Source organism: Streptomyces sp. NPDC057900, assembly GCF_042887885.1.
Taxonomy (GTDB): domain Bacteria; phylum Actinomycetota; class Actinomycetes; order Streptomycetales; family Streptomycetaceae; genus Streptomyces.
Genome location: NZ_JBHVOI010000018.1, coordinates 54,395 through 107,145 on the forward strand (window position 1 = coordinate 54,395; position 52,751 = coordinate 107,145).

A 52,751-nucleotide genomic window follows, 5' to 3' on the forward strand; every position below is an offset into this window, starting at 1 on the left:
CATCTTCATGGTGGTCGTCTTGCCGCACCCCGATGGCCCGACGAGCGTGACGAGTTCACCCTCGGCGACCTCGAAGGAAAGGTCGTCGACGGCGGTCGTGCCGTCCGCATACCGCTTGGTGACGTGCTCGAAACGGATCATGGTTCCCCATTGTGGCGCGTGTTTTGTGAAGGACATGTTGCTGGAATACAACGGCTTCCGTGATTGTCAGTGGTCGAGGATAGGCTCGCCGGACATCAGTACGAGTGGGCGATCGGGAGGTGGGGGACAAGATGGCCGCACAGAACTGCCTGGTGACGAACGACTGGATCTGCGGGGAGTATCTCCGTTCCCGCAGCCAGGAGTTGACCGATGCCACGGTCCAGCACATCTGGATCACCGCGGTCTCGGTGGCGATCGGGGTCGCCGTGGCATTCCCGCTGGCCCTGCTCGCCCGCCGCAGCCGGCGCTTCGCCGGACCGGTGCTCGGGCTGACCACGGTGCTCTACACCGTGCCGTCGCTCGCGATGTTCTCGCTGCTGCTGCCGCTCTTCGGGCTCTCCGCGGCGCTGGTCGTCACCGGGCTGGTGCTGTATTCGCTGACCATTCTCGTGCGCAACATCCTGGCGGGCCTGGAAGCGGTCCCCGAGGAGGCGAAGGAGGCCGCCCGCGGCATGGGTTACGGGCCCGCCCGGCTGCTGTGGGAGGTGGAGCTGCCGCTCGCGATGCCCGCGCTGATGGCCGGGATACGCATAGCCACGGTCTCCACGATCGCGCTGACGACCATCGGTTCGATCGTCGGCCGCGGCGGTCTCGGCAACCTCATCGACGACGCGCTGCCGAGCTTCTTCAAGGCCCAGGTGCTGGCCGCCTCCGTGCTCTGCGTACTGCTCGCGGTCGTCGCGGACCTGCTGCTGCTCTGCGTGCAGCGGCTGCTGACGCCGTGGACGCGCATATCGAAATCCCGCGGAGCCGTGGACGCGGCCGGTACGGCGAAGGCGGTCTGACCCATGGGAGTTCTCGGCGAGGCCTGGACCTGGCTCACCACCGGCGCCAACTGGTCGGGGGAGAGCGGGGTGAGCCACCGGCTCGGTGAGCACCTGTACGTCAGCGGCGTGGCGCTCGCCCTGGCCTGCGCCATAGCGCTGCCCGTCGCGCTGTACCTCGGGCACATCGGGAAGGGCGGCGCGCTGGCCGTCAACATCTCCAACGTCGGCCGGGCGGTCCCGGTCTTCGCGGTGCTGGCGCTCTTCATGGTCTCGCCGCTGCGCAACAGCGGATACGTGCCGACCGTCATCGCCCTGGTGCTGTTCGCCGTGCCGCCGCTGCTGACCAACGCCTACGTCGGGATGACCGGGGTGGACCGTTCGGTGGCGGAGGCCGCGCGCGGGATGGGCATGTCGGGCGGCCAGCTCTTCGTCCGCGTCGAGCTCCCGCTGGCCTACCCGATGATCATGACCGGGCTGCGTTCGGCCGCCGTCCAGGTGGTGGCCACGGCGACGATCGCCGCGATGGTCGGTCAGGGCGGCCTCGGCCGGATCATCACCGCCGGTTTCAACACGTACAACACCCCGCAGGTGGTCGCGGGGGCCCTGTTGGTCGCCGTGCTCGCCCTGCTGGTGGAGGCGGTGCTGGTCGCCCTCGACCGGCTGCTGTCACCGCTGCGCCGCCGCCGGACGGCGTGAGCCCGGCCCGCTCCCGTAACCCCCTCGCAAACCGCACGTACCGCACGTACCGCATACACCGCATATCGCATATGGCCCTGTTGCCGTGGACGGAGAACCAACATGAGCAAGACCTCGCGCATAGTCGGCGCGGTCATCGGCATGGTCGCGCTGGCGGGCTCGCTCGCCGCCTGCGGCGGTGACAGCCTGGAGAAGGACAAGGGTGCCCCGGCCGGTGGCGACGGCTCCGGGAAGAAGGGCTCGCTCGTCATCGGCGCCGCCGCCTTCACCGAGTCCAAGGTGCTCGCGGAGCTGTACGCGCAGATCCTGGCCGACGCCGGATACAGCACCTCGGTCACCACGGTGAAGAACCGCGAACTGTACGAACCCTCCCTGGAGAAGGGCGAGATCGACGTCGTACCCGAATACGCGGCGACCATCACCGAATTCCTCAACGCCAAGGTGAACGGGGCGAAGGCGGCCGAGGAGAAGCCCCTCGCCTCCGGTGACACCGACGCCACCGTCGCCGCCCTGGAGAAGCTCGCGACCCCGCGCGGACTCAAGGTGCTGCCGCCCGGCAAGGCGGTCGACCAGAACGCCTTCGCGGTCACCAAGGAATTCGCCGCGAAGAACAAGCTGAAGACCCTTTCCGATCTCGGCGCCTCCAAGGTCGAGGTGAAGATCGCGGCCGGTGACGAGTGCGAGGTGCGGGCGTTCTGCGCACCCGGTCTGAAGAAGACGTACGGCATCGATGTGACCGGCATCGACCCCAAGGGAGTGGGCACCCCGCAGTCCAAGCAGGCGGTCAAGGACGGCAAGGACCAGCTGGTCCTGTCCACCACCACGGACGCGGTGCTGGACAGCTACGGCCTGGTTTTCCTGGAGGACGACAAGAAGCTGCAGAACGCGGACAACGTACTTCCGGTCGTCAATGCCAAGGACGCGGGCGGCGCGGACATCGCCGGCGCGCTCGGCAAGCTCACCGACGCACTCACCACAGAGGACCTGGCGGAACTGAACCGCAAGGTCGACGCGGAGCGCGCCAAGCCCGAGGACGCGGCCAAGGAATACCTCCAGTCCAAAGGTCTGATCAAGAAGTAGGCGAGCCCCGGGAGGGTGTTTCGGGGGCCGTCAGGTAACCGGCGGGGAACAGATTGCCGGGCGGCCCCCCAAGCAGGCCGTATGCACGGTAAATTTCAGGCCATGCCACGTGGACGCCATCGTCATTCGCCACCTCTGCACAGAATCCTTCCGCCTTCGGTCGTGGCCGGAGCCTCGGTCCTCTGTGCCGCGGGAGCCTGGCTGCTCGCCGAGCCCCTGGTCCTGCGCGCCCTGGTCGCCGCCTGCGCGGCCGCCGCCCTCACCGGCGCGTATCTGATGCGCAGCTGGGACCGGGAGGCGGGCCGCCGCGTCGCCGAGCTGACGCGCGCCCGCGCGGGCGACGAGTGGCGGGCAGAGGAACGCATCGCGGAGATCGAGGCCGACCTCGACGAGTCGCGCGAGCTGCGCGCCCGGCTGGAGACGAAGCTGCGCCGCAAGCGCGTCGAGCTGGCCGGGCTCCGGGGCGAGCACGCCGCGCTGCTGCGCCGGTACGCCAACGCCGAGACCGAGCGCGCCAGCGTGCTGGAGAGCCGTCGGCAGCTCGCCCTGGAGGCGGCCGCGCCGCCGCCCCGCGAACTGCCCGCCGCGCGCAGCACCCCGACCCCGGCCGGCTATCTCCGCGCCGCCCAGGCGCTGGAGGACCTCTCCCGCAACCGCGCGCTCCAAGAGGCCCGGCGCGCCGCGGAGCGCGCCCGGGAGGCGGAGGCGCGGCAGGGCAGGCACGCGCTCACCGGCGCCCCGACGGACGACGAGCAGCACCGCCGCCCCGCGGCCGCCCTGCCCGTACCGCCCCGGCCGTCCCAGGCGCTGGCGCCGCAGGAACCGGCGCCCCAGGCACTGCCGTCCCAGCCGACGCCGTCCCAGCGACCGCCGTCCCAGGTGCTGCCGGAGCGGCGTGCCGTCCCGGCCGCCGCCGCGGTCGTCCCGTACGCGGCGGCCCGCCGTCACCTCGTCCCGCAGGGCAGCTTCGACTTCTTCGGTACGCAGAAGGCGCACGCCGCGATCGAGTCCGTGCAGAACGAGGACCTCGCCGACGTGGTGGGTGAGGAGGCGCTCGCCGCGCACCGCACCGGCGCGGCCGAGAACCGGGCCGTCGGCAAGGTCATCGACCTGACCGCGCACGACGAGACCGAGCAGCTGGACGTGGCGGAGCTGCGCAGCGCGATCTCGTAGCGGCGGGGGCAGGCCTCCCGCCGCGCGGGCCGGGCTACTTGTCGATGTCCCCGACGACGAAGAACAGCGAACCGAGAATCGCCACCATGTCGGCGACGAGCGTGCCGGGCAGCAGCTCGGTGAGCGCCTGGATGTTGTTGAACGACGCCGAGCGGAGCTTCAGCCGGTACGGGGTCTTCTCGCCCTTGGACACCAGGTAGTAGCCGTTGACGCCGAGCGGGTTCTCGGTCCAGGCGTAGGTGTGGCCCTCGGGGGCCTTGAGCACCTTGGGCAGCCGCTGGTTGATCGGGCCGGGTGCCAGGTCCGCCATCCGGTCCAGGCAGGCGTCCGCCAGGTCCAGGGCGTTGTGCGTCTGGTCCAGCAGACATTCGAACCGGGCCAGGCAGTCGCCCTCGGTGCGGGTGACGACCTTCAGGGTGTCCTGGAGCTCCCCGTACGCGAGATACGGCTCGTCCCGCCGCAGATCGAAATCGACGCCGGAGGCGCGGGCGATCGGCCCGGACACCCCGTACGCGTGCACCGCCCCGGCCGACAGCACGCCGACCCCACGGGTACGGCCCCGGAAGATCTCGTTGCCGAGCACCAGTTTGTCGTAGACGTCCATCCGGGACCTGACGGAGGCGATCGCGTCCCTGGCCCGGCCGAGCCAGCCCGCCGGGAGGTCCTCCTTGAGGCCGCCGACCCGGTTGAACATGTAGTGCATCCGGCCGCCGGAGACCTCCTCCATCACGGCCTGGAGCTCCTCGCGCTCCCGGAACGCGTAGAACACCGGGGTGATCCCGCCGAGTTCGAGCGGGTAGGAGCCGAGGAACATCAGGTGGTTGAGGACCCGGTTCAGCTCGGCCAGCAGGGTGCGGGTCCAGACCGCGCGCTCCGGGACCTCCATGCCGAGCATCCGCTCGACGGCCATCACGACGCCCAGCTCGTTGGAGAACGCCGACAGCCAGTCGTGGCGGTTGGCGAGCATCACGATCTGCCGGTAGTCACGGGCCTCGAAGAGCTTCTCCGCGCCCCGGTGCATGTAGCCGATGACCGGTTCCGCGTGCTGGATGCGTTCGCCGTCCAGGACGATCCGCAGTCGGAGCACGCCGTGCGTGGAGGGGTGCTGCGGGCCGATGTTGAGCACCATGTCGGTGCTTTCCGCCGCGCCGCCGATGCCGACTGTCGTCTCCGTCATGGGGCCAGTATTGCCTGCGGGCCGGCCTCCCGGGGGCGCTGCCCCCGGGCCCCGCGCCTCAACCGCCGGCGGGGCTGGGTGTGCCCGGGTCCGGCCGCACCCGTTGCGTCAGCCAGCCGAAGTCGCCCAGGCCGCCCCGTGCCGTCAGCTCCGCCGCCTCGCCCGCGGCGGCCAGCGCGCGCACGTAGCCGGCCGGGTCGCTCGACGCCAGGGACAGCGGCGGGCGTTCACCGCTGATGCCCAGCTCCCGCAGCGCCTCGCGCTGGGTGCGGATCTCCGCGCCCCGGCCGCCCGCCGCCGCGCACGCGTCCAGCGCCACGTGCGAGGTGAGGTCGCAGCTGCCGTCCGGCACCGGTCGCACCTCGCGCCCCGCCCGGAAGCCGGTCAGCGTGCCGAGGCGCGGCCGGGCCTCCCGTACGTGGCTGTAGTCCACCGCCACCGCGAGCCCGGCGCTCACGGTGGCCACCGCACGCGCCCACGCCTCGTCGCGCGGGCGGCCGATCTCCGCCCGGCTGCCCGGTCCGGCCGGCGGCCACCAGTCCTCCAGCCACCGGGCGTCGGCCCCGCTCACCGGATCGCCCAGCCGCTCCGTACCGTCCGAGGGGCGGACCAGGACGTAGCGGCGGACGCCGTCCCGATCGGTCTCGGCCACCGGCGTCACCACGTTGTCCAGCCACTCGTTGGCGAACAGCAGCCCGCGCACGCCCCGCGGGGGCTCGGCGCGCCACTCCACCCGAGGGTCCAGACCGTCGGGGCGCGCGGCCAGCTCCACGGCGTAGGCCCGTACCGTGAGGTCCCCGCCGCCCTGCTCCGGGAGCGCGGCCAGCACCCCCGTCAACAGCTCTCCGCGCCCCGCCCCCAGGTCCACCAGGTCCACCGAACCGGTCCCGAGCTCGTCCGCCGTCCTGAGCAGCAGCCGGGCGACGGCCGAGGCGAACAGCGCGGAAGCGTGCACCGAGGTACGGAAATGACCCGCCGGCCCTTCGGGGCTCCGGTAGAACCCCCCGTCCCCGTACAAAGCGGTCTCGGCCGCCTCCTGCCACCCGCGCCACTCATCCGTCACATATCCAAGTCTCCACCTTGGGGAGTACGGTCTCCGGACCCGGATCGGCCCTTTGGCTGACCCACCCACCTGTCGGCTGTCCCTACGCTGGGTTACGTGCAGCGCCTCTACGATTTCATCCGCAGACACCCGACGGGCGTCGACGGCTTCTGGGCTGTCTTCCTTCTCGGGCTCTCCGGCATGACCATTGTGGCGGGCGGCGCCGGGCGCGGAGGCGGTGAACGCTTCGCCGTGGTGCCGGTCGTCGTCGGTCTCAGCGTCGTCGTCGCACTGCGCCGCCGCGCGCCGGAGAAGATGCTGCTGCTCGCGATCGCGATGGGCGTCGCCCAGCTGATCTTCGGGGTCAGACCGACCACGGCGAACTTCGCCATGCTGGTGATCACGTTCACGGTGGCCACGGTCGGCGAGCGCTGGGCCTCCCGGCTCGCGCTGACGTGCAGTCTCTGTGCGGCGGGGCTCTCCCAGCTCCGCTGGCCGAACCAGGATCCGGGCAGCTGGGCGCAGAAGCTGTTCATCGTCATCGTGATGACGGTGCCGTTCGTGCTGGCCTGGGTGCTGGGTGACTCGATGCGGACCCGGCGGGCCTACTTCGACCAGCTGGAGGAGCGCGCCGCCCGGCTGGAGCGGGAGCGCGAGGCGCAGTCGAAGGTCGCGGTGGCCGCCGAGCGGGCCCGTATCGCCCGCGAGCTCCACGACGTCGTCGCGCACAACGTCTCGGTGATGGTGGTGCAGGCCGACGGCGCCGCCTATGTGATGGACACGGCACCCGACCAGGCCCGGCAGGCGCTGGAGACCATCTCCAGCACCGGCAGGCAGGCACTCGCGGAGATGCGGCGGCTGCTCGGCGTGCTGCGCACCGGTGACGTGCCGGAGAGCGGGGAGTACGTCCCGCAGCCCGACGTCCAGCAGATCGAGGACCTGGTCGACCAGGTCGTCCAGTCCGGTCTGGCCGTCGACTTCAAGATCGAGGGCACCCCGCGCCCGCTGCCCAGCGGCGTCGAGCTGACCGCGTACCGCATCGTGCAGGAGGCGCTGACCAACACCCGCAAGCACGGCGGTCCGAACGCCGGGGCCAGCGTGCGGCTGGTCTACTTCGACGACGGGCTCGGCCTGCTGGTGGAGGACGACGGCCGGGGGGCCGCGCACGAGCTGTACGAGGACGGCGGGGCCGACGGCGCGGGCCACGGGATGATCGGCATGCGCGAGCGGGTCGGCATGGTCGGCGGCACGCTGGACGCCGGACCGCGCCCCGGCGGCGGATTCCGGATCAGCGCGCTGCTGCCGCTCAAGCCGGCCAACTGACCCGCCCCACGCCCCCCCCGCGTGGGAGACCGACCGAGGACCGACCGCAGGACGAAACAGGAGACAGTGACCCCCATGGCGATCCGCGTGATGCTCGTCGACGACCAGATGCTGCTGCGCACCGGCTTCCGGATGGTGCTGGCCGCGCAGCCGGACATGGAGGTCGTCGCGGAGGCCGGCGACGGCGCGGAGGCGATCGAGATCCTCCGGGCCACCGCTGTCGACGTGGTGCTGATGGACGTGCGGATGCCGAGGCTGGACGGCGTCGAGGCCACCCGCCGGATCTGCGCGGAGCCGGGCGCGCCCAAGGTGCTCATCCTGACGACCTTCGACCTCGACGAGTACGCGTTCTCCGGGCTGAAGGCCGGGGCCAGCGGCTTCATGCTCAAGGACGTGCCGCCGGGCGAACTGCTCGCCGCGATCCGTTCCGTGCACAGCGGTGACGCGGTCGTCGCCCCGTCCACCACCCGCCGGCTGCTCGACCGCTTCTCGCCGATGCTGCCGAGCGGTACGGCGGAGCCGCGTCACAAGGACATCGCCAAGCTCACCGAACGGGAGCGCGAGGTGATGCTGCTGGTGGCGCAGGGACTGTCGAACGGCGAGATCGCCGCGCGGCTGGTGCTCTCCGAGGCCACCGTGAAGACGCACGTCGGCCGCATCCTGACCAAGCTCGGCCTGCGCGACCGGGTGCAGGTCGTCGTCCTCGCCTACGAGACCGGTCTGGTGCGCGCCGGCGGCGGCGGCCGCTGACCCGCTGCCGCGTGGCGCTCAGCGCAGGATGCCCTCCAGGAAGTCGCTGCCGAGCCGCGCCACCACCGTCAGGTCCAGCTGGTGCAGGACGTACCGGCCGCGCCGCCGGGTCGTGATCAGACCGGCCTTCTTGAGCACCGTGAGGTGGCGGGAGACCTCGGGGGAGGTGATGCCGTTCGTGTCCGCGAGCTCCCCGGTCGTGTACGGGGAGCGGGCGATGTTGCGGCACAGCCGCATCCGCATCGGGTTGGCCAGCGCCTCCATCCTGAGCTGGAGCAGCTCGACGGAGGCGGGCGAGGGCAGTTCCGGCCGGTGCACCGGGTAGTGGATCACCGGGCGCCAGCCGGGCGCGTGCAGCACCGTCAGGTGCGGCCAGCCGAGGCTGGTCGGGATCAGGGTGAGCCCGGGTCCGACGGCCGGATCGGTGGCGTCGGTCGCGCCCTCGGTCAGCTTGTCGACGCTGATCCGGTCCCCGGACGCGTCCAGTGACACCGCGGTGGACACCGCGCCCATCGCCTCACCGATTCCCTTGCGGCGCAGCAGATCCGTCTTGTGCCGGGCGTCGGCCACCAGCTGGACCCGGGTCCGCCGCCAGGTGTCCGCGAAGAACGCCTCGTCGCAGTCCTCGAAGAGGCGCCGCACCCAGCGGCGTACGGAGGCGGGGTCGGTCAGCAGCCGCTGGGTGAACTCCACCTGCTGCGGGCCGCGCGTCGCCGCCATGTCCAGGGCGCGGGCGCGCATCCCGGCGTCGACCAGCGGCGAGGGGGCGCCGGTGCCGTACTGGGCGGCGCAGGTGAATTCCAGGGCCGCGGCGACGAAGCGCTCGTCGTCCAGCCGGTCCAGGATGTCCAGGTCGTCCGCGAGGGCGGCGCCCGTCCTGCCGTCGCCGCCGCGCACCCCGGCGAACGGCATGAAGACGTCCGAGAAGGTGTGCCGCCACAGGAACTCCGCCTCGTGCAGCCGGTCCGCGAGGTCCGGCTCCAGGGCTGTCGTGGTGGCCGTCGCCCAGCCGTGCAGCCCCGGGTGGTGGCCCGGCTCCGACAGCGCGTGCAGGGCGAGCCCCAGCTCCGCGAGGGGGGAGGTCTCGAAGACGATGCGTCCGGGGTCCAGCCCCGTGATGTCGATGGTCACGCTCACCCCTCCATGGTGCGGGGTGAGCGGGGCGGGCCGGGCCCCGATTGACGGCCGGCGTCAATCGGGACCCGGCCCGACTCAGCGCTGCCGGGCGAGCCGCTCCTGCTCGGTCACCCGCTCCAGGAACCCGCCCAGGGCCGTCTTCACGTCCGCCGCCGTCCACCCGAGCCCCGACTCGGTCACGGTGACCTCGGTGAAGGAGATCCCGGGCGGCCCGGCGTCGGCCGGCACCCACATGCGGAAGAGCGCCGTGCCCGTCTCCTCCGCCAGCCGCACCGACGCCTGGGTCAGGACCTCCGGCGCGTGCGGCAGCCACACCTGGAACTGGTGGGTGTGCGGCGGCTCCGGATGCACCCGGAACCAGCCGGCACCGGCCTCCGCGAGCCCCTCGGCCAGCGCCCCGGCCACCATCCGGGCCTGCGCCACGTACGACGGCAGCCGCGGCAGTTCCCGCGCCAGGCCGCTCAGGGCGGAGAGCGCCGCCGGGAACTGCTGGAAGAGCTGGCCGCCGTACCGGTGCCGCCAGGCGCGGGCCTCCTCGATCAGCGAGGCGGAACCGGCGAGCGCGGCCCCCGAGATCCCGCCGAGGGTCTTGTAGAACGACACGTACACGCTGTCCGCCAGCGCCGCGATCTCCGGCAGCTCCCGCCCGAAGTGCGTCGCGCACTCCCACAGCCGCGCCCCGTCGAAGTGGACCACCGCGTCGCGTTCGCGCGCGGCCGCCACCACCGCCTCCAGCTCCTCCCAGGTGGGCAGGACGAAGCCCGCGTCCCGCAGCGGGAGCTCCAGCATCAGGGTGCCGAAGGGCTCCTCGAAGTCGCGGATCTCGTCCGCCGTGGGCAGCCTGGGCTCGGTCGTCGGGTGGACGGTGCGCAGCCCGCTCACCACGGACAGCGCGCCCCGCTCGTACATCTCGGGGTGGGCGAGCGGGTGGAGCGCCACCGTCGGGTTGCCGGTGCGGCCCGCCCAGGAACGCAGCGCGGCCTGCTGTGCCATCGTCCCGGTCGGGAAGAACGCGACCGCCTCCTTGCCGAGCACCTCCGCGATCCGCCGCTCCAGCTCGGCGACCACGCCGCCCCCGTAGATGTCCACGGGCTGCTTGAGGTCGGTGAGCGTGTCGGCGTCCTCGGCCAGCGCGGCCAGTGCCTCACCGATCGAGCGGTCCATCGGGGCCCGCCACAGGGTCCGCTCGGCCCGCTGCCACGCCGCGATCCGGCGGCCGCGCGGATAGTCGTCCGCGCCCCGGGCTCCGTCCGCGCCCGGCGTCCCGTCCGCCGCGTCGTCGCGTGCCTGTTCGTTCGTATCTGCCATGGGACGATCATCACGCAGAACCGGGCTCCCCTCCACGGGGTATTCGAGCTCCGGTTCGAGTAGCGGTCCGGGTCCGGGTCCGCGCGGGCGCGAGCGGGGTGCGAGGTTTCCCACAGCCTGTGGACAGCCGGGAGCCGGACGAAACGCTGGCGTAGCATGCAGAGAAATCGTCCGGTACCCCCCGCGGACTGGAACGGAAGGCCACTGCCGCGTGAATGCAACAGCCCCCAAGGAGCCCCTCGACGCGAGGGACCGCCCCGCCCGTCTCACCGTCGGTGTCGTCGGCGCCGGCCGGGTCGGCCCCGCGCTGGCCGCGGCCCTGCGGCTCGCGGGACACCGCCCGGTCGCCGTCTCCGGTGTCTCCGACGCCTCGGTGGCCCGCGCCGCCGCCCTGCTCCCCGACGTCCCCCTGGTGACGCCCGCCGAAGTCCTGGCGCGCGCCGAGCTCGTCCTGCTGACCGTCCCCGACGACGCCCTGCCCGGCCTCGTCGAAGGACTGGCCGAGACCGGCGCGGTCCGGCCGGGGCAGCTGATCGCGCACACCTCCGGGCGGTACGGCACCAAGGTGCTGGACCCCGCGCTGCGGGCCGGCGCCCTGCCGCTCGCCCTGCACCCGGCCATGACGTTCACCGGCACATCCGTGGACGTCCAGCGGCTGGCCGGCTGCTCCTTCGGCGTCACCGCCCCCGAACAGCTCAGGCTCGCGGCCGAGGCGCTGGTCATCGAGATGGGCGGCGAACCCGAGTGGATCGCGGAGGAGTCCCGTCCGCTCTACCACGCCGCCCTCGCCCTCGGCGCGAACCATCTGGTGACGCTCGTCGCCCAGTCGATGGAGCTGCTGCGCACCGCCGGGGTCGCCGCCCCCGACCGGATGCTCGGCCCGCTGCTCGGCGCCGCGCTCGACAACGCCCTGCGCTCCGGTGACGCCGCCCTGACCGGGCCGGTCGCCCGGGGCGACGCCGGTACGGTCGCCGCGCACATCGGCGAGCTGCGCGCCCACGCCCCGCAGGCGGTGGCCGGATACGTCGCGATGGCCCGCGCCACCGCAGACCGCGCCCTCGCCCACGGCATGCTCAAGCCGGAACTGGCCGAGGACCTGCTCGGCGTCCTGGCCGAGGACGGCCGCGCCGACGGCCGCACCGACGGTGGCCGCGGCAGCGGCACCGGACCGGAGGAGCCCCGATGAACGAGCCCGCCGCCACCCTGCTCCGCACCGCCGCGGAACTGGCCGCGTACGCCCCCGGAGCGCCCGGCGCCCCCCGGCCCGAGCGCGCCGTCGTGATGACGATGGGCGCCCTGCACGAGGGCCACGCCTCGCTGATCCGGCACGCACGCGCGGTCGTCGGCCCGGCCGGTCAGGTCGTCGTCACCGTCTTCGTCAACCCGCTCCAGTTCGGGGAGGCGGCCGACCTCGACCGCTACCCCCGCACCCTCGAAGCCGATCTCGCGCTCGCGGGCGCGGCCGGCGGCGACGTCGTCTTCGCGCCGTCCGGCGACGAGGTCTACCCCGGCGGCGAACCGCAGGTCCGGATCGCGGCCGGCCCGATGGGCGAGCGGCTCGAAGGGGCCTCGCGCCCCGGGCACTTCGACGGGATGCTCACCGTCGTCGCCAAGCTCCTCCACCTCACCCGCCCGGACCTCGCGTTCTACGGGCAGAAGGACGCCCAGCAGCTGGCGCTGATCCGCCGCATGGTGCGCGATCTGAACTTCCCCGTGGAGATCGTGGGGGTCGAGACGGCCAGGGAGCCCGACGGCCTCGCGCTCTCCAGCCGCAACCGTTTCCTGGACGCGCACGAGCGGCACACCGCCCTCGCCCTGTCCCGGGCCCTGTTCGCCGCCCGCGACCGGCTCGCCGCCCAGCAGGCGCTGCACGCCCGCGCGCTGGCCGGCGGGGCGAACGAGGACCGGGCCGCCGGGCTCAACCGGCTCGGCGAGGCCCGGCTGGCCGCCGACGCGCAGGCGGTCGCCCGAGCCGTTCCGGACGGCGGGCCCGCCGCGGTGCGCGCCGCCGCCCGCGCCGTCCTGGAGGACGCGGCGGCCGCACAGCCCCCGCTCGCGCTGGACTACGTGGCGCTCGTGGACCCGGCGGACTTCACCGAGTTCCCCGACGACCGCACATCGGGCGAGGCGGTACTCGCCGTCGCCGCCCGGGTGGGCGCCACCCGCCTCATCGACAACATCCCGCTGACCTTCGGAGCCACCCCGTGACCGGAATACGGCTGACCGCCCCCGCCCCCGGCTGGTCCATCGACGCGGATGTCGTGGTGGTCGGCTCCGGCGTGGCCGGCCTCACCGCCGCACTGCGCTGCGCCGCCGCGGGCCTCGCCACCGTCGTCGTCACCAAGGCCCGCCTGGACGACGGCTCCACCCGCTGGGCCCAGGGCGGCGTCGCGGCCGCGCTGGGGGAGGGCGACACCCCGGAACAGCACCTGGACGACACCCTGGTCGCGGGCGCCGGCCTGTGCGACGCGGCGGCGGTCCGCACCCTCGTCACCGAGGGCCCCGACGCCGTACGGCGGCTGATCGGCACCGGCGCCCACTTCGACACCGCGGACGACGGCACCATCGCGCTGGGCCGCGAGGGCGGCCACCACCGCCGCCGCATCGCCCACGCGGGCGGCGACGCGACGGGCGCGGAGATCTCCCGCGCCCTGGTCGAAGCGGTCCGCGAAGCCGCCCTGCACACCGTCGAGAACGCCCTCGTGCTCGACCTCCTCACCGACGCGGAGGGCCGTACGGCGGGCGTCACCCTGCACGTCATGGGCGAGGGCCAGCACGACGGGGTCGGCGCGGTCCACGCCCCCGCGGTCATCCTCGCCACCGGCGGCATGGGCCAGGTCTTCTCCGCCACCACCAACCCGCCGGTCGCCACCGGCGACGGCGTGGCACTCGCGCTGCGGGCCGGCGCGGAGGTCTCCGACCTCGAATTCGTCCAGTTCCACCCCACCGTGCTCTTCCTCGGCTCCGGCGCGGAGGGCCAGCAGCCCCTGGTCTCGGAGGCGGTGCGCGGCGAGGGCGCCCACCTCGTCGACGCGCACGGCACCCGCTTCATGCTCGGGCAGCACGAGTTGGCGGAGCTCGCCCCGCGCGACATCGTCGCCAAGGCCATCACCCGCCAGATGCAGCTGCACGGCACGGAGCACATGTACCTCGACGCCCGCCACTTCGGCGCCGAGATGTGGGAGCGGCACTTCCCGACCATCCTGGCGGCCTGCCGCGCCCACGGCATCGACCCGGTCACCGAGCCGATCCCGGTCGCCCCCGCCGCGCACCACGCCTCCGGCGGCGTCCGCACCGACCTGCGGGGACGTACGACCGTGCCCGGCCTGTACGCCTGCGGCGAGGTCGCCTGCACCGGGGTGCACGGCGCCAACCGGCTGGCGTCCAACTCGCTCCTGGAAGGCCTCGTCTTCGCCGAGCGCATCGCGGCGGACATCGTCGCGGACCGCCCCCGCGCGGGCGCCGAGGCCGTCGTCAACGGTCCCGCGCCCTCTCCGCTGCTGCCCCCGGAGGCCCGGAGCACGATCCAGCGCATCATGACCCGCGGCGCGGGCGTCGTGCGTTCCGCCGACAGCCTGGCCAGGGCCGCGGAGGAGCTGGAGGACCTGCACCGCAGCGCGTTCCTGAAGGCCGGGTCCGCCGAGCCCAAGGACGCCGAGCCCGGCGTCGAGGCCTGGGAGGTCACCAACCTGCTCCTGGTCTCCCGGGTGCTGGTCGCCGCCGCCCGGCAGCGCGAGGAGACCCGCGGCTGCCACTGGCGCGAGGACCGGCCCGAGCGCGACGACGAGAACTGGCGCCGCCACCTCGTCGTCCGGCTCACCCCCGACCGGCAGCTGACCCTCCGCACGACGGATACCGAGGCGTTCGGCCCCGTGGACCCGGCCGGGGCAGCAGACTGCGCAGCAGCAAGCACCACCCACCCCACTCCCGAGGAGCCGTAACCGTGAGCACGCCCGAAGAGAATCCGCGCCCCACACCCGTGGACGTACCGCTGATCCAGATCGGCGCGCCCGCACCTGCCGCGGGCGGCTGCGGCGACGGCTGCGGCTGCGGCGGGGACGAGGGCTACGGCGACGAGTGCGGGCTCGACCCCGCGCTCGCCCAGCTCCTCGCGGACGCCGGTCTCGACCCGGTCCAGGTCGAGGACGTCGCGCACGTCGCCATCGCGGAGGACCTGGACGGCGGGGTGGACGTCACGACCGTGGCCACCGTCCCGGAGGACGCCGTGGCGACCGGCGACTTCACCGCACGGGAGGCGGGCGTGGTCTCCGGTCTCCATGTGGCCGAGGCCGTCCTGTCCATCGTCTGCACGTCAGCGTTCGAGGTCGAGCGGCACGTCCTGGACGGCGACCGTGTCGTCCCGGGCCAGAAGCTGCTGACCGTCACCACCCGCACCCGCGACCTGCTCACGGGTGAACGCGGCGCGCTCAACCTGCTCTGCCGGCTCTCCGGCATCGCCACCGCCACCCGCGCCTGGGCCGACGTCCTGGAAGGCACCAAGGCCAAGGTCAGGGACACCCGCAAGACGACGCCCGGCCTGCGCGCCCTGGAGAAGTACGCGGTGCGCTGCGGCGGCGGGGTCAACCACCGCATGTCGCTGTCCGACGCCGCGCTGGTCAAGGACAACCACGTCATCGCGGCGGGCGGGGTCGCCGAGGCCTTCAAGCGGGTCAGGGACGAGTTCCCGGACCTCGCGATCGAGGTCGAGGTCGACACGATGCAGCAGGTGATCGAGGTGCTGGAGGCGGGCGCCGATCTGATCCTGCTGGACAACTTCACCCCCACGGAGACGGCGGAGGCCGTCGCCCTGGTGGGCGGCCGCGCGGTCCTGGAATCCTCGGGCCGGCTGACGCTCGACTCGGCCCGCGCCTACGCCGAGGCCGGGGTGGACTACCTGGCCGTCGGCGCGCTCACCCACTCCGCGCCGATCCTCGACATCGGCCTGGACTTCCGCGAGACCGACGGGGCCGGCGCCTGATGCTGCTCACCATCGATGTCGGAAACACCCACACCGTGCTCGGCCTGTTCGACGGCGAGGAGATCGTCGAGCACTGGCGGATCTCCACCGACGCCCGCCGCACCGCGGACGAGCTGGCGGTACTGCTGCAGGGCCTGATGGGCATGCACCCGCTGCTCGGCATGGAGCTGGGCGACGGGATCGAGGGCATCGCCATCTGCTCCACCGTCCCGGCCGTCCTGCACGAGCTGCGCGAGGTGACCCGCCGCTACTACGGCGACGTCCCCGCCGTCCTCGTCGAGCCGGGCATCAAGACCGGCGTGCCGATCCTGATGGACAACCCGAAGGAGGTCGGCGCGGACCGCATCATCAACGCGGTCGCCGCGGTCGATCTGTACGGCGGTCCGGCGATCGTCGTCGACTTCGGCACGGCCACCACCTTCGACGCGGTCTCCGCCAGGGGCGAGTACACCGGCGGCGTCATCGCGCCCGGCATCGAGATCTCGGTCGAGGCGCTCGGCGTCAAGGGCGCCCAGCTCCGCAAGATCGAGCTGGCCCGGCCGCGCAGCGTGATCGGCAAGAACACCGTCGAGGCCATGCAGGCGGGCATCATCTACGGCTTCGCGGGCCAGGTCGACGGCGTCGTCGGGCGGATGAAGAAGGAACTGGCGGCCGACCCGGACGACGTCACCGTCATCGCGACGGGCGGCCTCGCCCCGATGGTGCTGGGCGAGTCCTCCGTCATCGACGAGCACGAGCCCTGGCTCACGCTCATCGGCCTGCGCCTGGTGTACGAGCGGAACGTGTCGCGCCTGTAGGCGGCGGACCCGTGACCGGCGGTGTTCCGGCGCGGCGGCCTCCCCGGCCGCCGCGCCGCCGCACGGCCAGTTAAACGGATTTTGTCCATTTAGCACGTATTGTCGCGTCATGCCCACGCCCTACGGATCACGCGGCGGTATGGCGTTCAGCGCGGACGAGCTGCGAGTGCTCCGACGTGCCCTCGCCATCGCCCTCCACCCCGCGCCCCTGCCCGAAGAGGATGTCCAGGACTGCCTGCGGCTAGCGGGCTCCGTGGACGAGACGGTGAGCGAGGCGGGACGGCTGCGCGCCTTCCTCCTCGCCGACCTGACCCGCTACAGAAACGCCCTCCCCGGCTCCCTCAGCGGCTATCTGGAGCTCCTCCAGGACGCCCTGGCCGCCGGGTACGACCCCCGCCCGGAGGATCTGGCCGCGCTGCGCGCCCTGCGCGGCGGACCGGTCGCCGCGGCGCTCCTGGAGCGCTGTCAGGTGCTCGCGGAGCGCTCTGTACGGGCCAGGCTGTCCGGACGCGCCGTGTCCGCGACGGCCCCCGCGCCCCGGAGCCGGCTGCTCGCGCTGCCCGGCGGCCGGGCGGCGGAGCCGGACAAGCCGAAGGTCCCGGTGGCCCCGGCGCGCCCGGCGGCGCCGTCGGACCGCCCGGCCCCGAAGCCCTCGGAGGTCTTCCCGCCGCGCCGCCGCCCGGTGCCCCCGCCGCAGCAGCGCGCCGCGGGGTAGGGGGCGCGCGCAGGTCCGTACCCGCCTCGCTACTCTGGACGTCATGGACTACGTATCCGCGCTCGTGCCCCCCGTGGTGATGGCAGCCTTCTTCATCGGTCTGGTCCGGACGATCGTCAAGAGCCAGGGCGGTCCCAACAAGGCCAAGGAGGACGCGGCCGTGGACGCGGCGATCGGCCGGGCGGAAGCGGCCCACCAGGCCCCGCGGACCGAAGCGGTCTGACCCCCGCCGGGTCCCGCGCGTCGCGCACAGCACCGTACGAAGGGCGTACGGCTCCCAGAGAGCCGTGCGCCCTTTTGTTGTGTGAATAACCGCCCATTCCAGACATTTAGCACTAGGGTGACGCTGTGCCCCGTCAATTGGGAGAGCTGGAAGACGCCGTGATGACCCGGGTCTGGCAATGGAACCGTCCGGTTACCGTGCGGGAAGTCCTTGAGGACCTCTCGCAGGAACGGTCCATCGCCTACACCACCGTCATGACGGTAATGGACAATCTCCATCAGAAGGGCTGGGTGCGCCGGGAAGTGGACGGCCGCGCATATCGATATACGGCGGTCTCCACCCGCGCCGCGTACTCGGCCGCACTGATGAACGAAGCCTGGTCGACGAGTGACAACCCGGCCGCCGCGCTCGTCGCGTTCTTCGGCATGATGTCGGCCGAGCAGCGTGAGGCTCTCCGGGACGCCATGCGGATGGTTGTGCCCGCTCTTCCCGAGGACACCGCGGCGTCTGCCGCCGAAGCCGTCGAAGCGGCCGATGGAGCGGAGCAGGAGCCCGAACGATAGCGTCGGGGTATGTCCTCAGAGCTTCCGCAAACCGATTTCCGGACCGAACCGTCGGTTATAAACGTACCCATCACCGTCCGGCGCGCCAGGACGAGCGATGTGGACTCCGTCCGGCGTCTCCTCGACGGCTACGTGCGTGAAGGCATCCTGCTCGACAAAGCGACGGTCACCCTTTACGAGGACATCCAGGAGTTCTGGATCGCGGAACGCGACGAGGACGCCCGCGTCATCGGCTGCGGCGCACTGCATGTGATGTGGGAAGACCTCGCCGAAGTCCGTACTCTCGCGGTAGACCACAGCATCAAGGGAGCCGGAGTCGGGCACCAAGTGCTGGACAAGTTGTTGCAGACCGCCCGCTGGCTGGGCGTGCGACGGGTTTTCTGTCTCACCTTCGAAGTCGACTTCTTCGCGAAGCACGGCTTCGTGGAGATCGGAGAGACGCCGGTCGACGGAGATGTCTACAGCGAGCTGCTGCGTTCCTATGACGAGGGAGTCGCGGAGTTCCTGGGTCTCGAACGAGTGAAGCCGAACACCTTGGGTAACAGTCGGATGCTTCTGCACCTGTGACCGTCGGAAGAAGCCCGAGCTCTATGTCCGAATCGCGCACGTTTCCCGTCTTCTTGCGCTGCTGAACCTCTCCCGAGGGTTTGTGTTTTCCGGTGAAAAGCGGTTTCCTTTCCGCGTACTCCATTTTCGATGAAAGGAAATCCGGTGGCACAGAAGGTTCAGGTCCTTCTTGTTGACGACCTCGACGGCGGCGAGGCGGACGAGACCGTCACGTTCGCGCTGGATGGCAAGACCTACGAGATCGACCTCACCACGAGCAACGCCGACAAGCTGCGCTCGCTGCTTGAGCCTTACGCCAAGGGCGGCCGTCGTACCGGTGGCCGTGCCGCTTCCGGGCGTGGCAAGGGCCGCGCGGTTCCCGGTGGCAACAAGGACACCGCCGAGATCCGTAAGTGGGCGCGCGAGAACGGCCACAACGTGAATGACCGGGGCCGTGTTCCCGCGGACATCCGTGAGGCTTACGAGAAGGCCAACGGCTGAGCAGCCGGCTCAGCACAGACCGGCCTCTTCCGGGCACGCGTCAGGCGGGCCCGGTGGCATTCCGTCGCCACGGCGTCCACGAGCCGGACGAGATCGGGAGCATCCCCACCCCTGCTCCCGAATCCGGAGAGGGTCGGGAGCACCGGTTCCCCGTTCTGCCCGTGCTGCGACCAGGGGGGTCGCAGCCAGACAGCGGCCCCAGGCGGGCCCGTCCGGCCGGGCGGCGGGGGTGCGGTGATCCGGCCGCCGGCACCGAGGGCGGTCAGCGCGAGGGAGACCGGCCCCCACTCCAGCCAGTCGAGCAGTCCGGGCAGCTCATCCGCGCTTCCGGCTGCCACCAGCAGGCTCATCCGCTCACCCATGAGCGCCACGGGCCCCGCACGGCCCACCCGACGCAGCGCCGCGTGACCGGCGGCGGCGGGGACGACGAGCGCGTCGAACCGCAGCCCGGTCAGCAGCCGCACCGGAGCGACCCCGGCGGTGGCCCAGCCGAGCCGCTGCTCGTACCACTGGGACCAACCGCCCCTCGGTTCACCTCCGGCACGGCCGTCCCGGTCGGCGGGCAGCGGAGTTCGGGGCGGCGGGACGGTGAGGGCCATGCCGGAAGAACTCCCGATCCCGGTCACGGGTTACGCAGAGTCCTTGACCGAACGCGTAGTGTGTCCGGGTTGGGGGCGTACGGGCGCATTCAGGAGTACGAAGATGTTCGCCCGTAGCGGAGGGAACCCGCGTACGCCGCATGGACTGTCTGTAATTGCGGGTAAGACATCCCTAGTGGGGAGGGGCGACACGCGGCCACCGGACGTCTCACGTTCGCCATCGGCGTACTGGCGATAGGGGTATCCGCCTGGCCTGCGGGAACATCGTCTCGCACCATCGGGTTGGAGCAGTTGTCGGCGTTCGGGGCGGGAGAACCCCCGGGAAGCAGGGCCGGGTGTCGGCAGTTGAAATGAGCGGTCCCCGCTTGCGGGACTAAGCTGCGGAAGGACAGGGAGGGGACCGACCCCTTACTGCCTGACCGCTCTGAGGAGCGATTAACGATGTTCGAGAGGTTCACCGACCGCGCGCGGCGGGTTGTCGTCCTGGCTCAGGAAGAAGCCCGGATGCTCAACCACAACTACATCGGCACCGAGCACATCCTCCTGGGCCTGATCCACGAGGGTGAGGGTGTCGCCGCTAAGGCCCTGGAGAGCCTCGGGATTTCGCTCGAGGCGGTCCGCCAGCAGGTGGAGGAGATCATCGGTCAGGGCCAGCAGGCCCCGTCCGGCCACATCCCCTTCACCCCCCGAGCCAAGAAGGTCCTGGAGCTGTCGCTCCGCGAGGCCCTTCAGCTCGGCCACAACTACATCGGCACCGAGCACATCCTGCTCGGTCTGATCCGCGAGGGCGAGGGCGTCGCAGCCCAGGTCCTCGTGAAGCTGGGCGCCGACCTGAACAGGGTCCGCCAGCAGGTCATCCAGCTGCTCTCCGGTTACTCGGGCGGCAAGGAGGCTGCCACAGCGGGCGGCCCCGCGGAGGGCACGCCCTCCACCTCCCTGGTGCTGGACCAGTTCGGCCGGAATCTCACCCAGGCCGCTCGCGAATCCAAGCTCGACCCGGTCATCGGGCGCGAGAAGGAGATCGAGCGGGTCATGCAGGTGCTGTCCCGCCGTACGAAGAACAACCCGGTCCTCATCGGCGAGCCCGGCGTCGGCAAGACGGCGGTCGTCGAGGGCCTGGCCCAGGCCATCGTCAAGGGCGAGGTGCCCGAGACCCTCAAGGACAAGCACCTCTACACCCTCGACCTCGGTGCGCTGGTCGCCGGCTCCCGCTACCGCGGTGACTTCGAGGAGCGCCTGAAGAAGGTGCTCAAGGAGATCCGCACCCGCGGCGACATCATCCTGTTCATCGACGAGCTCCACACCCTGGTGGGTGCGGGCGCCGCCGAGGGCGCGATCGACGCGGCGAGCATCCTCAAGCCCATGCTGGCGCGAGGCGAGCTCCAGACCATCGGTGCCACCACGCTCGACGAGTACCGCAAGCACCTGGAGAAGGACGCCGCTCTTGAGCGCCGCTTCCAGCCCATCCAGGTCGCGGAGCCCTCGCTGCCGCACACCATCGAGATCCTCAAGGGTCTGCGCGACCGCTACGAGGCCCACCACCGCGTGTCCATCACGGACGAGGCGCTGGTCCAGGCCGCGACGCTGGCCGACCGGTACATCTCGGACCGCTTCCTGCCGGACAAGGCGATCGACCTGATCGACGAGGCCGGTTCCCGGATGCGCATCCGCCGGATGACCGCGCCGCCGGACCTCCGCGAGTTCGACGAGAAGATCGCGGGCGTCCGCCGGGACAAGGAGTCGGCCATCGACTCCCAGGACTTCGAGAAGGCAGCCTCTCTCCGCGACAAGGAGAAGCAGCTGCTCTCCGCGAAGACCAAGCGCGAGAAGGAGTGGAAGGCCGGCGACATGGACGTCGTGGCCGAGGTCGACGGCGAGCTCATCGCCGAGGTCCTCGCCACCGCCACCGGCATCCCGGTCTTCAAGCTGACGGAGGAGGAGTCCTCCCGTCTGCTGCGCATGGAGGACGAGCTGCACAAGCGCGTCATCGGCCAGAAGGACGCCATCAAGGCCCTCTCGCAGGCGATCCGCCGTACGCGAGCAGGCCTGAAGGACCCGAAGCGCCCCGGTGGCTCGTTCATCTTCGCCGGCCCGTCCGGTGTCGGTAAGACCGAGCTCTCCAAGACGCTCGCCGAATTCCTCTTCGGTGACGAGGACGCGCTGATCGCCCTCGACATGTCGGAGTTCAGCGAGAAGCACACGGTTTCCCGGCTCTTCGGTTCTCCCCCCGGATACGTGGGATACGAGGAGGGCGGTCAGCTCACCGAGAAGGTGCGCCGCAAGCCGTTCTCCGTCGTCCTCTTCGACGAGGTCGAGAAGGCCCACCCCGATATCTTCAATTCCCTGCTCCAGATCCTGGAGGACGGTCGCCTGACCGACTCCCAGGGCCGGGTCGTGGACTTCAAGAACACGGTCATCATCATGACGACCAACCTCGGGACCCGGGACATCTCCAAGGGCTTCAACCTGGGCTTCGCCGCCCAGGGTGACGTGAAGACGAACTACGACCGGATGAAGAACAAGGTCAACGAAGAGCTCAAGCAGCACTTCCGGCCCGAGTTCCTCAACCGTGTCGACGACACGGTCGTCTTCCACCAGCTCACCGAGGAAGACATCATCCAGATCGTCGACCTCATGCTCGCCAAGGTGGACGAGCGGCTGAAGGACCGCGACATGGGCATCGAGCTCAGCGCGGACGCGAAGTCGCTCCTGGCGAAGAAGGGCTACGACCCCGTGATGGGCGCCCGGCCGCTGCGCCGGACGATCCAGCGCTCGATCGAGGACATCCTCTCCGAGAAGATCCTCTTCGGTGAGCTGCGCCCCGGTCACATCGTGGTCGTCGGCACCGAGGGCGAGGGTGACGACAAGACGTTCACCTTCCGCGGCGAGGAGAAGTCGGCTCTGCCCGACGTCCCCCCGATCGAGCAGGCGGCAGGCGGCGCCGGCCCGAACATGACGAAGGAAGCGTGACAGGCGCCTAGCGCGCCCGAGCGTCAGAAGGGGCGGCCCCCGACCGGTTTCGACCGGCCGGGGGCCGCCCCTTCGTCATGCGCTCAGCGGCTTACCTGTAGCCCCTTGCCGCCGGACACCTTGACGAAGCCTGTGGCATGGACCTTGAGGCCCGGCAAGGCTTGCAGTGGGGTCAGGTCGATGGAGGTGCCGCTGCGTGGCTGGGGGCGGAGCCGGAGCCTGGTCAGCGCGGGAAAGACCCGGGGAAGAGAGCCCAGGTCGTTCAGCTGTCCGGAGAGTTCGAGCGTGAGGTCGGTGACCGTGGGGACCACGGCGGCGCCCAGGAACTCCGATGCGAACGCCCGCACCGTCAGGTTCGTCACCTGCGGGGACTCCCGGAGCGCGAGGCACAGGGGAGGAACCGCCGTGGCGGATGTCAGGGCAAGGCCATCCAGCCGGTCCCAGCCGTGCAGCGTGTCGATCGACACCGGGTTGTGGCCGTCGAGTATCAGCATCGTCACCCGTGGGTGCGCGGGCACCTCGCTCATGTTCCGGGCCGACACGTCCTCCAGGTGCAGGGAGAACAGCTCGATGCCGGTGGTGGCGCGCAGCGCGGCGGGCGGCAGGTGACTCATGTCCAGCCGAAGCGTTCGCAGGGCCTGGAGCCGGCCGAGCGGACCGAGGTCCCGCACACCCCAGGAGTCCAGCAGCGCCAGGTAGGTGAGCGTCCCGGTGCACAGCTCCAGGAAGGACAGATCGTCCAGCCGGGCGTTGTCCCTGATGCCGAGGGCTTGCCACGGCCGGTCGCGCAGCGCGGCCCGGAGCTCGGCCGAGGAGTGATCCCCTCTGATCTCCAGTTCCGTGACCGAGGGGAAGTGGCGCAGGGCCGCCAGCTGCTCCGCCGAGCCCACACTCAGCGTTCGGTGCTTCCGCCCGCCCGTAGAGAGAACCCGCTCGGCGAAGAGGTCCGCCGGATACCGGTCCCAGCGTTCCTGGAACCGTGGGATGAGCTCAGGGCGAACGAGCACCCACTCACGGGCGTAGGGAACGGCTTCCGCGCCGCCCACCTCGTTGATCAGCAGGACGATGTAGGACGCCTGCGCATCGGTGAGCGCGGCATCCGACGGGTCGGGAAGATGACGCAGTCCGGCCGGACCGAGCCGGGAGAAGAGCCGTGCCTCCCCGGCGGACCCGAACGGGAGCAGCGACGCCAGGGCCTTGGAGACCCTGGCGCGCGTCGCGTCGTCGAGCCACGTCGCGTGCTGCGCGCACAGCGCGGCCAGGACGAACAGCTCATGGACCGTGACGCTGCTCTCCTGTCTCGCCCTCGCGTCCAGAATTCCGTTGATCAGTACGGGATGCTCGCGGCGGCCGCAGTGGCCCGCCGCGAGCAGGATGACGTCCTGCCACTGCTGGGAGTCCGCCCGGCCGATCAGTTCGTGGAGGTGGCCGCCCTCGACGAACTCCTTCGCCGCGAGGAAGTCCTGGAAGGTGCGGTGGACGAACTGGTAGACGCCGTCGGCCCGCTCCTGGAGGACGCCGCTGCGGTTCAGCAGATGGGTCAGGATCTCCGGTGCCGCGCCCTGCCGCCGGATCTGCTCCATGCCCCGCAGCCCCTGCTCCAGCTGGTGCAGCGCCTGCTCGCGGTCCAGCTCCGTCTGACCGCCCCGCACCAGCCAGATCGCGATGCGCTGGAGGAGCTGGGCCTGCTCGTCCACGTTCATCGTGATGCCCTCGGGGGCGTCGATCCTGCGCCGTCTGTCGCGGTTGCCGAGCAGCATGGCGAGCGCCGAGTCGTACAGGCTCCAGCGGGTCTCCGGCAGGAGGCCCTGGCGGCGTCGGTGCAGGGCGCAGATCACGGCGCACAGGAGCGGGGTGCGGGCCAGGTTGCTCAGGGTGGGGTTGGTGGCGAACTGGCGGGTCAGATCGCGCTCCAGCTCGCCCAGCGCCGCGTGGTCCGGGTCGTCCAGCCGGGCCGCCCGGTGCCAGGCCGCGACGAACGCCGCGATGTCCTCGTTCCGCATCGGCAGCAGCCGCAGCTCCTCGAAGTCCTCAGAGGCCAGCCAGTCCGGGGCCACCGCGTGCGGGCGCACGGTCGCCACGCAGCGGGTCGCCGGGTAGCGGCGCAGCAGCCGGGACAGCCAGTCGTACGCGGCCTCGCGCTCGTCCGGCGGGACCTCGTCCAGGCCGTCCACCAGCAGCAGCCCGCGACCCGCCTCCAGGACCCGGCCGGTCCAGCCCTCCGGTGGGTCGTCGACGGCCGTCGCGGCGGCGGCGGCCAGCTGCCCGACGGACGGGAAGGCGCCGCCCCGCGCCCGCAGGGTGCGCAGCGGGACGACGAAGGGCACCAGCCCGTTGAGCGCCGTCAGCTTCGGGCCGAGGGTCCCGGCGGAGGCGTGCGCCGCCAGCCACCAGACCAGGGTGGTCTTCCCAGCGCCCGCGTCGCCCCGCAGCAGCACCCGGGGGCGCTCGGCGAGCAGGGAGTCGACGCGCCGGGGTAAGGGGCGGGGCTCCTCGGGGGCCGTGGGGCGGCCGCGCGGCTGGGCCTCCAGGCTGAGGTAGGCGGTGTCCAGGTCCCATTCGGAGTCGTGCCGGCCGAGCTCGTCCAGTCCGAAGATCTTGGTGCGCCGGTACGCGGCGCCGAGCGCGGCCGCGTACTCCTCCTCGTAGCGCAGGTCCTTGGGGAAGTGCCCGTGGACCTGTTCCTGGTGGAGCTCGGCGCCGGTCTGCCGGTACACCAGGCGGAACGGGTCGGAGGCGAGGAGCGGACCGAGCGGTACGCATTCGACCCGGCGGCCCCCGCGTTTCGGAGGGATCTGCCGGGCGATGCCGAGCAGGACGCTGCCGGCGAAGACCGGTCCGCCGGAGAGCCCGCGCAGCGCGGGCGGCTCGCGGTCCGATCCGGCGGGCGGCGGGCCGTCGAGCTCCAGGACGAGTACGTCGCGCGGCCGGCCCGCCATGGGCAGCACGGTGGCCGTGTACTGGTCGGTCTCCAGGTGGCCGTCGGCGTAGCGCTGCGCGTCGGGGAAGCCGGTGATCTCGCAGCCGGTGAGTGCCTGACTGCTGTGCAGGACGCCGAGGCGGACCGGTTCGGCGGGGAGCAGCGGGGTCGTCGTCCGGAGGAGGGCGGCGTCGAGGCCGTGGTCGATCCAGACGACGGCCGAGTAGGTGTGTCCGGCGAGGCGCGGGTGCGCGACGGAGCAGTGGCCGCCGCCCTTGACGACGTGGGCGCAGGTCAGCACCAGCCGGTCGGTGAGCAGGACACCGCTGCCCTGGACGGAACCGGCGCCCAGGACCACGACGGTGCGGTCCGCGGGCGGCAGGGCTGTCACGGCCGGGGCCGCCCCTGGCCGAACGGGCCGGTACTGCCGTCGGCGCCGAACCGGTCGGTACTGCCCTCGCTCTCGTTGCCGATCTGCCAGGCCTCGCCGGTCGTGGCGTCACGCGGTCTCAGGGTGAAGGCGACCTTGTGGGTGTGGCCGGTGGCGCGGCCCGCGTCGGCGCCTGCCTCCACCACCCAGGCCTTCACCCGGGCGGAGCCCTTGACCTCCTTGCGGAGTTCGAGGGTGAACTCCATCTGGATGTCGCCGACCTCGAAGGCCAGCGGGCGGCCGGTGCCCCGGGTGGCGGCCTCGATGAGCTGGTTGCGGACCGACTCGACGGCGTCGGCGAGCTCGATGCCGTCGTGGCGTCCCCTGTCCGGGGCGCCGCCGCCGCTGTTTCCGCCGGTACCTGCGGTGTTGCCGGTCATGTGCCGTCCCCCCGGGAGCTGATCGGTTCTCGCCGTTCCAGCGTAGTCAGGTTGCCTGCCGAAGGTCCCGAAACGGACAGCCTTTGGTCCCACCGGCGGTGACAAGGCGCACAGCCCTTTCGAGGCCTACTAGCCGGCTTAGGAGCACGCGCCATGATCGCGGGAGGGACCTTCGGCCCCGCGCCCGACGGGACCTTGGGAGCTACGGGATGAAGTGCCCCGAAAACGGGCCCATGTCCGTTTGGGGTGGTTTGGAACTGGGCTTAAACGTCTCCGGACGAAGAGAGGCGAAGAGATTCGACGGCTCGCGAGAGGCGCGGTCCGGGACCCGCGGAAACGAATTCCCGGGGCGGCGGCTACGGCTTTTCATCGTAGATGGGGGGTTTGAGCACCGGCGGGGTGGCGGGTTACCAAGGGATGGCCAGCCCGGCAGGAGCGCCGGGTCCAGTCATCCCGGAGGTTTTCCGCTTATGTCGAAGCGCGTTACGTTCAAGCACTCCCACCGCCCGTCCGCTTCCCGTGTGCGCGGCGCCGTGGTGGCGGCCGGTCTGGGGACGTCGATGGTTCTCGGTGCGGGCGCTGCGTTCGCGGCCGGCACCACGGGCACCCCCCACGCCGCGAGCCTGGCGAGCACCACCACGGCCGACTCGGTCGCCGAGCAGGCGGCCGCGCAGGGTAAGGCGGCCAAGCACGCGGCCGAGAAGAAGGCCGACGCCGCGAAGAAGAAGGCCGCGGCGGCGAAGAAGAAGGCCGAGGCCAAGAAGAAGGCCGCCAAGAAGGCCGCGAAGAAGCTTCGCTGGGAGACCCCGGTCCACCACTACGAGCTGAGCGCGAGCTTCGGCAACGACGGCAGCCGCTGGGCGCACAAGCACTCCGGCCAGGACTTCGCCGTGCCGATCGGCACCAAGGTCGAGGCCGCGCACACCGGCACCATCGTGAAGGCCGGCCCGAACGGCGGCGGCGACGGTCCCGCGTACGGCAACGCCATTGTGATCAAGCACAGCAACGGCCGGTACTCGCAGTACGCGCACCTGTCCAAGATCGATGTGCACATCGGCCAGCACGTGAAGAAGGGGCAGAAGATCGCCCTGTCCGGCAACACCGGCAACTCCAGCGGCCCGCACCTGCACTTCGAGATCCGGAACACCGCGAACTACGGTTCCGCGATCAACCCGGTCAACTACCTGCACAAGGTGGGCATCAACGTCTGAGCACCCAGGCAGCCCAGCACCGGCCCGGACCGCTACCTCGCGGCACCCGGGTCGTGCGCCTGAGTCATCAGATCGACGGCGACCTCCAGGACGGCCTTGCGCTTCTCCTCGGGGTCGCCGTCGACGTCCATGAGGGCGAACATTCCGGCGTGCATCGTGAAGAGCGCGCTGAAGCACCGCACCTGGTCGATCATCGGCGCCTCGGGGTCCTTGATCAGGTCGACGAGCGCCAGGACCCGCCCCTTGATCGTCCTGCCGATGCTCAGGTCGCGCACGGTCGCCTGGTTCTCCTGCATGAAGCGGAAGAGCGGGGCGGACGTGGTCAGCGCGTCGCTGTAGCGGGCGAGGATCTCCTTCTTCGTCTCCAGGGTGCGCGGCTGCTCCCGGCCCCAGACGATCAGTTCCTCGACGGGCCGGTTGAGGTCCTCGAAGATGCTGACGAGGATGTCTTCCTTGGTCTTGAAGTGGTAGTAGAGGGCGGCCTTGGTGACGTCCAGCTTCTCGGAGATCTCCCGCAGCGAGGTCTTCTCGTAGCCCTGCTCGGCGAAGAGTTCCAGAGCGACGTCCTGGATGCGCTGGCGGGTGTTGCCCCGGCGCGGTTGCGTCGTGCTGCTCATGGTGCTCTCCCCATACCTCAAACTTACTTGACGCCCGGCTAGTTGCGGGGGTACTTTCCCCCAGTGTAGTCAACTAGCCGGGCGGCAAGTAAGGGCCCGGTGAGCAGGGGATCAGGGGAGTTGGGGAACATGTCGGACCTGAAGACGGCGACGGACGGGAAGGCGGCCGGCGGCAAGCCGAAACGCGCGCCGAAGGGCGAGCCGCAGCAGCGCAGCGTCCGGGTGGTGATCGTCGCCCTGCTGATCGCCATGCTGCTGGCGATGCTCGACAACCTGATCGTCGGCACCGCGATGCCGACGATCGTCGGAGACCTCGGAGGACTGGAACATCTGTCCTGGGTGGTGACCGCGTACACCCTCGCCACCGCTGCCTCTACGCCCATCTGGGGCAAGCTCGGCGACATGTACGGGCGCAAGGGCATGTTCCTCACGTCCATCGTGATCTTCCTGATCGGCTCGGTCCTCAGCGGCATGTCCCAGGACATGGGCCAGCTGATCGGCTTCCGGGCGATCCAGGGACTCGGCGCCGGCGGTCTGATGGTCGGCGTCATGGCGATCATCGGTGACCTCGTGCCGCCCCGCGAGCGCGGCAAGTACCAGGGCCTGATGGCCGGTGTCATGGCGATCGCGATGATCGGCGGACCGCTGGTCGGCGGCACCATCACCGACCACCTCGGCTGGCGCTGGGCCTTCTACATCAACATCCCGCTGGGCATCGTCGCCCTGGCCATGGTCACCGCCGTGCTGCACCTCCCCAAGCGGGAGCGCAGGAAGGCGAAGGTCGACTACCTCGGGGCCGGGCTGCTGACGATCGGCATCACCGCGATCGTGCTGGTGACCACCTGGGGCGGCTCGGAGTACGACTGGAACTCCGCCGTGATCATGGAGCTCATCGCGATCGGCGTCGCCTCGCTGGCCGGTTTCGTCTTCGTCGAGACGAAGGCCGCGGAGCCGATCATCCCGCTGCACATCTTCCGCAACCTCAACTTCACGCTGATGTCCGTGGTCGGCTTCATGGCGGGCTTCGTGATGTTCGGCGCGGTGCTGTTCCTGCCGCTGTTCCAGCAGTCCGTCCAGGGCGCGTCCGCGACCAACTCCGGACTCCTGCTGCTGCCGATGCTGCTCTCGATGATGGTCGTCTCGCTGATCGCCGGGCGCGTCACCACCAACAGCGGCCGGTACAAGATCTTCCCGATCATCGGCTCGATCCTGATGGTGGCCGGACTCTTCCTGCTCTCCACGATGGACACCGGCACCACCCGCCTCACCTCCGGCATCTACATGGCGGTGCTCGGCGCCGGCATGGGCTTCCTGATGCAGATCACGATGCTCGTCGCGCAGAACAGCGTCGAGCTGAAGGACATGGGCGTCGCCTCGTCCGCCACCACCCTGTTCCGTACGCTCGGCAGCTCCTTCGGCGTCGCGATCATGGGCGCCCTGTTCACCGGCCGGGTGCAGGACGAGATGGCCGCCCGCGGCGGCGGGGGAGCCACCGCGCACTCCGCCCAGCTGGACGCGGCGAGCCTGGCGAAGCTGCCGGTGCCGGTGCGCGAGGCGTACGAGTTCGCGGTGTCGTCCGGTACGCACATCGCCTTCCTGGTGGGCGCCTCGGTCGGAGTGATCGCCCTGGTGGCGGCGCTCTTCGTCAAGGAGGTCCCGCTGCGCGGCGCGGCCCCCGACCCGGCCGAGAGCATGGTGTAGCCGTACAGCCGTAGAGCGCCGTACGGGAAAAGGCCCCCGGTCCGCACGCGATTGCCGCGTACGGACCGGGGGCCTTCCCGTTGCCGGGCGGTGCGTCCCGCTCAGCTCCCCGAGGGGCCGTGGCCGGGGTCCTTGCCGCTGCTCGCGGCCGTCCTGCCGGCCGGCCGGGGGTCGCGCTGCTCGGCGAACTGGAGCATCGGGTAGCTCCCGGTGTCCGTCGGCGCGTGCTCGGGCAGCCACAGCACGGCGATCGCCCCGCCCACGCCGGGGGCCGCGCCCTCCGGGGCGGCGTTGCGGAAGGTCAGCCGGGCGCCGAGCACCCGCGCCTGACCGGCCGCGATCGTCAGCCCGAGACCGTGCCCGTGGCCCGCCCGGTCGGTCGATCCGGTACGGAACCGGCTCGGCCCCTCCCGCAGCAGCGCCGCCGGGAACCCCGTCCCGTGATCGCGGATCCGGACCACCCGGCCCTCGACCGTGACCTCCACCGGGGTGGAGCCGTGCTTGGCGGCGTTGCCCAGCAGATTGCCCAGGATGCGCTCCAGCCTGCGCGGATCGGTGCTGACCCAGGACTCGTGGACCACCTGGACCCGCACATCCGGGTCCAGCAGCGCGATCCGGCGGCTCACGAAGTCCCCCAGCGCGATCTCCTGGAGCTCGGCCCGCTCGGAGGCGCTGTCCAGCCGGGCCACCTCCAGCACGTCCTCGACCAGGGTGCGCATCGCCTGTGCCCGGTCCCGTACCAGCTCCGTGGGGCGGCCCGGCGGCAGCAGCTCGGCCGCCGTCAGCAGCCCCGTCACCGGGGTGCGCAGCTCGTGCGCGATGTCCGCGGTGACCCGGCGCTCCGCCTCGATCCGCTCGTTCAGCGCGTCCGTCAGCGCGTCCACCGCACCGGCCAGCTCATCGGTCTCGTCCCGCACGACACCGCCGACGGCGTCCCGGACCCGGACCTCCGTATTGCCCTGCGCGACCTTCCCGGCCGCCGTCGCCGCCTTGCGCAGCCGACGGGACAGCTGGCCGCCGATCAGCACCCCGAGCGCGCAGCCGCCGAAGACCACCGAGACCGAGCCGATGATCAGGGCCCGGTCGAGATCGCCCATGATCGTGGTGGAGCGGTCCGCGAACCGGGTGTGCAGCGAGAGCACGTCACCGTTGGCCAGCGGCACGGCCGCCCACACGTCCGGCACCCCGCCGCCGTCCTCCACATGGGTGGCGCGCCGGTTCTTCCGGGTCTCCTCGCGCAGGCTCTTCGGCATCGTCGGATCGTTGATCTTCGCGCCGAACCGGGGGTCGGCCTTCTTCGTCTTCGTCGCCTCGTAGAGCAGCTGGGCGTAGGTCAGCCGCTCCAGCTGGACCTCGCGGGCGTTCTCCAGCATCGAGACCCTGGCCGCGTTGTGCACGACCAGGCTCAGCGCCACCGCGATCAGGGCGCCGACCGCGGCGATCGCGATGCTGATCTTCCAGCGGACACTCGTCCGCAGCGACGGCCGCCTCATGCCCTGAGCTTGTAGCCGAAGCCGCGGACCGTCTCGATCCGGTCCTGGCCGATCTTCGTGCGCAGCCGCTGCACGTGGACGTCCACGACCCGGGTGTCACCGCCCCAGCCGTAGTCCCAGACCCGCTCCAGCAGCTTGTCGCGGGAGAGCACGGTGCCGGGCGCGGACGAGAACTCCAGCAGCAGCCGCATCTCGGTCGGCGTCAGCCCCACCTGCTCGCCGTTCTTGCGCACCTCCATGCCCTCGGTGTCGACCTCCAGGTCACCGAAGACCAGCACCCCGCCCTCCGGCCCGTCCTCCGTACCGGCGGCGCCGCCCTGCCCGCTGCCGGATGCATGGCCGAAGCGGCGCAGCACGGCGCGGATCCGGGCGACCAGCACCGCGCCGTCGAAGGGCTTGGTGACGTAGTCGTCGGCGCCGGCCTCCAGGCCGAGCACCACGTCGATCGAGTCGGCACGGGCGGAGAGCATGATCACGGGCACCGTCGACTCGTCCCGGATGCGGCGGCACAGGCTCACCCCGTCCAGTCCGGGCACCATCACGTCGAGCAGCGCGATGTCCGGCCGGTCGGCCCGGAACGCTTCGAGGCCCCGGAGCCCGTCGGGCATGGCGGTGACCACGAAGCCGTCCCGCTCCAGCGCCAGCTGGGTGGCCTCGCGGATGACGTCGTCGTCCTCGACGAACAGGACATGGGTCTCGGCCATCGGAAAGCTCTCAGTTCTTCGTCGGTTCCGTGGGCTCCGGGAAGTCCCCCTCCCCGGCACCGACGGCTCGGTTGAAGTCGTTGTGCACCCGGTCCGTCTCGCTGAACCGGGTGTTCGCCCAGTGGTACGTGATCACTTCCTCGCCCGAGGGATAGGCGACCGAGTCCTTCTTCCCGTAGACCTGGGTCGTCACCACCAGATCACCGCGGTCGATGGTCCCGTAGACCGCCGGCTGCTCGGTGGTGAACACGTTCTCGTACGTGCCGTCGGCGCGGGGCCGGTACACATAGGTGCCGACGCCCACCGAATCGCCGCAGGTCATCACGTTCACGACCACATCGGCGCCGGGGCCGCCGGTCAGTTTCCCGTACGAGGTGTCCACCGGGTACTCGTCACCGGTGCAGGGCTTCAGATCCGTCCGGACCCGTTCGCTCACCTTCGGGTCCGCCTTGAGCAGGGCGACGGCGTCGACCCGGGGGGTCGGCTTCGCCCTGGACGGTGTCGTGGCGGTCGGCGTGATCCGGACGACCGGCTGGGTGCCCGCCGGGCCCTCGTCGCGGGTGCCGGTGCCACCGGTGGAGCAGCTCACGGCGAACAGGCCGACGACGGCGAGCCCGGCCAGAGCCGTACTGCTCGCCGCCCATCCGGTCAGCCGCCGTCCGTGCCCGCCGCGTCCGCCGCCGGTTCTGCTATCGGTTCTGTCGCCGCTTCCCCCGTCGGTGACCGCGTCGTCGCTCGTGCCGCTCGTGCCGCCGCTCGCGCCGCCGTCGTCACCGCTGCCTGTCAGGCCGCGCACCGCTCCCGCCCCCGCTCGTCATGACGCCCGATCCCCCGCGCCGCGCTCCGGGTCCGTACCGGAGCGGTGGCCGACGCGGCACGGGCGGCCGGCCGCTGCTCCCGGTCCTCGCGGATCCGGGCCTCCCTGGCCGCCTCTTCCCTGCTCTCCAGCTCCTGGCGCAGCCGCGCCAGGGCACGGTGCAGCGTGCTCTTCACCGTACCGGCCGACATACCGAGCGCCGCGGCCGTCTCCTCCGTGCTCATCTGCTCCCAGTGTCGCAGGACGACGACGCTGCGCTGCTTGGGAGCCAGCACGCCCAGGACGTCCATCAGCAGGGCGCGGTCGGCGCGCTGCTCGGTGCCGTCCTCGATGCTGGCGTCGGGGAGCTGCTCGGTGGGGACCTCGTCCAGCCGGCGGGCCCGCCACCACTCGGTCCGGGTGTTGATCATCACGCGGCGCAGATAGGCGTCGGCGAGGGACTTGTCGGCGATGCCGTCCCAGCGGCGGTAGGTACGCGCCAGGGCGGTCTGCAGCAGGTCCTGTGCGTCCACGGGGTCGGGGACCAGCCGGCGTGCGCTGCGCAGCAGCGCCTCCTGCCGGGTACGCACGTACTCCTCGAATCCGAGCACCTCGCCCTGCGCCATAACAACCGCCTCCATCCCCGTGGATCCCCGTAGTACCGCCGCCAGCCGCTTGGTCGTCGGGCTGACGTCGGTGACGCTACGGAGCGGTTGTCACGAGGCTGTGCGGAGCAGCCATACGCCGACGCACGGCTGCCCATCGGTTGTGTAACAGCGCAGGAGGAGTGGGGCAAAGAGCCCCCGGGGGGAGGCTGCCGGCGGTCCGGGCGGGGGGAGACCCCGCCCGGCCGTCAGGTCAGCGGCAGCCGGTACTGGCCGCCGGCCAGCGGTTCCACCAGTCCGTCGGCGACCAGCCCGTCCAGGGCGCGGGCCCGCTGCACCGGCTCGTCCCACACGGCGTCCAGCGCCGACTGCGGCACCGGTGTCACCGCCTCGCGCAACACGGCGAGCAGCCGGCCGCGCACCTGCCGGTCGGTACCGGCGTACGTCTGGCCGCGGCGCGGCGGCCCCTGGTGCGCGGGCTTCCCGGCCAGCCGCCAGGCGCACTGCTCCGCGATCGGGCAGCGCGTGCAGTCCTCGTTCTTCGCGGTGCAGACGAGGGCGCCGAGCTCCATCGTCGCGGCGGCCCACCGGGCCGCCCGCTCGTCCTCTTCCGGCAGCAGCGCGCGGGCGAGCTTGCGCTCGGCGGCGGTGGTCGCGTTCGGCGGGTACTGGATGCCGGTCGCCGCCCGCGCGAAGACCCGGCGCACGTTCGTGTCGAGGACGGCGTGCCGCTGCCGGTAGGCGAACGAGGCCACGGCCGCCGCCGTGTACTCACCGATCCCGGGCAGCGCGAGCAGCTGGGCGTGCTCGCTCGGTACGTCGCCGCCGTGCCGTTCCGTTATTGCCTGGGCGGCCCCGTGCAGCCGCAGCGCTCGCCGGGGGTAGCCGAGCCGGCCCCAGGCGCGGACCGCCTCGCCGGGAGGGTCGGCCGCGAGGTCGGCGGGGCGCGGCCAGCGGGCCAGCCACTGTTCGTAGACCGGGAGGACCCGGTTGACGGGGGTCTGCTGCAGCATGAACTCGCTCACCATCACACCCCAGGCGCCCGCTTCGGGGCGGCGCCAGGGCAGATCGCGGGCGTGCTGGTCGAACCACCCGATGACGGGGGTGTGGAGGGATACGGGGGGCGTCTGTGTCGCTGTGGTGGCAGTCATCGCACGTCCGATCCTGGCACGGAAGGGCAGACGACGGACCGGTGCACGGGGGTGTCGCCCCTCATAAGAGCCCTTGGAGTGATAGTGCCACCCGTCTGTCCCCGCGCCGCCTGACCTCCGGTCCGGCAACTGGCCGCACCCTCCGGACCCGGTTGCGGCAAGTGGCCGCACGGCGGGGTCCCCGGGTTGCGGATACGCCCTCCCGGGATGATGATCCGCAAAACTTCGGATCGGGGCGGCGGGTGGGGCGGGAGTCGGGGCGGATCTCTCGTACAGTTTGCGCCGTGGGATCTTTGCGTAATCCGATCGGGCCGCTTCCCTCCACCATTTACTGGCGACGGAGGGCAGTCGCGGCGACGCTGATCGCGCTGCTCGCGTTGCTGGTCGTATGGGCCGTCACCTCCCGTGGCGGCAAGGGGGATCACGACGACTCCAGGGCCCCCGGCTCCGGTCCCACCGACGCGATCACGCCGGGGCCCTCGGGATCCGGCCCGGCGATCAGCGAACAGCCGGGCGGGCGCGACGAGTCGGGCGGTTCCGGCGGGGACGACGGCGGCGGCAGCGGAGGTTCGGGCTCCGGTTCCGCCGGCTCGGACGGCTCGGGCGGTTCCGGCGGCGGCAACGGCGGTTCGGACGGCGCCGGTTCGGGCTCCGACGGCGGTTCCGGCAGCGGTTCGGGTTCCGGCTCCACCGCCGGCAGCGGCGCGACCGCCGGACAGCGGCTCCCGGCCGGCTCCTCCGTCCCCGACTGCACCGCCGGCGCACTGCAGTTGACCCTCAAGAGCGACGTGAGTTACGCGCCCGGCGAGAAGCCGAAGTTCCGGCTGATCGCCAAGAACACCTCCGCCACCGACTGCAAGGCCGACCTCGGCCCGAAGAGCACGGTGCTCACCATCACGGAGGCCGGCGGCGACGACGACGAGGTGTGGTCCTCCAAGGACTGCCCGCGCAACGCGGCCGCCGTGCTGCTGAAGGTCCCGGCGGGCGCGACCGTCGTGCACACCGTGGAGTGGAACCGCGCCAAGAGCGTCCCGAAGTGCGCGACGCCGCCGCCCGGGAAGGCCGGACCCGGTACCTACCTGGTCGAGGCCAAGGCGCCGGGCGAGCCCGTGCAGCGCGCCTCGTTCGTCCTCGCGAAGGACTGACCGGCCGAAGGACCCATGGAGACGGCGAGGGGCGGGGGCGCACGCCCCCGCCCCTCATCCGTACCGCTACACGTACCGTTCGAGGATCGACGACTCGGCCAGCCGCGACAGGCCCTCGCGCACGCTGCGCGCCCGCGCCTCCCCGACCCCGTCCACCGTCTGGAGATCGTCCACGCTCGCCGCGAGCAGCTTCTGCAGACCGCCGAAGTGCTCCACCAGCCGGTCGATGATCGCCCCGGGCAGCCTCGGCACCTTCGCCAGCAGCCGGAACCCGCGCGGCGAGACCGCGGAGTCCAGCGTCTCGGGGGAGCCGCTGTAACCCAGGGCCCGCGCCACGACGGGCAGTTCGAGCAGCTCGGTGTGGGACAGCGCGTCCAGCTCGGTGAGCGCCTCCGCCACCGTGCGCGACCGCTTGGCGGTCGGCTCCGGCACGTAGTCGCGCACGACCAGCTCGCGCTCCGGCTCCACGCCCGCGATCAACTCGTCGAGCTGGAGCGAGAGGAGCCGGCCGTCGGTGCCCAGCTCCACGACGTACTCGGCGATCTCGGTCGCGATCCGGCGCACCATCTCAAGACGCTGCGCGACGGCCGTCACGTCCCGGACGGTCACCAGGTCCTCGATCTCCAGGGCGGAGAGCGTGCCGGCCACCTCGTCGAGCCGGAGCTTGTAGCGCTCCAGGGTGGCGAGGGCCTGGTTGGCGCGCGAGAGGATCGCGGCGGACTCCTCCAGGACCCGGCGCTGCCCGTGCACGTACAGCGCGATGAGGTGCATCGACTGCGAGACCGAGACCACCGGGAAACTGCACTGCCGGGAGACCCGGTCCGCCGTGCGGTGGCGGGTGCCGGTCTCCTCCGTGGGGATGGACGCGTCCGGCACCAGCTGTACGCCGGCGCGCAGGATCTTCGTCATGTCCTTGTCGAGGATCAACGCCCCGTCGAGCTTGGCCAGCTCTCGCAGCCGGGTCGCGGTGAATTCCACGTCCAGCACGAAGCCGCCGGTGCACATCGACTCGACGGTCCTGTCCATGCCGAGCACGATCAGCCCGCCGGTGTTGCCACGGAGAATGCGCTCCAGGCCGTCCCGCAGGGCCGTTCCGGGCGCGACGGCACTCAACGAGGCGCGCATCAGCGCCTCGTTACCGGTGCCTTGGCCGGACTTTCCGGGCGATGCTGCCCGGTCGCTGGCTGCCACTGCACTCCTCCGGTCACAGGTTTGCGGTGCCCTCGGGGCCCCTCCTCCGGATCGGGCACGATCCGAACGAAACACCCCACGTCCCTCGTACCGTTCGTACGGACGGGCGAGACCAGGGCAAAGTCTACCGGCGTGCGCCGTCCTCCTGCGGGGCCTGTGTACGAGACCGACGCGGGAGGACTCTCAGCGCGTCGCCCATGTTGGCGACTTCCGTGACCTTCATACCGGCCGGGACCTTCCCCGGATCGGTCGGCACCAGCGCGTGTGTGAAGCCCAGACGGTGCGCCTCCGCCAGTCTGCGCTGGACCCCCGTGACCCGTCTGACCTCGCCCGCGAGCCCCACCTCACCGATCGCCACAAGATTCTTGGGCAGCGGTGTGTCACTCGCCGCACTGGCCAGGGCCAGCGCGATCGCGAGGTCCGCGGCGGGCTCGGTGAGCTTCACGCCGCCGACCGTCGCGCTGTAGATGTCCCGCTTGCCGAGCGCGCTGATCCGGCCGCGCTGCTCCAGCACCGCCAGCATCATCGACACCCTGGACGTCTCAAGACCCGAGGTGGTGCGCCGGGGCGACGGGATCTGCGAGTCCACCGTGAGCGCCTGCACCTCCGCGACCAGGGGGCGCTTGCCTTCGAGCGTGACGGTCAGGCAGGTGCCGGGCACGGGTTCGTCGCGCCGGGTGAGGAAGAGGCCGGACGGATCCGCGAGGCCGGTGATGCCCTCGTCGTGGAGCTCGAAGCAGCCGACCTCGTCGGTCGCCCCGTACCGGTTCTTCACGCCGCGTACGAGCCGCAGCCGGGCATGGCGGTCGCCCTCGAAGGACAGCACCACGTCGACCAGGTGCTCCAGCAGCCGGGGCCCGGCGATGGCCCCGTCCTTGGTGACGTGACCGACCAGGAGGGTGGCCATGCCGCGCTCCTTGGAGGCCCGGATGAGCGCGCCGGCGACCTCGCGGACCTGCGCCATCCCGCCGGGCGCGCCCTCGATCTCGGGCGAGGCCACGGTCTGTACGGAGTCCAGGACGAGCAGGGACGGCTTGACCGCGTCCAGGTGGCCGAGGACCGCCGACAGATCCGTCTCCGCGGCCAGGTACAGGTGGTCGTTGATCGCCCGGATCCGGTCGGCCCGCATCCGGACCTGGCTGGCGGACTCCTCGGCGGTGACGTAGAGCGTGCGGTGCTCGTCGCTCGCGGCCTTGGCCGCCACGTCCAGCAGCAGGGTGGACTTGCCGACGCCCGGCTCGCCCGCCAGCAGCACCACGGCACCGGGCACCAGACCGCCGCCCAGCACCCGGTCCAGCTCACCGACGCCGGTCGAGCGGGCGGTGGCCTGCCTGCTGTCCACCTGGCCGATCGGGAGCGCCGCGGTGGAGACGCGGCCGGCCGCCGTGGTCCGTACGGCGGGGGCGCCGCCGAACTCCTCGACCGTCCCCCACGCCTGGCACTCGGGGCAGCGGCCGAGCCACTTGGCGGTCGTCCAGCCGCATTCCGTGCAGCGGTAGGACGGCCGGTCCTTCGCGGATTTCGTACGGGTGGCCATGGCGCCACCGTATAGGTGGCCTCGGACAGTGCCGTCCGGGGCGGTGCGTGGAGGGGTGCGCGCGCGGGCGTACGCCCCCTCGCGCACCGCTCCGGGACGCCCGGAACCGGGAATCCGGCCCGATCCCGGCCCGACCCGGTCCCGATCCTGTCCGCTTTCACGCGATACGTTCACCCGAAAGGGTTAAATCTACCCAAGGGGCACTAGGGGTGGCCCCCGTTCTGCCTACGGTCGCAAGGTGACGAGCAGCAGGCTGGAGACACCCGCGAGCACCCCCGGCGCACACCGGACGCAGCATCGTGCGCCCCACTCCTCACCGAAGAAGCCGCCTGCCCGTTACGAGCCGTACCTCGACGGTCTGTTCACCTACTGCCTCTCCGTGCTCTGCGACCACGACGCCGCCACCGACGCGCTCGGCGGTGTCCTCGCACTGGCGGAACGGCAGGGCGGACGGTGTCCCTCGGACGAGGAGGAACGTAAAACCTGGCTGTACGCGCTGGCCAGGTGGACGTGCCTGCGCAGGCTCACCGAGCAGAAGCAGGGCCGCCAGGCCCACCGCCGGCACGACAAGGCCGTGCCGGCGAAGCCGAAGGGGAACCGTGGCGCCCCGGCCGTCCAGCTCCAGGGAGCGCGCGCGGGACGGCGTACGCCCCCCACGGCCGCCCACATCACGAAGGCGCCGGCCGCGCCGTCCCGGCCCACGCCACCGCAGCCCCAGCCCGCGCAGCCCCAGCCCGCCCCGGCCCCGGCTCCCGCCCCCGAGAGCCCCGCGGCCGTCGAGGCGCACCGCCGCGAGCTGGCGCGGCTGGCCTGGCCCGAGGCCGCCGGCACCACCCCCGAACAGCGCGAGGCGCTGGAGCTCGCGGTACGGCACCGCCTCACCCCGGTCGCGGTCGCCGCGGTCCTGGGCCTGGAGACCGCCGCCGCCAGGGAGCTGCTTGCCGCGGCCGCCTGCGAGGTCGAGCGGACCAGGGCCGCCCTCGCGGTCGTCGAGTCGGGCGGCTGCCCCTCGGCGGGCCGCCTCACGGGCGACCGGCGCGTGCTGCTCTCCGCCACCCTGCGCCGCGAGCTCGTACGGCACGTGGACGACTGCCCGCGCTGCCGTCGCACCGCAGAACGGGCCGACGCCGAGGGCCCGTGGCCGGGCGCGGCCGTCACCCCGGCCGCCGCGCTGGCGGTCGTCGAGGCGCCGCGACCGTCCGCCTATGTGGCGATGATCCACGCCCAGAAGCACCAGAAGAATCGGTCCGCCACTCCCCGGTTCGACCGGGCGGGCTTCCCGATGGACCCCAAGGACCACGCCGCGCGCCGGGACCGGCTGCGCTCCAGGGTCATGACGACGACGGTCGTCGCCACGGTCGTCGCCGCCCCGGTGATCGCCCTGTGGTCCGCCTACCGGGGCGCACCGCTCACCGGCGAGGGGCACGACGGGGCCTCGGTCACCGCGACGGAGACGGACGGCAGCGGCCGCGGCGACCCGTACGAGCGCTACGAGAACGCGGGCAACGCCAGCCCCGAGTCCGGCTCCCGTTTCACCGACGACGGCCGCCCGGACGTCTCGGCCGAGGTCATCAGCGTCGACACACGGCCCGGCCCCGGCGGGGGACGGCACCGCGCGGGCGGCCTCACCGTAGAGGCGCGCCTCTACGGTTCCACCACGATGATCACGCTGACCGCGTCGAAAGCCGGCCCGGTCGCCTGGTCGGCCCGCACCGGCGCGTCCTGGCTGCGCCTCAGCAGCACCTCCGGGAAGCTCGCGGCGGGCGGCAGCGTCACGATCCGGGTCCTCGTCGACCACGGGCGCGAACCTGCCTCCCGCTGGACGGCACGGGTCGCGCTCGCCCCGTCGGGCTCCGTCGTCGCGATCCACGGCAACGGCGGGAGGCGCCCGTCGGGCGTCAGGCCGCACCCCTCGAACCCGCCGCAGCCGAGCCGCTCCGTCCACCCGCGCCCCCCGGTGCCGTCGGACCCGTCACCGTCCTCACCGGATCCCACGGAACCGACACCGGACCCGACGGACCCCACGACGACACCGACGGACCCGACGGATCCCACCACGACACCGACGGACCCGGGCGGGCCGAGCCCGTCCCCGGACCCGCCGGACCCGACCGGCCCGGGAGAGAGCCCGAGCGCCCCGCCCCCGGCGGACTGAGCGGACCCCCCGTACAACCCCGAACGGAGAACCGCGGGTACTACGCCGGATCGGCCGGGTGGGGCGCCATCGGCAGCAGCGAGGAGAGCCGCTCCTCGCACAGCCCGACCAGCCGGTCGTACGCCTCCTTGCCCATCAGCTCGGTCAGCTCGGGGCGGTACGACACGTACACCGGCTCCCCGGCCCCGTGCGCGGAGGTCGCGGAGGTGCACCACCAGTGCAGGTCATGGCCGCCGGGACCCCAGCCCCTGCGGTCGTACTCACCGATCGTCACCTGGAGCACCCGGGTGTCGTCGGGCCGGTCGATCCAGTCGTACGTACGCCGGACCGGCAGCTGCCAGCACACGTCCGGCTTGGTCTCCAGGGGCTCCTTGCCCTCCCGCAGCGCCAGGATGTGCAGCGAGCAGCCCGCCCCGGCCGCGAAGCCGGGCCGGTTCTGGAAGATGCACGAACCCTCCCAGCGCCGGGTCTGGCGCTCCCCGTCGTCATCGGTCTGCACCCAGCCCGACTCCGTACCCACGTCGTGGAACTGCCACAGGTCCGGGGTCAGCCGCGCCACGTTCTCCGCGACCCGCTTCTCGTCGTCCTCGTCCGAGAAGTGGGCGCCCAGCGTGCAGCACCCGTCGTCCGCGCGACCGGCCTGGATGCCCTGGCAGCCGCTGCCGAAGATGCAGGTCCACCTGGACGTCAGCCAGGTCAGATCGCAGCGGAAGACCTGCTCGTCGTCGGCGGGGTCCGGGAATTCCACCCAGGCCCGCGCGAAGTCGATCCCCGTCTCGTCGGACCCGCCGGGTCCCTCTGCTTCCGCCTGCCGCATCTCCTGCTTCGTTTTCTGCTTCTTCGTGACTTTGTCCGGCTTCGCCTTTTTCGTCTTTGGCACGCGCCCAGAGTAAGGCGGCAGGCGGCAGTAGCGTTCTGCGTATGAGACTCGGAGTCCTCGACGTGGGGTCGAACACGGTTCATCTGCTGGTGGTCGACGCGCACCCCGGCGCCCGCCCGCTGCCCGCGCACTCGCACAAGGCGGAGCTGCGGCTGGCCGAACTCCTGGACGAGGACGGCGCGATCGGCCCGCTCGGCGTGGACCGGCTGGTGGCGACGGTCACCGGCGCGGCACAGGCGGCGGAGGACAAGGGCTGCGAGGACGTGCTGGCCTTCGCCACCTCCGCGGTACGGGAGGCGAGCAACGCCGACACCGTGCTGGCCCGGGTGCGGGCCGAGACCGGCATCGACCTCACCGTCCTCAGCGGCGCGGAGGAGGCCCGGCTCACCTTCCTCGCCGCCCGCCGCTGGTTCGGCTGGTCGGCGGGCAAGCTGCTGGTCCTGGACATCGGCGGGGGCTCGCTGGAGATCGCGTACGGCATCGACGAGGAGCCGGACGCCGCCGTCTCACTGCCGCTCGGCGCCGGCCGGCTCACGGCCGGCTGGCTGCGGGGCGATCCGCCGGACCCGGTGGAGGTGCGGGCGCTGCGCCGGCACGTCCGGGCGAGGATCGCCCGCAGCGTCGGTGAGTTCACCCGGTTCGGCCGCCCCGACCACGTCGTGGCCACCTCCAAGACCTTCAAACAGCTCGCCAGGATCGCCGGCGCCGCCCGCTCCACAGAGGGGCTGTACGTGCAGCGCACCCTCAGCCGCAAGGCGCTGGAGGAGTGGGTGCCGAAGCTCGCCGCGATGACGGTCGAGGAGCGCGGTGGCCTCCCCGGAGTCTCCGACGGACGGTCCGCCCAGCTGCTGGCGGGCGCCCTGGTCGCGGAGGGGGCCATGGACCTGCTGGGCGTCGAGGAGCTGGAGATCTGCCCCTGGGCGCTGCGCGAGGGAGTCATCCTGCGCCGCCTGGACCACCTCCCGACGCAGGACGCGACGGCCCTGGCCTGACGGGCGCCGAGTACGGCCGCGGCCTGACGGGTGCGGAGGGGCCATGGCCCTTCTCACTTTCAGCCGGGCTCCCTCGGCGTCGCGCACCGGGGCCCGTACGCTGTCTGCGTGGCAGAACCAGTGGTGCGCGTCCCGGATGCGAAGGTCGCCCTGTCGACGGCCTCCGTCTACCCGGAGTCGACGGCGACGGCCTTCGAGATCGCCGCGCGCCTGGGGTACGACGGCGTCGAGGTCATGGTCTGGACCGACCCGGTCAGCCAGGACATCGAGGCGCTGCGCCGGCTCTCGGACTACCACCAGGTGCCGATACTGGCCGTGCACGCCCCCTGCCTGCTGATCACCCAGCGCGTCTGGTCCACCGACCCCTGGGTCAAGCTCCAGCGGGCCCGCGCCGCCGCCGAGAAGCTCGGCGCCTCGACCGTGGTGGTCCACCCGCCGTTCCGCTGGCAGCGGCAGTACGCGCGTGACTTCGTCACCGGGATCTGGCGAATGGCGGACGAGACGGACGTCCGGTTCGCCGTCGAGAACATGTACCCGTGGCGCTACCGGGACCGGGAGATGCTCGCGTACGCCCCCGACTGGGACGTCACCAACGACGACTACCGGCACTTCACCGTGGACCTCTCGCACACCGCGACCGCCCGCACGGACGGCATGGCCATGGTCGACCGGATGGGCGACCGGCTGGCCCACGTCCACCTCGCCGACGGCAAGGGCTCCGGCAAGGACGAGCACCTGGTGCCGGGCCGGGGCGACCAGCCCTGCGCCGAGCTCCTTGAGCGGCTGGCCCGTACCGGCTTCGGCGGCCACGTCGTCGTCGAGGTCAACACCCGCCGGGCGATGTCCACCGCCGAACGCGAGGCCGACCTGGCCGAGGCGCTGGCCTTCACCCGGCTGCACCTCGCGTCGTCCTCCGCCCCGTCGCCGCGCCCGTGACCGAGGGCGACGGGAACCAGGCCCCGCCCCCCAGACGCCGCGGCCGCCCCTCCCGCACGGAGGCGAAGACCGGCCCCGGCGCCCGCACCCGCATCCTGGAGGCGGCCCGCACCGAGTTCTCCGAGCGCGGCTACGACAAGACGTCCGTCCGGGGCATCGCGAAGGCGGCGGGCGTGGACGCGGCCCTGGTCCACCACTACTTCGGTACGAAGGACGAGGTGTTCGCCGCCGCGATCGAGCTCTCCTTCGAACCCGCCCTGGTGATCCCGGACATCCTGGGCAGCAGCACGGAGGGCCTGGGGGAGCGGCTGGCCGGCTACTTCATCGGAGTGTGGGAGAACCCGGCGTCCAGGGCCCCGCTGCTGGCGATCATGCGTTCCGCGATGACCCACGAGGCGGCGGCGAAGGTCCTGCGCGTCTTCGTACTGCGACGCCTGCTGGACCGCATCGCCGACCAGCTGGACGTCCCCGACGCCACCTTCCGCGCGGAGCTGGCCGCTTCGCACATGGTGGGGATCGCGGTGCTGCGCTACGTGATCCGGGCGGAGCCGCTCGCCTCCGCGGACCCGCAGAAGATCATCGCGATGGTGGGCCCCACGTTGCAGCGCTACCTGACTGAGGCGTGACCGTTCCGGGGGCTCCGCCCCCGCACTCCCGCTCCTCGAACGCCGGAGGGGCTGAATCTCGCCCCGATCCCGGATACCGGACACCCCGTCCAGATCCTGGCCCCACAGGCGTACGCTCGGAACCAGTCTTTTCTGTCGAAGGAGCGAGAGACGATGCCCCAGCTGAGGTCCCGCACTGTCACCCACGGCCGCAACATGGCGGGCGCGCGCGCCCTTATGCGCGCCTCGGGCGTAGCGAGCGAGGACATCGGCAAGCCGATCATCGCGGTCGCCAACTCCTTCACGGAGTTCGTCCCGGGCCACACCCACCTCGCCCCCGTCGGCCGGATCGTCTCCGAGGCGATCCTGGCCGCGGGCGCCGTCCCCCGCGAGTTCAACACCATCGCGGTCGACGACGGCATCGCGATGGGTCACGCCGGGATGCTCTACAGCCTCCCGTCCCGCGACCTCATCGCCGACTCCGTCGAGTACATGGTCGAGGCGCACTGCGCGGACGCGCTGATCTGCATCTCGAACTGCGACAAGATCACCCCCGGCATGCTGATGGCCGCGATGCGCCTCAACATCCCCACGGTCTTCGTCTCCGGCGGCCCGATGGAGGCCGGCAAGGCCACCCTCGTCGACGGCACGGTCCGCAAGCTCGACCTGGTCAACGCGATCAGCGACGCGGTCGACGAGAGCATCTCCGACGAGGACATGCTCCGCATCGAGGAGAACGCCTGCCCCACCTGCGGCAGCTGTTCCGGCATGTTCACCGCCAACTCGATGAACTGCCTGACCGAGGTCCTCGGCCTCTCCCTCCCCGGCAACGGCTCCGTCCTCGCCACGCACACCGCCCGCAGGGCGCTGTACGAGGAGGCCGGCCGCACGGTCGTCGACATCACCAGGCGCTACTACGAGCAGGACGACGAGACGGTCCTGCCGCGCGCCATCGGCACCCGCGCCGCGTTCGACAACGCGATGGCGCTCGACATCGCCATGGGCGGCTCGACCAACACGATCCTGCACCTGCTCGCCGCCGCGGAGGAGGCGGAGCTGGCGTACAACCTCGACGACATCAACGAGGTCTCGCGCCGGGTCCCGTGCCTCGCCAAGGTCGCGCCCAACGTGGCGCCCGGCGGTACGTACTACATGGAGGACATCCACCGGGCCGGCGGCATCCCCGCCATCCTCGGTGAGCTGAACCGCGGCGGACTGCTCAACGAGGACGTGCACTCCGTGCACTCCGACACCCTCGCCGAGTGGCTGAAGAACTGGGACATCCGGGGCGGCTCACCGTCGCCGGAGGCCGTCGAGCTGTGGCACGCCGCCCCCGGCTGCGTCCGTTCCGCGACCGCCTTCTCGCAGTCCGAGCGCTGGGACACCCTCGACCTGGACGCGGCGGGCGGCTGCATCCGCGACATGGCGCACGCCTACTCCAAGGACGGCGGCCTCGCGGTCCTCAAGGGGAACCTCGCGGTGGACGGCTGCGTCGTGAAGACGGCCGGCGTCGACGAGTCGATCTGGACCTTCGAGGGCCCGGCGGTCGTCTGCGAGTCGCAGGAGGACGCCGTCGACAAGATCCTCCGCAAGGAGATCGAGCACGGCGACGTCGTCGTCATCCGCTACGAGGGCCCGCGCGGCGGCCCCGGCATGCAGGAGATGCTCTACCCGACCTCCTTCCTCAAGGGCCGGGGCCTCGGCAAGACCTGCGCACTGGTCACCGACGGCCGCTTCTCCGGCGGCACGTCGGGCCTCTCCATCGGCCACGCCTCTCCGGAGGCGGCGTCGGGCGGCACCATCGCGCTCGTCGAGGACGGCGACCGGATCCGGATCGACATCCCGAACCGCTCGATCGAGCTCCTGGTCGCGGAGGACGAGCTGGCCACCCGCCGGGAGGCGCTGAACGGCGTCTACGCGCCGAAGAACCGCGACCGCAAGATCTCGACGGCGCTGCGCGCCTACGCGGCCATGGCGACGAGCGCGGACCGGGGCGCCGTCCGCGACGTCTCCAAGCTCGGCTGACACCCGCATCCGCAAGATCCCGCTCCACCGTCCGGCCCCTCTCGCGAGGGGCCGGACGCGTTTGCGGCCCCGCCCGTCGTGGCCCGAGAACGACTCCGTGTGACCGGTCGATCGCAGTAAGCTCGCCCCCTTGCCATGTATGACCATGATTGGGGGAGTATGCGAACTTCCGTACGCAGCTCAGTAGTCATCGCGTCAGCCGTCACCGCCCTCGCGGCACTGGCCGCTGTCCCGGCCGGTGCGGCGTCGGCTGCACCCACACCGATCGCGCCCGCGCCGGCCGCCGCCACCCCGGCCGGCGTCTGCGGATCCGGGTACACCCAGATCGACTCGCACGTGTTCAAGGACTCGTCGGCCGAACTGGCCCGCGTCTACCTGCTCTACAACGCGAGCACCAAGTTCAACTGCGTGGTGACCTTCCACGCCGCCGCCACCGAGGGCAAGGCGCTGACCACCGGCGCCTGGCTCGACGTCGACGGGGACGGCAAGGAGCAGGTCAAGGACCAGGGGCGGTACTCCTCGTACGCGGGCCCGGTCCGCCTGGCCGCCGGCAGCCACTGCGTGAAGTGGGGCGGCATGATCGAGACGGCCGCCGGTACGTACGCGTACACGAGCCCGTGGAGCCACTGCGGCTGACGCACGACGGCGTCGCGCCCGCTCCCCCTCGGAAGCGGGCGCGACGCCACCTCCCCGGCCCTGGGACAATCGATCCTGTGAGCGAGAACAGCGAGACCCCCGACGACATCGCGCCCGGCACCACCGAGTCCGCGACGGCGCCCGCCGGTGCCTCCGCGACCGCCCCCGGTCCGCAGCCCGAGCCCATCCGCTTCTTCGGCACGACCTGGGTCGCCCACGACGGCAACTACGGTCTGCGCCGCGTCGGGGTCGCCGTCGGTTCGCTCGCCGCGGCCGCCGTGTCCTGCTTCGTGCTGCGGTTCGCCTACCAGGGGCTGGAGATCGCCGACGTCGGCAGCTTCGTCGGGGTCCTGGTGGTCCTGATGTTCGCCGTCTGCAGTGCGATCGCCTTCCGCAAGACGTGGGAGGGCTTCAGCAGCCGCCCGGCCGACCCCGCCCGCGAGGACACTCTGCGCGGCCTCAAGACCATCGGCTTCATCGGCGGGCTGCTCGCCTACTTCATCCGTACGTTCTCCGAGGCCCCGGGCGAGAAGCTCCGGCGTACGGAGTACGAGGCGGCGCAGGTCCGGTACGCGAAGCGCCGGTCGTCCCGCACCGGAAATCCGGCGGCCCGCAAGACGGCCAAGGCGAATGCGGCCAAGGCGAAGAAGGCCCGCCGCAAGTAACGCGCCGCAAGTAAACGCCTCGGGTAACGCGCCACGCCGAGGCGGGCCCCTGGCCGTGGCAGGGCAGCCGAGGCCACGATGGCCACATGGCCACTACACATACCCCGGACCCCAGCCCGCCCCCGCACTCCGCGCCCCCGCGCGCCCTGTCGTTCGACCGTGCCGCCGCCCAGTACGGCGCCGCCCGCCCCGGCTATCCGGACGCCCTCCTGGACGCCGTGGAGGAGCTCGCCGGCCGGCCGCTGCGAGGTGCCCGCGCCCTCGACGTCGGGGCCGGCACCGGCATCTCGACCCGCCGTCTCCGTGACCGGGGCGCCGTCGTCGTCGCCGTGGAACCGGGCCCCGGGATGGCGGCGGAGCTGCGCAGGACCCTGCCGGACGTCCCGCTGGTACGGGGCGACGGCAACAGCCTCCCCTTCGCCGACGCATCGGCCGACCTGATCACGTACGCCCAGTCCTGGCACTGGACCGACTCCGCCCGCGCCGCCCCCGAGGCCATGCGCGTCCTGCGGCCGGGCGGCGCGCTGGCCCTGTGGTGGAACGTCGCCGACCCCGACGTCGGCTGGATCGCGGAGCAGGGTGAGCGGCTGCTCGGCTTCTTCACCGCCGAGGTGCCCGAGCTCGCCGGCCCCCGAGTGGCGGCCGGACCCGCGGCGGGCGGCACCGGTGCCCACGGCTCGCCCGTATCCGCCCGTGACCTGCCGGCCGGGCTGACGTTCGTACACCGCAGGGTGCCCTGGACCCGGAGCGTCCCCCTGGACACCCACCTCGCCAACCTCGGCAGCCACTCCGCCTTCCTGGTCCTCGGCGACGAGCCCGCCTCGCGCTTCCTCTCCGAGGAGCGCGAACACCTCGCACGGCGCTTCCCGGACGGCGTGGTGGAGGAGACGTACGTCGTCGAGCTGAGCGTGACCATCCGCTGAACCGGTGGGCGCGGAGGCCGTGGGCCCTTGACGGAAGAACCTCACCGCGACAAAATTCATCACATGATGAATTCTTCGGGTGCCGCCATCGAGGCCCGCGGCCTCACGGTCGTACGGGGCAACCGCACCGTCCTCAAAGGCCTCGGCTTCACCGTCGAACTCGGCAGGATCACCGGCCTCCTCGGCCCCTCCGGCTGCGGCAAATCCACCCTGATGCGAGCCGTCGTCGGCACCCAGGCCAAGGTCACCGGCACCCTCGACGTCCTGGGCAGCCCGGCCGGCCACCCCGGCCTGCGGCCACGGATCGGGTACGTCACGCAGGCGCCGTCCGTCTACACCGACCTCACCGTCCGGCAGAACCTCGACTACTTCGCGGCGATCCTGCGACCGGGCCGCCGGCACCGCGACGCCCGCCGCGAAGCCGTCACCCGGGCCATCACGGAGACCGACCTGACCAGCCACTCCGACGCCCTCGCCGGCACCCTCTCCGGCGGCCAGCGCACCCGTGTCTCCCTCGCCGTGGCGCTGCTCGGTACCCCCGAACTGCTCGTCCTCGACGAGCCCACCGTCGGCCTGGACCCGGTGCTCCGGCGCGATCTGTGGAGCCTCTTCCACCGCCTCGCCGCAGAGCGGGGCACCACCCTCCTCGTCTCCTCCCACGTCATGGACGAGGCCGAGCGCTGCCACCGCCTCCTCCTCATGCGCGAGGGCGAGATCCTCGCCGACGACACCCCGGAGGCGCTGCGCACCGCCGCCCGCACCGAGACCGTCGAAGAAGCCTTCCTCCACCTGGTCGACGCGGCCACCGGCCGTCAGGAGAACGCCCGATGAGCACGAACACCACCGCACCCCTGAGCGCCGCCCGCACCCTGGCCACCGCCGCCCGCGTCCTGCGCCAGCTGGCACACGACCCCCGCACCATCGGACTGCTCCTGCTGATCCCGGTCGTCATGATCACGCTGCTGCGGTACGTCTTCGACGGCAGCCCGCGCACCTTCGACTCCATCGGCGCCTCACTGCTCGGCATCTTCCCGCTGATCACGATGTTCCTGGTGACCTCGATCGCCACCCTGCGCGAGCGCACCTCGGGCACCCTGGAGCGCCTCCTCGCGATGCCGCTCGGCAAGGGCGACCTGATCGCGGGCTACGCCCTCGCCTTCGGCGCCGTCGCCGTGGTCCAGTCGCTCCTGGCCACCGGCCTCTCGGTGTGGGTGCTCGGCCTCGACGTCACCGGCTCCCCCTGGCTGCTGCTCCTGGTCGCCGTGCTCGACGCCCTGCTCGGCACGGCGCTCGGCCTGTTCGTCTCGGCCTTCGCGGCCTCCGAGTTCCAGGCCGTCCAGTTCATGCCGGCCGTGATCTTCCCGCAGCTCCTGCTCTGCGGACTCTTCATCGCCCGCGACCGGATGGCGCCCGTCCTCGAAGCGATCTCGAACGTACTGCCCATGTCGTACGCCGTGGACGGCATGAACCAGGTCCTCCACCACCCGGACGTCACCGGCGACTTCGTCCGCGACGTCGCGATCGTGGCGGGCTGCGCCCTTCTCGTCCTCGCCCTCGGTGCGGCCACCCTCCGCCGCCGCACCACCTGACGGACCGGTGCGAGGATGGCGGGCACGAGTACCGAGAACAGCCGGCACCGCAAGGGCGTGTTCGAAAGCCCCGCCCGGCCGGCGGCACCGCCCGGAGGGTGAAACCGCATGACCCAGACAGTCGCAGTCCTCGGCACCGGCAAGATCGGCGAGGCCCTGCTCAGCGGCATGATCCGGGCCGGGTGGCGCCCGGCCGACCTGCTCGTCACCACCCGCCGCTCCGAACGCGCGGAGGAGCTCCGCAACCGTTACGGGGTCGACTCCGTCAGCAACGCGGAGGCCGCCGCGCGCGCCGACATCCTGATCCTCGCGGCCAAGCCCCAGGACATGGGCCGCCTCCTCGACGAGCTCTCCGCCCACGTCACCGCGGAGCGCCTGGTCATCAGCGCCGCGGCCGGCATCACGACCGCCTTCATCGAGGACCGCCTCACCGACGGCACCCCGGTCGTCCGGGTCATGCCGAACACCCCCGTCGTGGTCGACGAGGGCATGTCCGTCATCTCCGCGGGCAGCCACGCCACCGGCGCCCACCTCGCCACCGCGGAGGCGATCTTCGGCGGCGTCGGCAAGACGCTGCGCGTCCCGGAGTCCCAGCAGGACGCCGCCACCGCGCTCTCCGGCTCGGGCCCGGCGTACTTCTACTTCCTCGTCGAGGCGATGACGGACGCCGGAATCCTGCTCGGCCTGCCCCGCGCCCAGGCCCACGACCTGATCGTCCAGGCCGCCATCGGCGCCGCCGTGATGCTCCGGGACAGCGGCGAGCACCCGGTCAAGCTCCGCGAAGCCGTCACCAGCCCGGCAGGCACCACGATCAGCGCCATCCGCGAACTGGAGAACCACGGCGTACGCGCCGCCCTCATCGCCGCCCTCGAAGCCGCCCGCGACCGCAGCCGCGAACTCGCCTCCGGCAACGGCTGAGCTACTCCGCGGCGGCAGCGATCAGCTCCGCACTGCGCACCACCTTCGCGAACCCACCGCCGTGCAGCGACACGGCGGTGGCCCGCGCCAGCTCCTCCGCGCCCATCGTCCAGCCGAACGGCCCGGTCCCGTCGAAGGTGTACGTCGCGTCGAGCGCGAAGAACACCTCGTACCCGAGGTTCCCCGCCATCCGGGCCGTCGTCTCCGCGCACATGTTGGTCTGGATACCGGCCACCACGATCTGCCGCACCCCGCCACCGCGCAGCCAGTCCGCCAGATCCGGCGTCCCGTAGAACGCCGAGTTCACGCTCTTCGTCAGAAACAGCTCGGGCCCGTCCCCCTTGCCCCGCCGCTCCTCCACGTACGCCTTGAAGCCGTTGCCCGGATACCCCACCCGCAACGGCGAATCCGGCTTGGGCGAGTCATGCCGTACGAAGACGACCGGCCGCCCGCTCGCCTGCCAGGCATCGATCAGCCCGGCGATGTTCCCGTCCGCGGACGGATTGTTCCGCGGCCCCCAGTACGCCTCCTCCTCGAAGCCCTCCTGCACGTCCACGACTACCAGCGCTGCGTTCTCCGCGATCTCCATGACCCCTATGCTTCCGCGCGGCCACCCGTCCGCCCAGAGGTCACAAAGCCATCGATCGATGCTTTACTGCCAGCATGGCCGCCGCCCCCGTCCCCGCCGCCCCCACCCGGATCGCTCTCGTCTCCTTTCCGGGCATCCGCGCGTTCGACGTCTCGGTCATCACGGAGGTCTGGGGCGTGGACCGGACGGACCGCGGCGCCCCGCCGTTCGAGCTGCGCCGCACCGCGGCCGCCACCACCCCCATCCCCCTGCGCGGCGGACTCTCCCTCACCCCCGACCGCACGCTGAGCTGGCTGACCCGAGCCGACCTGATCGTCGTTCCGGGGCTGGACGACCATGTGACGCCGGCGCCCGAACCTGTCCTGGAAGCGCTGCGCCGCGCCCATACCCGGGGCACGCCGATCGCCGCGCTCTGCGGAGGCGCCTTCACCCTCGCCCAGGCCGGCCTCCTCGACGGCAGACGAGCGGTCACCCACTGGAACCTCACGGAGCTCCTGCGCACCCGCCACCCCGGCGTCACCGTCGTACCCGACGCCCTCTTCGTGCACGACGACAATCTCTGGACCTCGGCGGGCACCGCGGCCGGCATCGACCTCTGCCTCCACCTCGTCCGCACGGTCCACGGCGCCGAGACCGCGGCGACGATCGCCCGTTCGATGGTCACCGCCCCGTTCCGCACCGGCACCCAGGCGCAGTTCATCGAGCACCCGACCCCGCACACGGACCGCGACGCGGACACCCTCGCGGCCGTACGCGCCTTCGCCCTGACCCATCTGGCCGAACCTCACACGGTGGCGGAGCTCGCCGACCGCGCCGGCATGTCCCCGCGCTCCTTCGCCCGCCACTTCCAGGCGACCACCGGCACGACACCGTTGCGCTGGCTGATCACCCAACGCGCCGCGGCAGCTCAGAAGCTGCTGGAGCGCACCGATCTGCCCCTCCCGGAGGTGGCCCGCCGCACGGGCTTCGGCAGCGAGATCACCATGCGCCAGCACTTCGCGACCCACCTGGCCACCAGCCCCCGCGACTACCGGCTCGCCTTCCACCGCACCTCGCCGGGGACCGGGGTTGACACGCCCGCACCGCATCCGTAATGTGCTCCGAGTTGTCCGACGTGAGCGCCGACCCCGGTCGGTCCCCGGACAGCCATTCCGCAGTAACCACAACGAACGAGCGACAGCTGTCGCCTGTCTCTGCGTGCGCATTCGCGAAATGAGGAATCCACGTTCGAAGGAACGTGACCCCGATTAGCGTCGGGGCCCCGGATTCCGCTAATGTCTCACTCGTCGGACCGGCCCAACAGCCGGGAAGACAAGCCCCGCTGACTGGGAATCAGGCCCGAAAGGATCTGATAGAGTCGGACTCGCCGGAAAGGGAAACGCGAAAGCGAAGAACTGGAAAGCGAAAATGC

The 52,751-nt window shown here is 71.9% G+C and carries 50 protein-coding genes (1 of these 50 cut by a window edge); 32 read left to right on the top strand and 18 right to left on the bottom strand.

What is annotated here, in order from left to right:
* A protein-coding gene (locus ACFVQ0_RS35145) for a betaine/proline/choline family ABC transporter ATP-binding protein (RefSeq protein WP_390093244.1) crosses the window boundary here: on the bottom strand, positions 1–141 show its start. 1,062 nt of this gene lie to the left of the window's left edge; the window shows 141 of its 1,203 coding nt (coding positions 1–141); it begins with the start codon at positions 139–141; the stop codon falls past the left edge of the window.
* Between the two features lie 131 nt (positions 142–272).
* Here ACFVQ0_RS35145 and ACFVQ0_RS35150 point away from each other — a divergent pair, with 131 nt between their 5' ends.
* The 4 genes from ACFVQ0_RS35150 to ACFVQ0_RS35165 all read left to right on the top strand — a co-directional run bounded on the left by ACFVQ0_RS35150 (position 273) and on the right by ACFVQ0_RS35165 (position 3,917).
* Positions 273–986: an ABC transporter permease gene (locus tag ACFVQ0_RS35150; protein WP_311304869.1), complete on the top strand. Its 714-nt coding sequence runs from the start codon at positions 273–275 to the stop codon at positions 984–986.
* A gap of 3 nt (positions 987–989) precedes the next feature.
* On the top strand, positions 990–1,664 hold the full coding sequence (locus tag ACFVQ0_RS35155; protein WP_390093245.1) for an ABC transporter permease: 675 nt from the start codon (positions 990–992) through the stop codon (positions 1,662–1,664).
* Positions 1,665–1,766: 102 nt separating this feature from the next.
* Positions 1,767–2,744: an ABC transporter substrate-binding protein gene (locus ACFVQ0_RS35160; RefSeq protein ID WP_390093246.1), complete on the top strand. Its 978-nt coding sequence runs from the start codon at positions 1,767–1,769 to the stop codon at positions 2,742–2,744.
* 102 nt (positions 2,745–2,846) lie between these two features.
* Entirely contained in the window at positions 2,847–3,917 is a 1,071-nt protein-coding gene (locus ACFVQ0_RS35165; protein ID WP_390093247.1) for a hypothetical protein, read from the top strand.
* Positions 3,918–3,951: 34 nt separating this feature from the next.
* On the opposite strand, the gene ACFVQ0_RS35170 is transcribed toward ACFVQ0_RS35165, so the two are convergent.
* Entirely contained in the window at positions 3,952–5,094 is a 1,143-nt protein-coding gene (locus tag ACFVQ0_RS35170; RefSeq protein ID WP_390093248.1) for an NADH-quinone oxidoreductase subunit D, read from the bottom strand.
* 58 nt (positions 5,095–5,152) lie between these two features.
* Complete coding sequence (locus ACFVQ0_RS35175; RefSeq protein WP_390093249.1) at positions 5,153–6,157, bottom strand: SAM-dependent methyltransferase; 1,005 nt, start codon at positions 6,155–6,157, stop codon at positions 5,153–5,155.
* 96 nt (positions 6,158–6,253) lie between these two features.
* On the opposite strand from ACFVQ0_RS35175, the gene ACFVQ0_RS35180 reads away from it, so the two are divergent.
* Together ACFVQ0_RS35180 and ACFVQ0_RS35185 are read left to right on the top strand one after the other, a co-directional pair.
* Positions 6,254–7,459, top strand: a complete 1,206-nt coding sequence (locus ACFVQ0_RS35180; RefSeq protein ID WP_390093250.1) for a sensor histidine kinase — start codon at positions 6,254–6,256, stop codon at positions 7,457–7,459.
* Positions 7,460–7,534: 75 nt separating this feature from the next.
* Complete coding sequence (locus ACFVQ0_RS35185; RefSeq protein ID WP_390093251.1) at positions 7,535–8,209, top strand: response regulator; 675 nt, start codon at positions 7,535–7,537, stop codon at positions 8,207–8,209.
* An 18-nt stretch (positions 8,210–8,227) separates the two neighbouring features.
* Here ACFVQ0_RS35185 and ACFVQ0_RS35190 read toward each other — a convergent pair whose 3' ends face one another.
* A complete protein-coding gene (locus ACFVQ0_RS35190) occupies positions 8,228–9,340 on the bottom strand; it encodes a DUF5937 family protein (RefSeq protein ID WP_390093252.1) in 1,113 nt (370 codons plus the stop codon).
* 81 nt (positions 9,341–9,421) lie between these two features.
* Complete coding sequence (locus tag ACFVQ0_RS35195) at positions 9,422–10,654, bottom strand: threonine aldolase family protein (protein ID WP_390093253.1); 1,233 nt, start codon at positions 10,652–10,654, stop codon at positions 9,422–9,424.
* Between the two features lie 211 nt (positions 10,655–10,865).
* Between ACFVQ0_RS35195 and ACFVQ0_RS35200 the strand changes: the two genes are divergently transcribed.
* The 10 genes from ACFVQ0_RS35200 (at position 10,866) to ACFVQ0_RS35245 (ending at position 18,977) form a co-directional block, all read left to right on the top strand.
* A complete protein-coding gene (locus ACFVQ0_RS35200) occupies positions 10,866–11,840 on the top strand; it encodes a Rossmann-like and DUF2520 domain-containing protein (protein WP_390093254.1) in 975 nt (324 codons plus the stop codon).
* On the top strand, positions 11,837–12,862 hold the full coding sequence (gene panC, locus ACFVQ0_RS35205; protein WP_390093255.1) for a pantoate--beta-alanine ligase: 1,026 nt from the start codon (positions 11,837–11,839) through the stop codon (positions 12,860–12,862). Before ACFVQ0_RS35200 ends, panC begins: the two co-directional genes overlap by 4 nt.
* Positions 12,859–14,595 (top strand): L-aspartate oxidase, encoded by a 1,737-nt coding sequence (locus ACFVQ0_RS35210; protein WP_390093256.1) that lies wholly within the window; start codon positions 12,859–12,861, stop codon positions 14,593–14,595. The genes panC and ACFVQ0_RS35210 overlap by 4 nt, the downstream gene beginning before the upstream one ends.
* Positions 14,596–14,597: 2 nt before the next feature.
* On the top strand, positions 14,598–15,632 hold the full coding sequence (gene nadC / locus ACFVQ0_RS35215; protein WP_390093257.1) for a carboxylating nicotinate-nucleotide diphosphorylase: 1,035 nt from the start codon (positions 14,598–14,600) through the stop codon (positions 15,630–15,632).
* Positions 15,632–16,429, top strand: coding sequence for a type III pantothenate kinase (locus ACFVQ0_RS35220; protein ID WP_024493731.1), 798 nt, complete (start codon positions 15,632–15,634; stop codon positions 16,427–16,429). The genes nadC and ACFVQ0_RS35220 overlap by 1 nt, the downstream gene beginning before the upstream one ends.
* A 139-nt stretch (positions 16,430–16,568) precedes the next feature.
* The gene (locus ACFVQ0_RS35225; protein WP_390093290.1) at positions 16,569–17,144 is read left to right on the top strand and encodes a hypothetical protein; all 576 of its coding nucleotides are present in this window, start codon (positions 16,569–16,571) and stop codon (positions 17,142–17,144) included.
* A gap of 43 nt (positions 17,145–17,187) precedes the next feature.
* Positions 17,188–17,367 carry a hypothetical protein gene (locus ACFVQ0_RS35230; RefSeq protein ID WP_390093258.1) on the top strand — a complete coding sequence of 60 codons (180 nt, stop codon included), beginning with the start codon at positions 17,188–17,190 and terminating at the stop codon, positions 17,365–17,367.
* A 125-nt stretch (positions 17,368–17,492) separates the two neighbouring features.
* On the top strand, positions 17,493–17,930 hold the full coding sequence (locus ACFVQ0_RS35235; RefSeq protein ID WP_390093259.1) for a BlaI/MecI/CopY family transcriptional regulator: 438 nt from the start codon (positions 17,493–17,495) through the stop codon (positions 17,928–17,930).
* A gap of 9 nt (positions 17,931–17,939) precedes the next feature.
* Entirely contained in the window at positions 17,940–18,497 is a 558-nt protein-coding gene (locus tag ACFVQ0_RS35240; protein ID WP_311304886.1) for an amino-acid N-acetyltransferase, read from the top strand.
* A 144-nt stretch (positions 18,498–18,641) separates the two neighbouring features.
* Positions 18,642–18,977 carry an Lsr2 family protein gene (locus ACFVQ0_RS35245; protein WP_390093260.1) on the top strand — a complete coding sequence of 112 codons (336 nt, stop codon included), beginning with the start codon at positions 18,642–18,644 and terminating at the stop codon, positions 18,975–18,977.
* Here the strand turns inward: ACFVQ0_RS35245 and ACFVQ0_RS35250 are convergent.
* Entirely contained in the window at positions 18,956–19,576 is a 621-nt protein-coding gene (locus tag ACFVQ0_RS35250) for an SCO3374 family protein (RefSeq protein WP_390093261.1), read from the bottom strand. The genes ACFVQ0_RS35245 and ACFVQ0_RS35250 overlap by 22 nt on opposite strands.
* A gap of 441 nt (positions 19,577–20,017) precedes the next feature.
* On the opposite strand from ACFVQ0_RS35250, the gene ACFVQ0_RS35255 reads away from it, so the two are divergent.
* On the top strand, positions 20,018–22,546 hold the full coding sequence (locus tag ACFVQ0_RS35255) for an ATP-dependent Clp protease ATP-binding subunit (RefSeq protein ID WP_390093262.1): 2,529 nt from the start codon (positions 20,018–20,020) through the stop codon (positions 22,544–22,546).
* An 83-nt stretch (positions 22,547–22,629) separates the two neighbouring features.
* On the opposite strand, the gene ACFVQ0_RS35260 is transcribed toward ACFVQ0_RS35255, so the two are convergent.
* On the bottom strand, positions 22,630–25,857 hold the full coding sequence (locus ACFVQ0_RS35260; protein ID WP_390093263.1) for an NACHT domain-containing protein: 3,228 nt from the start codon (positions 25,855–25,857) through the stop codon (positions 22,630–22,632).
* Positions 25,854–26,276 carry a trypco2 family protein gene (locus ACFVQ0_RS35265; protein WP_390093264.1) on the bottom strand — a complete coding sequence of 141 codons (423 nt, stop codon included), beginning with the start codon at positions 26,274–26,276 and terminating at the stop codon, positions 25,854–25,856. The genes ACFVQ0_RS35260 and ACFVQ0_RS35265 overlap by 4 nt, the downstream gene beginning before the upstream one ends.
* A 470-nt stretch (positions 26,277–26,746) precedes the next feature.
* On the opposite strand from ACFVQ0_RS35265, the gene ACFVQ0_RS35270 reads away from it, so the two are divergent.
* On the top strand, positions 26,747–27,487 hold the full coding sequence (locus ACFVQ0_RS35270) for a M23 family metallopeptidase (protein ID WP_390093265.1): 741 nt from the start codon (positions 26,747–26,749) through the stop codon (positions 27,485–27,487).
* Positions 27,488–27,519: 32 nt separating this feature from the next.
* Here ACFVQ0_RS35270 and ACFVQ0_RS35275 read toward each other — a convergent pair whose 3' ends face one another.
* Positions 27,520–28,104, bottom strand: coding sequence for a TetR/AcrR family transcriptional regulator (locus ACFVQ0_RS35275; RefSeq protein ID WP_390093266.1), 585 nt, complete (start codon positions 28,102–28,104; stop codon positions 27,520–27,522).
* Positions 28,105–28,233: 129 nt separating this feature from the next.
* On the opposite strand from ACFVQ0_RS35275, the gene ACFVQ0_RS35280 reads away from it, so the two are divergent.
* Positions 28,234–29,805, top strand: coding sequence for an MDR family MFS transporter (locus tag ACFVQ0_RS35280; RefSeq protein ID WP_390093267.1), 1,572 nt, complete (start codon positions 28,234–28,236; stop codon positions 29,803–29,805).
* Positions 29,806–29,906: 101 nt separating this feature from the next.
* Here ACFVQ0_RS35280 and cseC read toward each other — a convergent pair whose 3' ends face one another.
* From cseC to ACFVQ0_RS35305, 5 genes are all read right to left on the bottom strand, one after another.
* The gene (cseC, locus tag ACFVQ0_RS35285; RefSeq protein WP_390093268.1) at positions 29,907–31,298 is read right to left on the bottom strand and encodes a two-component system sensor histidine kinase CseC; all 1,392 of its coding nucleotides are present in this window, start codon (positions 31,296–31,298) and stop codon (positions 29,907–29,909) included.
* Positions 31,295–32,002, bottom strand: coding sequence for a two-component system response regulator CseB (cseB, locus tag ACFVQ0_RS35290; RefSeq protein WP_390093269.1), 708 nt, complete (start codon positions 32,000–32,002; stop codon positions 31,295–31,297). The genes cseC and cseB overlap by 4 nt, the downstream gene beginning before the upstream one ends.
* Positions 32,003–32,012: 10 nt before the next feature.
* Complete coding sequence (locus tag ACFVQ0_RS35295; RefSeq protein ID WP_390093270.1) at positions 32,013–32,798, bottom strand: hypothetical protein; 786 nt, start codon at positions 32,796–32,798, stop codon at positions 32,013–32,015.
* Entirely contained in the window at positions 32,786–33,424 is a 639-nt protein-coding gene (locus ACFVQ0_RS35300; RefSeq protein WP_390093291.1) for a SigE family RNA polymerase sigma factor, read from the bottom strand. The genes ACFVQ0_RS35295 and ACFVQ0_RS35300 overlap by 13 nt, the downstream gene beginning before the upstream one ends.
* A gap of 227 nt (positions 33,425–33,651) precedes the next feature.
* Positions 33,652–34,554, bottom strand: coding sequence for an A/G-specific adenine glycosylase (locus tag ACFVQ0_RS35305; protein ID WP_390093271.1), 903 nt, complete (start codon positions 34,552–34,554; stop codon positions 33,652–33,654).
* 284 nt (positions 34,555–34,838) lie between these two features.
* Here ACFVQ0_RS35305 and ACFVQ0_RS35310 point away from each other — a divergent pair, with 284 nt between their 5' ends.
* Complete coding sequence (locus ACFVQ0_RS35310; protein ID WP_390093272.1) at positions 34,839–35,699, top strand: hypothetical protein; 861 nt, start codon at positions 34,839–34,841, stop codon at positions 35,697–35,699.
* A gap of 66 nt (positions 35,700–35,765) precedes the next feature.
* On the opposite strand, the gene disA is transcribed toward ACFVQ0_RS35310, so the two are convergent.
* A complete protein-coding gene (disA, locus tag ACFVQ0_RS35315) occupies positions 35,766–36,890 on the bottom strand; it encodes a DNA integrity scanning diadenylate cyclase DisA (protein WP_390093273.1) in 1,125 nt (374 codons plus the stop codon).
* 124 nt (positions 36,891–37,014) lie between these two features.
* Positions 37,015–38,427: a DNA repair protein RadA gene (gene radA, locus ACFVQ0_RS35320; protein ID WP_123525272.1), complete on the bottom strand. Its 1,413-nt coding sequence runs from the start codon at positions 38,425–38,427 to the stop codon at positions 37,015–37,017.
* Positions 38,428–38,665: 238 nt separating this feature from the next.
* On the opposite strand from radA, the gene ACFVQ0_RS35325 reads away from it, so the two are divergent.
* A complete protein-coding gene (locus tag ACFVQ0_RS35325; protein ID WP_390093274.1) occupies positions 38,666–40,582 on the top strand; it encodes a hypothetical protein in 1,917 nt (638 codons plus the stop codon).
* Positions 40,583–40,622: 40 nt separating this feature from the next.
* Here the strand turns inward: ACFVQ0_RS35325 and ACFVQ0_RS35330 are convergent, their stop codons facing one another.
* A complete protein-coding gene (locus tag ACFVQ0_RS35330) occupies positions 40,623–41,462 on the bottom strand; it encodes a hypothetical protein (RefSeq protein WP_390093275.1) in 840 nt (279 codons plus the stop codon).
* Positions 41,463–41,503: 41 nt separating this feature from the next.
* On the opposite strand from ACFVQ0_RS35330, the gene ACFVQ0_RS35335 reads away from it, so the two are divergent.
* The 10 genes from ACFVQ0_RS35335 to proC all read left to right on the top strand — a co-directional run bounded on the left by ACFVQ0_RS35335 (position 41,504) and on the right by proC (position 50,751).
* A complete protein-coding gene (locus tag ACFVQ0_RS35335; RefSeq protein ID WP_390093276.1) occupies positions 41,504–42,454 on the top strand; it encodes a Ppx/GppA family phosphatase in 951 nt (316 codons plus the stop codon).
* A gap of 120 nt (positions 42,455–42,574) precedes the next feature.
* Positions 42,575–43,390, top strand: coding sequence for a sugar phosphate isomerase/epimerase family protein (locus tag ACFVQ0_RS35340; RefSeq protein ID WP_390093292.1), 816 nt, complete (start codon positions 42,575–42,577; stop codon positions 43,388–43,390).
* On the top strand, positions 43,387–44,016 hold the full coding sequence (locus ACFVQ0_RS35345; protein WP_390093277.1) for a TetR family transcriptional regulator: 630 nt from the start codon (positions 43,387–43,389) through the stop codon (positions 44,014–44,016). The genes ACFVQ0_RS35340 and ACFVQ0_RS35345 overlap by 4 nt, the downstream gene beginning before the upstream one ends.
* A 153-nt stretch (positions 44,017–44,169) precedes the next feature.
* Positions 44,170–46,020 (top strand): dihydroxy-acid dehydratase, encoded by a 1,851-nt coding sequence (gene ilvD / locus ACFVQ0_RS35350; RefSeq protein WP_390093278.1) that lies wholly within the window; start codon positions 44,170–44,172, stop codon positions 46,018–46,020.
* Positions 46,021–46,179: 159 nt separating this feature from the next.
* Positions 46,180–46,656 carry an acetyltransferase gene (locus ACFVQ0_RS35355; protein WP_390093279.1) on the top strand — a complete coding sequence of 159 codons (477 nt, stop codon included), beginning with the start codon at positions 46,180–46,182 and terminating at the stop codon, positions 46,654–46,656.
* A gap of 77 nt (positions 46,657–46,733) precedes the next feature.
* Complete coding sequence (locus ACFVQ0_RS35360) at positions 46,734–47,321, top strand: hypothetical protein (protein WP_390093280.1); 588 nt, start codon at positions 46,734–46,736, stop codon at positions 47,319–47,321.
* A gap of 86 nt (positions 47,322–47,407) precedes the next feature.
* Positions 47,408–48,244 (top strand): class I SAM-dependent methyltransferase, encoded by an 837-nt coding sequence (locus ACFVQ0_RS35365; protein WP_390093281.1) that lies wholly within the window; start codon positions 47,408–47,410, stop codon positions 48,242–48,244.
* A 63-nt stretch (positions 48,245–48,307) separates the two neighbouring features.
* Positions 48,308–49,075, top strand: a complete 768-nt coding sequence (locus ACFVQ0_RS35370; RefSeq protein ID WP_390093282.1) for an ABC transporter ATP-binding protein — start codon at positions 48,308–48,310, stop codon at positions 49,073–49,075.
* On the top strand, positions 49,072–49,833 hold the full coding sequence (locus tag ACFVQ0_RS35375) for an ABC transporter permease (RefSeq protein ID WP_390093283.1): 762 nt from the start codon (positions 49,072–49,074) through the stop codon (positions 49,831–49,833). The genes ACFVQ0_RS35370 and ACFVQ0_RS35375 overlap by 4 nt, the downstream gene beginning before the upstream one ends.
* A gap of 108 nt (positions 49,834–49,941) precedes the next feature.
* On the top strand, positions 49,942–50,751 hold the full coding sequence (gene proC, locus ACFVQ0_RS35380; RefSeq protein WP_390093284.1) for a pyrroline-5-carboxylate reductase: 810 nt from the start codon (positions 49,942–49,944) through the stop codon (positions 50,749–50,751).
* Between the two features lies 1 nt (position 50,752).
* On the opposite strand, the gene ACFVQ0_RS35385 is transcribed toward proC, so the two are convergent.
* On the bottom strand, positions 50,753–51,340 hold the full coding sequence (locus ACFVQ0_RS35385) for a cysteine hydrolase family protein (RefSeq protein ID WP_390093285.1): 588 nt from the start codon (positions 51,338–51,340) through the stop codon (positions 50,753–50,755).
* Between the two features lie 74 nt (positions 51,341–51,414).
* Between ACFVQ0_RS35385 and ACFVQ0_RS35390 the strand changes: the two genes are divergently transcribed.
* Positions 51,415–52,434 (top strand): GlxA family transcriptional regulator, encoded by a 1,020-nt coding sequence (locus tag ACFVQ0_RS35390; protein ID WP_390093286.1) that lies wholly within the window; start codon positions 51,415–51,417, stop codon positions 52,432–52,434.
* The last annotated feature ends 317 nt before the right edge of the window (positions 52,435–52,751 follow it).

What these genes read in the sequence shown, in the direction of transcription:
- panC (WP_390093255.1), top strand. Translation starts at nt 11,837, where the DNA reads ATGAACGAGCCCGCCGCCACCCTGCTCCGCACCGCCGCGGAACTGGCC.
- ACFVQ0_RS35280 (WP_390093267.1), top strand. Translation starts at nt 28,234, where the DNA reads ATGTCGGACCTGAAGACGGCGACGGACGGGAAGGCGGCCGGCGGCAAG.
- ACFVQ0_RS35370 (WP_390093282.1), top strand. Translation starts at nt 48,308, where the DNA reads ATGATGAATTCTTCGGGTGCCGCCATCGAGGCCCGCGGCCTCACGGTC.
- ACFVQ0_RS35355 (WP_390093279.1), top strand. Translation starts at nt 46,180, where the DNA reads ATGCGAACTTCCGTACGCAGCTCAGTAGTCATCGCGTCAGCCGTCACC.
- ACFVQ0_RS35230 (WP_390093258.1), top strand. Translation starts at nt 17,188, where the DNA reads ATGGACTACGTATCCGCGCTCGTGCCCCCCGTGGTGATGGCAGCCTTC.
- ACFVQ0_RS35275 (WP_390093266.1), bottom strand. Translation starts at nt 28,104, where the DNA reads ATGAGCAGCACGACGCAACCGCGCCGGGGCAACACCCGCCAGCGCATC.
- cseB (WP_390093269.1), bottom strand. Translation starts at nt 32,002, where the DNA reads ATGGCCGAGACCCATGTCCTGTTCGTCGAGGACGACGACGTCATCCGC.
- cseC (WP_390093268.1), bottom strand. Translation starts at nt 31,298, where the DNA reads ATGAGGCGGCCGTCGCTGCGGACGAGTGTCCGCTGGAAGATCAGCATC.
- ACFVQ0_RS35225 (WP_390093290.1), top strand. Translation starts at nt 16,569, where the DNA reads ATGGCGTTCAGCGCGGACGAGCTGCGAGTGCTCCGACGTGCCCTCGCC.
- ilvD (WP_390093278.1), top strand. Translation starts at nt 44,170, where the DNA reads ATGCCCCAGCTGAGGTCCCGCACTGTCACCCACGGCCGCAACATGGCG.
- ACFVQ0_RS35255 (WP_390093262.1), top strand. Translation starts at nt 20,018, where the DNA reads ATGTTCGAGAGGTTCACCGACCGCGCGCGGCGGGTTGTCGTCCTGGCT.
- ACFVQ0_RS35390 (WP_390093286.1), top strand. Translation starts at nt 51,415, where the DNA reads ATGGCCGCCGCCCCCGTCCCCGCCGCCCCCACCCGGATCGCTCTCGTC.
- ACFVQ0_RS35270 (WP_390093265.1), top strand. Translation starts at nt 26,747, where the DNA reads ATGTCGAAGCGCGTTACGTTCAAGCACTCCCACCGCCCGTCCGCTTCC.
- ACFVQ0_RS35240 (WP_311304886.1), top strand. Translation starts at nt 17,940, where the DNA reads ATGTCCTCAGAGCTTCCGCAAACCGATTTCCGGACCGAACCGTCGGTT.
- ACFVQ0_RS35220 (WP_024493731.1), top strand. Translation starts at nt 15,632, where the DNA reads ATGCTGCTCACCATCGATGTCGGAAACACCCACACCGTGCTCGGCCTG.
- ACFVQ0_RS35265 (WP_390093264.1), bottom strand. Translation starts at nt 26,276, where the DNA reads ATGACCGGCAACACCGCAGGTACCGGCGGAAACAGCGGCGGCGGCGCC.
- ACFVQ0_RS35385 (WP_390093285.1), bottom strand. Translation starts at nt 51,340, where the DNA reads ATGGAGATCGCGGAGAACGCAGCGCTGGTAGTCGTGGACGTGCAGGAG.
- ACFVQ0_RS35160 (WP_390093246.1), top strand. Translation starts at nt 1,767, where the DNA reads ATGAGCAAGACCTCGCGCATAGTCGGCGCGGTCATCGGCATGGTCGCG.
- ACFVQ0_RS35300 (WP_390093291.1), bottom strand. Translation starts at nt 33,424, where the DNA reads ATGGCGCAGGGCGAGGTGCTCGGATTCGAGGAGTACGTGCGTACCCGG.
- ACFVQ0_RS35155 (WP_390093245.1), top strand. Translation starts at nt 990, where the DNA reads ATGGGAGTTCTCGGCGAGGCCTGGACCTGGCTCACCACCGGCGCCAAC.
- ACFVQ0_RS35375 (WP_390093283.1), top strand. Translation starts at nt 49,072, where the DNA reads ATGAGCACGAACACCACCGCACCCCTGAGCGCCGCCCGCACCCTGGCC.
- proC (WP_390093284.1), top strand. Translation starts at nt 49,942, where the DNA reads ATGACCCAGACAGTCGCAGTCCTCGGCACCGGCAAGATCGGCGAGGCC.
- ACFVQ0_RS35150 (WP_311304869.1), top strand. Translation starts at nt 273, where the DNA reads ATGGCCGCACAGAACTGCCTGGTGACGAACGACTGGATCTGCGGGGAG.
- ACFVQ0_RS35195 (WP_390093253.1), bottom strand. Translation starts at nt 10,654, where the DNA reads ATGGCAGATACGAACGAACAGGCACGCGACGACGCGGCGGACGGGACG.
- ACFVQ0_RS35365 (WP_390093281.1), top strand. Translation starts at nt 47,408, where the DNA reads ATGGCCACTACACATACCCCGGACCCCAGCCCGCCCCCGCACTCCGCG.
- ACFVQ0_RS35170 (WP_390093248.1), bottom strand. Translation starts at nt 5,094, where the DNA reads ATGACGGAGACGACAGTCGGCATCGGCGGCGCGGCGGAAAGCACCGAC.
- ACFVQ0_RS35335 (WP_390093276.1), top strand. Translation starts at nt 41,504, where the DNA reads ATGAGACTCGGAGTCCTCGACGTGGGGTCGAACACGGTTCATCTGCTG.
- ACFVQ0_RS35305 (WP_390093271.1), bottom strand. Translation starts at nt 34,554, where the DNA reads ATGACTGCCACCACAGCGACACAGACGCCCCCCGTATCCCTCCACACC.
- ACFVQ0_RS35185 (WP_390093251.1), top strand. Translation starts at nt 7,535, where the DNA reads ATGGCGATCCGCGTGATGCTCGTCGACGACCAGATGCTGCTGCGCACC.
- radA (WP_123525272.1), bottom strand. Translation starts at nt 38,427, where the DNA reads ATGGCCACCCGTACGAAATCCGCGAAGGACCGGCCGTCCTACCGCTGC.
- ACFVQ0_RS35250 (WP_390093261.1), bottom strand. Translation starts at nt 19,576, where the DNA reads ATGGCCCTCACCGTCCCGCCGCCCCGAACTCCGCTGCCCGCCGACCGG.
- ACFVQ0_RS35165 (WP_390093247.1), top strand. Translation starts at nt 2,847, where the DNA reads ATGCCACGTGGACGCCATCGTCATTCGCCACCTCTGCACAGAATCCTT.